The sequence below is a fragment of the Legionella moravica DSM 19234 genome (genome assembly GCF_000423305.1).
Lineage (GTDB): Bacteria > Pseudomonadota > Gammaproteobacteria > Legionellales > Legionellaceae > Legionella > Legionella moravica.
Map to the genome: position 1 here is coordinate 115343 of NZ_KE383999.1, position 57671 is coordinate 173013.

Sequence of the window (57671 nt, forward strand, 5' to 3'; positions counted from 1 at the left end):
GGTCAATTTGGATAAAGACCAACGTTCATCACTAAGCTGACGAATTTCATTGGACAGTCCTTCAGGCCCGCCAATAATAAAACAAAAGTGACTTGATATTTGTTGTAATTGAGTAATCTTTATGGCTAATTCTTCACTACTGAAGGTTTTTCCTTCAATATCAAGAGCAATAATTCGTGCTCCATTAGGTATCGCTTCCCGGATCATTGCAGACTCTTTCTCCATGATTCGGGACAGATCAGATGATTTGCTCCGAGTCATCAGAGGGATTTCAGCCACTTTTAACTGAATACCCTCTTTGAATCGTTTGATGTACTCATTGGAGCCTTTGATTACCCAGTCAGGCATTTTATTGCCCAAGGTGATGATAGTAATTTTAAGCATAGGGTGTTCAGGAAGCTGGTTGCTCTTCCCACAATCCTTCGAGATTATAAAACTGTCTGCTTTCAGGTTGCATGACATGAAGAATGAAATCTCCAAAATCGATCAAAGCCCAATCACCACTTTCAATTCCAGTAGAGCTGAGTGCAGGTAGTCCAGACAGCTTCATGTCTTCCATTACTTTTTGGGCTATAGCTTTTACATGGCGTGAGGCACGACCAGAAGCAATAATCATATAGTCAGTAATGGTGGTTTGTTTATGAACATCAATCACCTTGACATCAATTGCCTGGATGTCTTCTAGTGATTTTAATAAGGTATTTAACATAAGGTTCTGATCAGACATAGGTGTGTTAATCTTCCATCAAAAAGCGCTAAATGATATCAGTAAATGGAGCATATAAAAAGGGTTATGCGCCATTATTCTGATACCTGAATATGTGTTAATAAAAATTTGATAACTGCAAATATAACCAGACATCCCAGCGTTGCCACAAACAAGATGCCTAATTGTTGAGCAAATGCAGCGGAGTAGAGCGATTTCAACACAGCGATGTTCGTTTCTCCTGGAGGAATGGCCGTTAAGGAAGCCAGTTTGCCAGATAAAAACCCACCTATCCCGAGAGACACAAAAAATATGCCTATCATGGTGCTCACTTTATTTTTGTCCGCAAGAACAGTAATGGCTGATAAACCAACTGGAGAAAGGAACAGCTCGGCCAAAGAGATCATTAAATAGGCCGGAACGATAAGTAATGGCGACAGGAGTATTTCTTTAGCGCCAAAGGTACTTACTATGGCAATAATGGAATAGGCTAATGTCATAAAGATCATGGCCAATACGAATTTTTTTCCTGTACTTAATCCACGTTCAATCAGATTAAGGTGATGATGTTTTTTAGCTAAAAAATAGCCAATAACAAGCATTCCAATGCTTTGTATGGTGATGTAATAAGGTGGAGGTACTTGAATCCCACAAAAGGTAGGTTGTACTACCCGAGATATGAACAGGGTCAATGACATAAACATTTGGAAGTAAAAAGCCCAAAACATCACTGATATGATACATAACAATCCAATGACCAATGTTTGACGTGCTTGATCCGAATCTTCTCGATTTACTGAATACAAAATGTATATAGCCGAAAATAATACCACTAAACCGAACATCAGATTAGCCAGTTTGGGATAATTCAGAATATAAAAAGATAAGGCCCATAATCCTATCATTAGTATGAGCGCACGTGCGATATTTTTGTATTCAAATACAAAGGGATTATAGTCATTGATTTTATATTGATGAACGCCATACAGAAATACCATGAACGCTATAATCATTCCTATTGCAGCACTGATAAAGGAGCCTGACCAGCCAAACAGTTCAGTTAAGTGGCTGGGCAACGTAGTGCCCAGGATAATACCCGTTGTTATTCCCATATAAAAAATAGTGAAACCACTTTCCCTTTTTGGTGAGCCAACTGGGTATTCATTGCCTAGAAGAGAAGAAATATTCGGTTTCAATAAACCGGTTCCTACCGCAATACCGGCTAAGGAGGTGGTCAGTGCAAGATTATTATCCAGAATTGATAAAAGACAATAACTCAAAAATAAAACGAAGGCCCCTAGCAATGTCGCTCGTTTTTGTCCAATCAGTTTGTCAGCAATCCATCCACCGACTAAAGGCGAGAGGTACGTTAGAGCAGTAAAGGAGCCAACCAAAGCATAAATTTGTTTATCATTCCATTTAAAGTGAAACGCCAAATACAGTGCTAATAAAGATTGCACTACGTAAAAGCCGTATCGTTCCCACATTTCTGTTGCAAAAAATATACGTAATGACTTTGGATGTTTATCAATTTGATTTAACACGGTTCACACTTTATTGGTTTTAATTGAGGTAAAGTATAACATAGTGCAAAACACACTGACTACTGAATGTTCATTGGGCTGGGTTTTGTAACAGTATCTATAAATAGTAATAAACTCATTAAATTAACGGAATACTGCATTCACGCAGAAAGTTGTCTCGTGTATGATGTTTCTAATTTTTAGCAATGGAGAGTTCTTGATGAATAATAACAAGAATAAACGAGTAATTACTGCGAATAAAGGCACGGAAAAACAGGCCAAGAGTTGGTTGACTGAGGCTGCTTTACGAATGCTGTGTAATAATCTGGATCCTGATGTCGCAGAAGATCCTGATTCTTTAATTGTCTATGGCGGGCTTGGGAAGGCAGCGAGGAACTGGACTTGCTTTGATAAAATCGTCGAGGTATTAAAAGTCCTGGATGATGATCAGACTTTGTTAATTCAATCAGGGAAACCCGTTGGTGTTTTTACGACCCATGAAGATGCACCAAGAGTCCTTATTGCCAATTCAAATTTAGTTCCTCGCTGGGCTAATTGGGAATATTTTAATGAGTTGGATAAAAAAGGCTTAATGATGTACGGTCAAATGACCGCTGGAAGCTGGATTTATATTGGTTCACAAGGAATAGTTCAAGGGACGTATGAAACCTTTATTGCTGCTGCAAAAAAACATTATAACGGAGATTTATCAGGGCGCTGGATTTTAACTGGTGGTTTAGGGGGTATGGGTGGAGCCCAAACCTTAGCGGGCACTATGGCAGGAGCCAGTGTTCTCGCTGTTGAGTGTGATTTAAGTCGTATAGAAAAACGCATTAAAACGAAGTATCTTGATAAATATACCGATAATCTTGATGAAGCTCTGGCATGGATTAATGAATCATGCCAAAAAAGACAACCATTATCTGTTGCTGTTCTGGGAAATGCTGCGGAAATCTATCCTCAATTGATTCAACGTGGTGCTCAACCATCCCTGGTTACTGATCAAACCAGCGCCCATGATCCCCTAAATGGATATCTTCCTGCAGGTTGGACTGTGGAGCAGGCTATTAACATGAGAAAAACTGATCCTGCCAAAGTTGTTGAAGCGGCTAAAAAATCAATGGCAATTCAAGTTCATGCCATGCTTCAATTTCAAAAGCAGGGAATTCCTGTTTTTGATTATGGAAATAACATCCGCCAAATGGCACTGGAAGCAGGGGAAGATCAGGCGTTTTCATTTGAAGGATTTGTTCCTGCCTACATCAGACCCTTGTTTTGTGAAGGAATTGGACCGTTCCGGTGGGTTGCATTATCAGGAGATCCTGAGGATATTTATGCAACCGATCGGATGGTTAAAAAACTGATTCCGCACGATAAGCACCTACATCATTGGCTGGATATGGCCAAGGAGCGAATCGCTTTTCAGGGGCTTCCTGCACGAATTTGCTGGGTTGGACTCAAAGATCGTGCTCGTTTGGCTTTAGCCTTTAATGAAATGGTTAAAAATAAAGAAGTGAAAGCGCCAATTGTAATTGGCAGGGATCATCTGGATTCCGGGTCAGTTGCCAGTCCTAATAGAGAAACTGAGGGAATGTTGGATGGAAGTGATGCAGTATCAGACTGGCCGCTCCTCAATGCATTGTTAAATTGTGCCAGTGGTGCTACCTGGGTCAGCATCCATCATGGTGGTGGAGTTGGCATGGGGTTTTCCCAACACGCAGGGGTAGTTATTGTCGCGGATGGTACTGCAAAGGCAGCACAGCGATTGGCCAGAGTCTTACATAACGATCCGGCAACAGGGGTTATGAGGCATGCTGATGCGGGATATGAACTCGCAAAACAGTGTGCAAAAGAAAATTCATTATGGTTGCCAATGGAATCTCAAGAGGAGCGAGTAAATGTCTGAAGGGTTTATCTTACAACCAGGGAAATTGACCCTGAAGTCTATTAAATATGCTATTTCTAATGGGTTGCTTTGTTCCTTGTCGGATACCGCATTGGGTTTAATCGATGCGTCGCATCAGGCAGTAAAAAATGTTATTAAAGAGAAAAGAACAGTTTATGGAATTAATACGGGTTTCGGATCTTTGGCGAATCAGACTATTTCTAACGATCATTTAAAACAGTTGCAACGAAATATTGTCCTGTCCCATGCCTGTGGAACAGGTGAACTGCTTCCAGATAATGTGGTTGCATTGATCTTGCTGCTTAAAATTAATAATTTGGCCCAAGGCTATTCAGGAGTACGGATTGAAGTTGTTGAAGCATTGGTGCAACTTTATAATCATAAAGTGTATCCATGTATTCCGGCAAAGGGTTCTGTTGGTGCCTCTGGGGATTTAGTTCCTTTGGCGCATATGTCTTTACCTTTACTAGGCGAAGGCTTTGTACGGTACAAAGGTAAGAAAATCAGTGCTGTTGAAGGATTAAAAATTGCTGGATTAACTCCTATTGTATTGGAAGCTAAAGAAGGGTTGGCTTTGCTTAATGGCCTACAGGTGTCTACCGCGCTGGCGTTAATGGCATTATTTACCTGTGAAACCCTTTTTGAAACCGCTGTTGTTGCGGGGGCCTTGTCTGTAGATGCTGCCAGTGGAAGTGATGTTCCTTTTGATGACAGAATTCATCAGGCTCGCGGTCATCAAGCGCAATCGCAAGTGGCTTCGATGTACCGCAGTTTATTATCTGGTAGTGAGATTCGGGAAGCGCATCGACTGTGCAATCGAGTACAGGATCCCTATTCACTGCGCTGTCAGCCTCAAATTATGGGGGCAGTGCTTCATCAATTGCAGTTTGTAGGTTCTACGCTTCAGGTTGAAGCGAATGCTGTTTCAGATAATCCATTGGTTTTTGCTCAGGATGGCGACATATTATCAGGAGGAAATTTTCATGGTGAAATTATTGCCATGGCCGCAGATAATCTGGCTTTGGCTATTGCTGAAATGGGAGCAAATGCCGAAAGGCGGATTGCGTTGCTGATTGATAAGAATTTTAGCGGTTTACCGGCGTTTTTAGTCAAAGAAAGTGGGTTGAATTCTGGTTTTATGATAGCTCATGTTACCGCAGCGTCCTGCGCAAGCGATAATAAAGCACTGGCTCATCCTCATTCAGTAGACAGCATCCCAACATCTGCAAATCAGGAGGATCATGTCTCCATGGCTACCAGTGCCGCTCGTCGCTTGTATGAAATGAACGATAATACCGCAACCATCCTTGCTATTGAGTTGCTTGCTGCATGTCAGGGACTGGAGTTTCATAAGCCATTAAAAACGTCTCCTCAGTTGTATAAAATATATCGTAAAATAAGGGACGATATAGCTCCTTACGATAAAGACCGATATTTTGCGCCTGACATTGCGAAAATAAAACACAGGATTCTTGCTGAAGACTTTACTTTACCTAATTTGAATGTTGAAACTATAGGATAAGGCCCGATAATATGGACTTAAATTCTCAATTCAAAGCGTTGGCGGATGAGCACCAATTAAATCCTTATCCTTCAGTGCAGGATAGAAAAAAAAATTTGGTGGCCATCAAAAAGGTCTTACAGACTGAAGCCTATGCTATTGCTGAAGCAATAAACAAAGACTTTACCCATAGGGCCGTGGAGGAAACCTTATTTCTGGAAATTTTCCCTACAATCAATGCCATTAATTATTGTTTAAAAAAAATGAAGCGTTGGATGAAAAAGCGCCGAAGAGAGGTGTCCTGGCTTTTGTTTCCCGCTTCTGCTTATACAGTGCCTCAACCCCTAGGCGTTATAGGCAATCTGGTACCCTGGAATTACCCGCTCTATCTTTCAATAGTCCCAGCCGTTTACGCTTTGGCTGCGGGTAATCGAGTCATGATTAAAATGTCTGAGCTGTCCAATAATACGGGATTAGTACTTCAATCGATTGTTCGCACAGCAGGCTTGGATCACTACGTACAGATTGTTACGGGTGATGTTGAGGTTTCCAAACAATTCTCAACTTTACCTTTTGGGCATTTAATGTTTACTGGATCGACCGCGGTTGGAAAATTGGTTATGAAATCCGCAAGTGACCATCTGACACCGATAACACTGGAGCTAGGCGGTAAATCACCTGCTCTCTTGTCTTCCACAATGAATAAAAAATACTTTAATCGATTGTTCATGGGGAAATTGTTTAATTCAGCTCAAACCTGTATTGCTCCTGATTATCTGTTAGTCCCGGAGGGTTGGGAAAGGATTGTTGAAGAAGAGTTCAATAAATTTATTCAAAAGCATTACCCTGATTTGATGAATAATGACAATTATTCCAATATTATTAATGACAACCATAAGTTACGCTTACTGGATTTAGTTAAAGATGCTCGAGCAAAAGGTGCTCGAGTTGTCGAGTTTGGTGAGTTAAAAGACAGTTCAAATAAACTTCCAGTATTTTTGATATTTGATGTCACTTCCGATATGAAGATCATGCAGGAGGAAATTTTTGGCCCTATTTTGCCGGTGCTTGGTTATAAAACGTTTAGGGATGCAGTAGCCGTTATTAACACGCTACCCAATCCCTTAGCGCTTTATTACTTTGGGGAAGACACTCTTGAGAAGAAGATGGTTCAAACCCGAACGTTGTCGGGTGCTTTAACGATTAATGATACGCTAATGCATATAGCCGTTGACGATTTACCCTTTGGCGGTGTGGGTTCTAGTGGAATGGGGCAATACCATGGGCAAGAGGGTTTTGATGCCTTTTCTAAATTAAAGCCAGTATTGGTAAAAGGAGCTTTTTCGCCAGGAGTTTTTTTGTACCCACCCTATGGAGCATTGATGCGTTTCTTTTTGGCCTATATTGCTGGAATCAAAATAAGGAAGAGTTCATGAGCAAAGTAATTTTTATTACCGGCGGCAGTAGAGGAATAGGTCGAGCAATTGCTTTAAAATGCGCTGCTGAAAAAGCACGTGTTGTCATCGCTGCTAAAACAGCGGAACCGCATCCTAAACTTGAAGGGACTATTTATACTGTTGCAAAAGAGATAGAAGAACTAGGTGGACAAGCATTACCTCTAATGGTTGATGTGCGTGATGAGTCTCAGATTCAACAAGCGATAAATAAAACCATAGACACTTTTGGCAGGCTGGATGTATTGATTAATAATGCGAGTGCGATCAGTTTAAGCGATACACTGAATACTCCGATGAAGCGTTATGACTTAATGCAGGAGGTCAATACCAGAGCAACTTTTGCATGCTCTCAGGCAGCTATACCTCATTTGTTAAAAAGTCCTAACCCTCATATTTTAACCTTATCTCCTCCGTTGAATATGGACAGAAAATGGTTTGCATCACATTTGGCATATACTCTTAGTAAATACGGTATGAGCATGTGTACTATGGGTTTGTCTGAGGAGTTCAGAGAGGCGGGAATTGCAGTCAATTCTCTATGGCCAAGAACAACTATTGCTACAGATGCCATAAGAGTTCATTTTCCCAAGGAACTCTATATGGCTAGCCGTAAGCCCGAGATTATGGCGGATGCAGCTTATTGGATTATGAATCAACCCTCGAAATCTCTGACTGGAAATTTATTTATTGATGAAGATGTTTTAAAACGTGCTGGTGTAACTGATTTTTCTTGTTATGCTATGCAGCCTGACTTGGAACTTTGTACTGATTTATTCTTATGATAGTTGAAATATATACAGATGGTGCTTGTAAAGGAAATCCTGGCCCTGGCGGATGGGGTGTGTTACTCCGATATCAGGGGGTTGAACGTACGCTCCACGGTGGGGAAGCTCACACCACAAATAATCGAATGGAGCTAATGGCAGCAATTAAAGGACTGGAATCATTAAAGCGTCCTTGTGAAGTCGATTTATATACTGACTCTAAATACGTCCAGCAGGGCATGAAGGAATGGTTAGCGTCCTGGAAAAAAAATGGCTGGCGTAATTCAAAAAAAGAACCCGTAAAAAATGCCGATCTCTGGATGTCGCTAGACAAACTCGCTTCCACTCATAAAGTAAACTGGCATTGGGTTAAGGGGCATTCAGGTCATTTGGAAAATGATTTGGTTGATGCCTTAGCGAACCAGGGAATTACTGAATTAACCTGATAGGGTGGATCAATGAGGCAAATAATATTAGATACAGAAACAACCGGTATAGGGCCTGAACAAGGACATCGAGTTATTGAAATTGGCTGTGTTGAATTAATTGATCGTAAACTAACTGGTAGGCATTATCACGTTTATCTGAATCCTGAGCGGGAAGTGGATGAAGGCGCTTTTCGTGTACATGGCATCAGCAATGAGTTTTTACAGGATAAGCCCCTGTTTAAAGATGTAGTTTCCGAGTTTCTTCAATTTGTAGGTGGTGCTGAATTAGTGATACACAACGCACCCTTTGATGTTGGATTCCTTAATTCTGAATTGAAACACGTCCATTGGAAGAAAAAATTAGAAGAGTATTGCGATATTTTTGATACTTTGGAGTTGGCGAGAGAGAAGCATCCGGGGCAGCGTAACAGCCTTGATGCGCTTTGCAAACGGTACAGTATTGATAACTCAAACCGGCAGTTACACGGAGCATTGTTGGACGCCGAAATCCTGGCGTTTGTATATCTGGCCATGACGGGAGGTCAAACCAGTTTATTTTCAGAGTCAGAAGCGGTGACCAGTAACTTAAACAATAATGTCAATGAGCTCGCTGCATTATGTTTGGCGAATCCCATTGTAGTCATGGCTAGTGATGAGGAGCTTGTGGCGCATCATGATTTTGTGAATTTTTTGGCAAAGAAATCAGGTGTGAATCATTGGAATGATGAAACTTAATATTAAACGCCAAACAAGCGTTATGCCTGATGATAGATATCCAATATACAAATTAAAACGGATTATTTTGAGCTAGAAGCCAACCGGCATTTACTAATTAGTGCGGGCTGGCTGCATGTTGAATTTTCTTTTAATTTTTAGGAACCAAATATTTTTCGGCGAAATCTTTACCGATACATTCACCCAATGATCTACCCCAGACCGCAGCGCTTTCACTGTTAATTTTATCCGGCATGCTACCATAAAGTTCATTTTGGCATTTATTAGTGCTTTCGGGTATTAGTGTGACGCATTGCTCATAAGTCATTTTGATTTCATCAAATCGTTTTTTCAAATCAGCATCCTGTATAAATCCTTTACAGATAAGATCCGGTAGTAAAGGAGCCATTGAGCTTAGCCAGCTATCTTTTGGCATCTCATTAGGACTGGAAGTATCCTCCGCATTGGATACAAAAGGGATTAATGCACTGCTTAAGGCTATGGTTGTTGCGAGAAGCAATTTCCTTGTCATGATGAATTATCCTTTTTTGGGGTCTCAAATATATATTAGGACAAAATATTCTAATTTGCCTGTAAAAACAGCAATATGAGTTGAATAAATTAGGCAGCCTCATCACTTCTGGATTTATTAGGGGCTGTTGACATTTCATTATATTCAAGCCTACTTTCCGCGACTTGTTCGCGGAATCCATAGATTTTGCGCAAAACAAGAATATATTGCGCCTTTAAAGATTGAATTGGATCCCGCGAACAAGTCGCGGGACGTCGAAACTTGAATTGTCAACAGACCCTAAATTGAACAAGATGCTTTATCGATTTAGCTTGAACAAATTAAAGGGAACTCACCACCCGACAGGAGAACCAAGCTCTTGCTGTGTTCCGGGAAGGGATGACGTGGTGGGAAGATCCAATTGAAGTTTGATTTGTTTAAAATTTCAACTAAAATTGAAGTTGATGGAAATGAAATAGGAATAATCATGGAAAAGTCCAACTTTCGTCTAATGTTTTTAGTGCGGTTTTTGTTTCTTTCAATTATAGGTTTCATGTATCACTCCGCTTATTCGGCAGGTAATACGTTCATTTTTAATCCTAATACACTGACCTGGAAAGCCATCAATGAAAATGGCAAAGTAGTACGCACAGGCAGAGGTTCCGGGGGTAAAAGCTATTGTCCTGATATTCGCAGAGGGTGTAAAACTCCCTCAGGTGTTTACCGAATCATCAGTAAAGGTGGACCGGGATGTAAATCCAGTAGATATCCGGTTGGAGGTGGTGGTGCACCGATGCCTTATTGCATGTTTTTTAGTAAGTACTATGCCGTACATGGGTCATATGATGTACCTAATTATAATGCAAGCCATGGATGCGTCCGCGTGAAGCCTAATGATGCTTATTGGTTAAGTCATAATTTTATGAAAATTGGGACGAAGGTAATCATCAAACCCTATTGATGAGTGCACATGGACGTATTTTCGTTGTAAAATTAAAAGCCACTTTCCATATTTCTGGAAGTGGCTTTTATCATTGAATCCAGGGTGTGGAGGCAGTTGTTAACAGGCCCTAATCTTCATCATCCATACTGAATGACGAGCCGCATCCGCAGGTTGTTTTTGCGTTGGGATTGCGAATGACGAATTGTTCGCCTTGAATTCCCTGAATGTAATCGATTTCTGCTTCATGCAGGTACTGATAGCTCATTGAATCAATCAATAGTTTTACTGAAGATTGGCCATCAGAACATTGTTGTTCCACTATGGTATCATCATCGTTGATTTGTTCATCAAAACTAAACCCGTATTGAAATCCGGAACAACCTCCGCCTGTGATGGAAACACGTAGGTTAAGGTTGAAATTATCTTCTTCTCGAATTAATTCTGCTACTTTATCTGCCGCACTTACAGAAAAATGAACGTCACTTGTTGTTGGGGCTATATCAACTGCAGCCATCGTATACTCCGGTTAGATAAAAGGTACTACTTTGTATATTATATTATAACCATTATCTGATGATTTGTTCTATTGTCGCTCCGCCCAGACACTGGTTTTTATCATAAAAAACGACATATTGACCTGGTGTAACTGCTCTTTGTGGGCTAGAGAACATGACGTAATGCTGGTTTCCGTCCTGCGGTGAAATCATGCATGCCTGTTCTGCCTGCCGATATCTGGTTTTAGCATAACACGTGATGGGTAATTTATCCTGACACTCTGCCAACCAATGTATAGGGCCACAAATTAGCCCTTGGGCATACAGCATGGGATGTTGACTGCCTTGGGCTATGTACAATGTATTAGTTTTTACGTCCTTTTCAACCACGTACCATGGCTCATCTGAGGCGTTTTGCATGCCTCCGATTCCTAATCCCTGGCGTTGTCCCAAGGTGTAAAACATTAATCCATCATGTGTTCCAAGGGTTATGCCGTCCATATTTTTTATCTCACCCGGCTTAGCCAGGATGAATTCCTTTAAAAAAGATTTAAATCGCTTTTCCCCTATAAAACAAATACCCGTAGAGTCCTTTTTAGCATGGGTTACCAATCCCAAGTCTTTGGCAAAATCTCTTATTTGTGATTTATTGTAATCGCCAATAGGAAAGAGCGTTTTTGCCAGAGCAGAGGGTTCTACTGCATGCAGAAAATAAGTTTGATCTTTATCTCTATCCTTCGCCTTATACAGATAACCTAATGTTCCTTCAATTTTGTTTTTGGCGTAATGTCCGGTAGCAATGTAATCGGCCCCCAGCTCCAGAGCGTGATTTAAAAAGGCATTAAATTTTATTTCTTTATTGCATAAAACATCCGGATTTGGAGTTCTTCCATGCTCGTATTCATTTAAAAAATGAGCGAACACCCTATCCCAGTACTGCTCTGAAAAATTAACGCTATGAAGAGGTATGCGCAATTGATTACAAACTGCCTGAGCATCTGCCAGATCCTGTGCAGCAGGGCAGAAGGTGTCAGTATCATCCTGCTCCCAGTTTTTCATGAACAGACCTTCAACCTGATACCCCTGTTCTTTTAGCAGCCAGGCCGCTACTGAGGAATCTACTCCACCAGACATGCCTACAATAACTTTAGAGTTCATACATCTTATTACCGTTAAAATTAAAAGAATATTTGGGTCGGTAGGCATCTCATCTGTTTACACCCGCTTCCTGCGCTTTAGGCAGGTTTCACTAAAATGCAATTATTTATAATGCTACTCTCTCTCGATTTCGCGCATGCAACACGAAACGTAAGCGAAGGGAGCATTTGTCAACAGACCCTATAAAACCTTTATTATCTCATAAAAACATCAAAAGAAGGAGGGGACGATTTATCAAGTTTCCTGATACAGATAAAATAAGGCCGATTTAATAAATAACACCAAGTGCCTACATTTCTTTGTACTGAAGTTATGAAGATGATAAAATTCGCTGTATTGATGTAATTTAGCTGTATTAAAAAGATCAATTGGTTGATATTTTCAACACATTGTCGGATAATAATTACTTTGGACGTTTGATTAATGCTTCATTTACCAGAACTGGCCAAACAAGGTCAACACATTCAAATACTGACTTTAACAGATAGGTTACCCGCTTTTATCAGCGGTCCTTGCCAGTTAACGGTTACTTATAGTATTGAAGCTAAAGATGATTACTATTTAATCCATATGCAAACAACCGGTGATTTAGTTGTTATCTGCCAACGATGCCTGTGCGAGTTTCCAAGCCATTATAACAATCAAACGACTCTTGCTGTATGCAGAAGTGATGAGCGGGCAGAGCAGATTCTTGAGTTTTATGAAAGCATTGTTTCATCAAACTGGCAGGTGGATTTACTAGAACTGGTCGTTGATGAATTACATCTGTATGCACCACAGTTTCATCCCGAAATTGAGGATTGTGGCAGTGAAGTTAATGATATTTTAACTGGGAAAATCGAAACATATTGATATTTTGTTCAATTAACACTTGGATTGAAGTTAAAATATCGGTAATATTCCCGCTTTATGAATGCAAATTGTTTAGGAGTAATACAATGGCAGTACAACAAAATAAAAAATCACGCTCACGTCGTGATATGCGTCGTTCTCATGACAGCTTAACCAAGCCAACATTATCTGTTGATTCTACTACTGGTGAAACTCATCTTCGTCATCATATGACTCCAGATGGTTATTATCGAGGAAGAAAAGTTATCGATACTGATTCTTCATCAGCTTACGAAGAACAAGAGTAATATTCTTGAACAATATCACCATTGCCGTTGATGCGATGGGTGGGGATCATGGCTTAAGCGTAGTGGTTCCCGCCTGTGTGCGCGCAGCTAAAAAAAATCCAAACCTGAAAATACTCCTTGTCGGTGTGCAGGATAAGGTCAGTGCTTCATTGAAGAAGCATGGGGTGTTGTCTTCAAATCAATTTACAATTGTTCATGCATCAGAAGTTGTAACTATGGATGAATTGCCATCTCATGCGTTACGTAATAAAAAAGATTCTTCCATGCGTGTTGCGATTAATTTGGTCAAGGAAGGGAGAGCACAAGCCTGTGTAAGCGCGGGTAATACGGGTGCTTTGATGGCAACGGCCCGTTTTGTGTTAAAGACACTGCCTGGAATTGACAGACCAGCAATTATTTCTGAGTTACCAACCATTAAAGGAAAAACCTGGGTTATTGACCTCGGAGCTAATGTTGATTCCTGTGCCGAGCATCTCTTTCAATTTGCGGTAATGGGCTCTGCTTTAATTCAGGCCATTGAAAAGAAACCCAAGCCCAAAATTGCCCTTTTGAATATTGGCGTAGAAGAAATTAAAGGTAATGATCAGGTCAAACGAACTGCTCATATGCTGGCAGAATGCTCTGTGATGAATTATGTCGGCTATGTAGAAGGTGACCATTTTTATACTGGTGATGTTGACCTGGTTGTTTGTGATGGATTCGTTGGTAATGTGGCGCTAAAAGCCAGTGAAGGTTTGGCCAAATTATTGATGACTCTGCTGAAAGAGTCATTTAACAGGAATTGGTTAACCAAGTTGGCTGGTCTTATTGCGTTACCTGCTTTGAAATACCTGAAAAATCGATTGGATCCTTCCCGCTATAATGGTGCCAGTATGCTGGGTTTAAATGGTATTGTTATCAAAAGCCATGGTGGAGCCAATGATGTGGGTTTTGAATATGCTATTGAGCAAGCTGTTCTTGAAGCACAAAATAATGTTGTTGATTTAGTACGTGATCAAATAAACGATTTTATAAATCAGGGATTGCTGTTATGACGAATGCTGTAATTAGTGGCACGGGTAGTTATTTACCTGAAAGAAAACTCACTAATGTTGAACTTGAAAAAATACTTGATACCGATGATGAATGGATCGTATCCAGATCCGGGATTAGTAGTCGCAGTATTGCAGAGCCTCATGAAACTACGTCCTTTATGGCATCTCGAGCAGCAGAGCACGCTCTCGCTTCATCCGGACTTGACGCTGAGGAAATTGATTTAATCCTCGTGGCTACCTGCACACCGGATCATTTTTTTCCAAGCGTTGCATGCCATGTACAACACGCCTTAAAAATAAAAAAGCCTATTCCAGCCTTTGATGTCGGTGCTGCATGCAGTGGTTTTGTCTATGCTATGGATATAGCAAAACAGTATATAGCCGCTGGTGCTGCTCGTCATATTATGGTGATTGGGGCTGAAAGTATGTCCAGAGCCGTTGATTGGACTGACAGGTCAACCTGTGTACTGTTTGGCGACGGCGCTGGTGCTGTAGTATTAAGTGCGAGTGAACGCCAGGGTATCCTTGGTAGTGTATTACATTCAGCATTTGATGCGGAACAACTTTTGACATTACCTAATTCTACATTTGAAGAACAACGCGCAACAATTGGTATGCGTGGTAATGAAGTATTCAAAATTGCTGTTAACATTATGGGTGATGTTGTTGATGAAGTGTTAGCCATCAGTAAATTAAGTAAATCGGATATCAATTGGTTAATCCCCCATCAAGCAAATATACGTATTATTCAAGCGATTGCTAAAAAATTATCTCTTCCCATGTCACAAGTTATCGTTACTATTGGTAATCAAGGCAATACCTCTGCTGCTTCGATACCCTTAGCGTTGGATCATTCAATTAGAAACAACCAGGTTAAACGAGATGAGTTGTTATTAATTGAGTCATTTGGCGGTGGAATGACTTGGGGCGCAATGGTTATTCGTTATTAATTAATAGGGCTTTTCAATTATGGTTAACACAGCATTTGTATTTCCTGGTCAAGGATCTCAATCTGTAGGGATGTTATCTGATTTTTCCCTTCAATATCCTATTGTTACCGATCTCTTTGCTGAAGCATCTGAGGCTGTTGGTTATGATCTTTGGGATCTGGTTCAGAATGGACCCTCTGAGAAACTAAATCAGACCGAGCATACCCAGGTTGCCATGTTGACAGCTGATGTCGCCATTTATCGTTTATTAATGCAACAAGAATTGTCACAGCCTCTGATCATGGCTGGCCATAGTCTAGGCGAATATGCTGCATTGGTTTGTGCTGACTCAATATCATTATCGGATGCAGCGCAATTGGTGGCTCGCAGGGGCCAGCTTATGCAAAATGCCATTCCACTTGGGATGGGAGCTATGGCAGCAATTGTTGGTTTAACTGACGAACAAGTCGTTAGTTTGTGTGCAGAAGCCAGTACTGATAGCCAGAAGGTTACTCCTGCAAATTTTAATGCTATTGGGCAGGTCGTAGTTGCTGGTCATACATCTGCAGTAGAACATATGATCGAATTGGCCAATGAAGCAGGCGCTCGTTTGGCAAAAGTAATCCCTGTCAGCGTGCCTTGTCATTGTCCTCTTTTAACTGAAGCAGCCGAGCTTTTTGCAGAGAGCCTTGATAATACTGAATTTAAAAATCCTTCAATCGATGTGGTGAGTAATGTGGATTTAAGTGTTTATTATTCCGCTCAACACATAAGAAAACAGTTAAAAGAGCAGTTGTATAGCCCAGTACGCTGGGTTGAGACGATCCAAATGTTTAAAAATCGTGGTATCGAGTTAATTGTAGAGTGTGGTCCAGGAAAAGTGTTAAACGGTCTTATCAAAAGAATAGACAGAAGCCTGGATGCTGTCAGTGTTTATGACACGATTAGCCTGGATCAGATTGTAGAACAATTACATACTCCAGCTTAAGAGGAAACTTAATGATAACTTTAGAAGGTAAAATTGCATTAGTTACAGGTGCCAGTCGCGGCATTGGTCAGGCTATTGCTATTAAACTGGCAAAGCAGGGTGCATTTGTTTTTGGAACTGCAACTACTGAACAGGGAGCAGCTTCAATTAATGCTCTTTTTGAAAAGGAAAAACTTGCTGGTAAAGGTATTGTTCTGGATGTAACTAACGCCGAACAAATTGATCAATTAATGTCTGAATTAACTGAGAACAATCAATGTCCTTCAATCCTGGTAAATAATGCGGGAATAACTGCAGATAATTTGCTATTGAGAATGGATGATGAGGAATGGTACAAGGTTATCGAAACCAACCTCAACTCAATATATAGAATGTCCAAGGCATGTTTGAAGCCCATGTTTAGAGCACGTTGGGGACGAATAATTTCTGTAGGTTCAGTAGTCGGGGCTAGTGGTAATTCTGGTCAGGTCAATTATACTGCGGCAAAAGCTGGCGTTGTTGGTTTTTCCAAGTCTTTAGCTCAGGAAATTGGTAGTAGAGGCATTACTGTTAATGTGGTTGCACCAGGATTTATCGATACCGATATGACCACTTCCTTGCCTGATATGGTAAAAGAAGAAATGCTAAAAAGAATTCCAATGCGTAAATTAGGGCAAGCGGAGGATGTAGCTGATGCTGTTGTTTTTTTAGCGTCAGATAGTGCTAAATATATTACAGGTGAAACAATTCATGTCAATGGCGGCATGTATATGAATTAAATGCTCTTGCGTTATCTGTATAATTGAATAAACTAACCGTCAGTATTTTAATTATTTCTATCAACCGAAAGAGGAAAATCAAGTTATGAGTACAGTTGAAGACCGTGTACGTAAAATTGTTGTTGAACAATTGGGTGTTAAGGAAGAAGAGTTAAAAAATGATGCGTCATTTGTTGACGATCTGGGTGCTGATTCTCTTGATACAGTGGAATTGGTAATGGCTCTGGAAGAAGAGTTTGAAACTGAAATTCCTGATGAGAAAGCAGAAAAAATTACTACGATTCAAGAAGCTATTGATTACATTGAATCAAATTTAAATAAAGAAGAAGCTTAATTTTTCGAGGAGCTTTGATTGAATAAACGGCGTGTGGTTGTAACTGGCATGGGGATGCTTACCCCGGTCGGACTTAATGTACAAGAATCTTGGCAAAACATATTGGCAGGGGTTAGTGGTGTAGGTATGGTAGAAGGTTTTGATACCAGCGAATACAGCACTAAAATTTGGGCCAAGGTCAAGAATTTTAATGTTGAGAACTATGTGCCTATCAAAGACGCTCGTAAAATGGATGTATTTACGCAATATGGAATTGCCGCTGCTGAAGAGGCCATGCTTGATTCTGGATTGAAGATTGATGAAGCCTTATCACGTCGTACGGGTGTTGCTGTAGGCGCTGGTATTGGTGGAATTCAAACAATTACCAACAATCAGGATAAGCTGGTTTCTGGTGGCCCGCGTAAAGTTTCACCATTTTTTATTCCAGCAGGCATCATTAATATGGTTGCTGGACAGATTTCTATTAAGCATAATTTAAAAGGCCCTAATATTTCTGTAGTCACTGCATGTACTACTGGAACTCATAATATTGGACTTGCCGGACGAATTATTGCTTATGGTGATGCAGATGTCATGATTTGCGGTGGTGCTGAAATGACCACAACACCACTTTGTCTTGCTGGATTTTCAGCCGTTCGCTCTTTATCCAAACGCAATGACGAACCAGAAAAAGCATCAAGACCCTGGGATAAAGACAGAGATGGTTTTGTTATGGGCGAAGGTGCTGGTATTCTTGTTCTGGAAGAGTATGAGCATGCCAAAGCACGTGGGGCAAAAATTTATGCCGAACTAGCTGGGTTTGGTATGTCTGGTGACGCATATCATATCACAGCACCCGATGAAGATGCTGATGGGGCGGCACGCGCTATGGAAGCGGCCATTCATGATGCGGGTATTAATCCGCAACAAGTTGATTACATTAATGCTCATGGTACTTCAACGTATCTCAATGATATGAATGAAACCAAAGCTATTAAACGTATTTTTCAGCAACATGCTTACGACCTGGCTGTGAGCTCTACCAAATCAATGACGGGACATTTATTAGGTGCTGCTGGAGCGGTAGAAGCCATTATCAGCGTTTTGGCAATCAAAGATCAAATCGCTCCTCCAACTATAAATCTGGATAACCCTGATGAAGGTTGTGATTTGAATTATGTTGCGCATACACCACAAAAGAGAACCATTAATTACGTTTTAAGTAATTCACTTGGTTTTGGTGGTACAAACGGCAGTCTGCTATTTAAGCGAATCTAGATGGAAACCCGAAGACATAAAAAACTGGTAGTGTGTATTGTTGCTGCGTTTTTTATGTCTTTTTTATTTGTTGGCTGGAATATCTACAATTTAATACAATCTCCTGTTATCCCTAAAAACGACGCAGCACAAATAATCAGTATCGACCGCTCTGCATCAGCCTATCAAGTGGTTCAGTTATTAAAAGAAAAAAAGCTGATTCGATCAACAAAACTTTTGCTGCTCATTATACGCTTTCAAGGACTTTCTCATCAAATTAAAGCCGGTGTATACCAAATAAAGCCTGGTGAGACAGTGATGGAGTTACTGAAAAGAATTGTAGATGGTGATGTGATAACACAAAAATTTACTATTATTGAAGGAACGACACAGCAAAAAGTGGCTCAGGATTTAATGAAAGCCCCTTATTTGAATTATAATCCTGATGATTGGTTATTGATTAAAGGTAAATATCCTAATGCAGAAGGATTACTTATGGCCGATACGTATCAATACCGAGGTGGTAGCAGCAGCAAAAATCTCCTGGAACAGGCTCATCGTAACTTAATGACGTACTTGGATGATACCTGGTCACATAGAGCGCCTGATTTACCTTACCGAAATGCTTATGAATTACTCATTGCTGCTTCAATAATTGAAAGGGAAACCGCTATTCCCCAGGAACGGAAACTGATATCCGGTGTGATGGTGAATCGGTTAAAGAAATCAATGCCCCTGCAAATGGATCCTACGGTAATCTATGCACTCGGCAGTGCTTACAAAGGTAAATTATCCCATAATGATCTTTTGATTGTCTCACCGTACAATTCATATAAATTCAGAGGGCTACCTCCAACACCTATAGCGATGGTAGGCAAAGAGTCCATTGATGCAGCTGCTCATCCCCAATTATCCAAATATTTATATTTTGTTGCCAAAGGAGATGGTTCTCACCAGTTTTCAGAAACCTATGAGCAACAGCGACAAGCGATTAATCAATACCAACGTAAGGACTATTAATGGCATTGTTCACTGGAAAATTAATAGTAATTGAAGGATTGGAGGGAGCCGGTAAGTCTACTGCAGTAAAAACCGTTATTGATGAGTTATCAAAACGCGATATCCAGACTATTACCACACGAGAGCCTGGTGGAACCGCTGTAGGCGAGATATTAAGGAGTGTTATTAAAAATCCTGAATACACCGATGTTCTGGATAATAAAACAGAATTGCTTCTGCTTTATGCCGCACGCATTCAATTGCTTGAACAAGTCATTAAACCCGCTTTGCAGCAAGGAACATGGGTTATTGCGGATCGTTTTGAATTATCTACTATTGCCTATCAAGGTGGTGGTAGAGGTCTTGATCTTCATATGATAAACAGTTTATCAGCTTTTTGCCTTAGTGGCTTTAAACCGGATTTGACCTTGTATCTCGATATTTCTCCAGAAATTGGAATGCACAGAGCGAGGCAACGCGGTGCGTTTGATCGAATTGAACAGCAATCCCTTGAGTTTTTTCATCGTGTACACCAAACCTATATAGAGCACATTCAAAAGAATCCTGATTGTGTTACCATTGATGCAAGTCGTTCTCTGACTGAAGTAGAATCTGCAATTCAAGAGGCAATTAATCGATTTATCAATCGCTATGAACCATAATCATCAAGAACAGTGGCAAAAAATTCAATCTGCGTTTGTTCACCAACGTGTTCCTCAGTCTATGCTTTTGGTTGGACCTTTACATTGTGATCTTGGGTTGTTTGTCAAAATGACAACGAGCTTATTACTGTGTAAATCAGGTCAGAATGAGCCGTGTTTGTGCTGTAGTGATTGTCAAATGGTTGAGCGGATGGAACATCCGGATGTTGAATGGATTAAACCTGAAAAGACTGGTGGCGCCATTAAAGTAGATCAAATCAGAGAGCTACAGAGTTCAGCTTATTTAACACCACAACGATCCGGGTATCGATTAATTGTCATCGAATCTGCTGACCGCATGAATACTGCTTCAGCAAATGCATTATTAAAAATACTGGAAGAACCCACACAACATACGGTGTTCGTCCTGATAGCTCAGCAGCTAAGTACGGTACTTCCCACTGTACTGAGTCGATGCCAGATTATTACGTTTTCTATGGCTGATGATTCAGCCGCTAATAACTTATTGATGCTAGGTAAACACTACACACCGGAATCTGAAAGGGCGCAGCTATTGCAACAAGCCGATGTGATTTTAGATGGACTCATTGCTTTGATTGAGCGCAAGCAACACCCCTGTGTTTTAGCCGCTCAATGGACTCAATTTGAATTAGGCAGTTTTTTGTGGTTTTTATATTTAGTATTTTCTCAAATACAAAACATGCATGTACTCAAAATGACTGTAACAGGTCCAGCAGCTCTTCAGCTAGATAAGTTATTGACATTACTGACTCCGATTTCAATCTTTACCCAAATTGACAAAATAAATACATTATTGAGAAAAATAAGCCATAATATGAATGTAAATCATACATTGGTTTTAGAAGATTTGTTGTTTTCATTAATACCAGGTACCTAATCTCGATCAGGATAAAAGAGGAGGGGGTATGGCGGAAAAGATTCAACTAATAAACTGTTCCTTTACCAGTGAAGCGTCTTTGTATTTGGCTTATATGCCTTTCGTCAAAGGCGGAGGGATCTTTATACGAACGAATCATATTTATCCTCTGGGTGAACTGGTTCAATTATCAGTAAAATTAGTTAATGAGCAGGAAGCTTATTCTGTGAATGGTAAGGTAGTATGGATCACTCCAAAAGGAGCACAGGGCAACAAGCCGTCGGGAATAGGGGTGCAGTTCCAGGGTGAGAACAGTAGATATCTATGCAATAAAATAGAAACTTATTTGGCAGGAATGTTAAAATCAACCCAGATGACCGATACTATCTGATTTGATTTATATAGAGGATTCACATGTTAGTCGATTCACATTGCCATTTAAATTTCATTGATTTAGCGGATTTTAATAATAATCTCTCAGAAGTTATACAACGCGCAAAAGAAAATGGCGTTCAACATTTTCTAACGGTCTGTGTTGAGTTAAGCGATTACCCTCAATTGGAAGCTATCGCCGCTGCGTATTCTAATATTAATATTTCAGTGGGGGTCCATCCTAATAGCGAAATGGATACTCCGGTAACAGCAACACTTCTTTGTGATTTGGCGGCAAACCCGGCCTGCATCGCAATAGGAGAAACGGGGCTTGATTACTATCGAACTCTTACTGATGAAGCCCAGGAAATGCAGAGAGCGCGATTTAGAGAGCATATCAAAGCCGCATTAATTACCTCAAAACCCTTGATAATTCATACTCGTCAGGCAGCAGAAGATACCCTCTTATTAATGGCTGAAGAAAATGCACAAAACATTGGTGGAGTAATGCATTGCTTCGCTGAAGATCTGGATATTGCCAGAAGGGCTATAGACCTTAATTTTTACATTTCATTTTCTGGTATTGTTACTTTTAAAAACGCAGTAGCATTACAGGAAGTTGCAAAACAGATTCCATTAGACCGGATGCTTATTGAAACCGATTCTCCCTATTTAGCTCCAGTTCCTTTTCGAGGAAAGCAAAATCATCCAGCGCTGGTAAAACATGTTGCTGAAGCAATTGCAGAGCTAAGGGGAATAGATTACGAAACAATTGCACGAATAACTACTGATAATTTCTATAGATGTTTTAAAATCAATGAACCATCGCCAAGATTTTATTGAAAATTGACTCTGTGCATAACGAAAAGCGGTCTTGCCCGCCCTTCCAATTAGCCTTAAATTTTTGTTGACGAAATGCTAAATCTTTAATTCGAAATGTTATCGAAATCTCGCTAAAAGTCCTTCTCCCTCAGGGAGAATGTGTCGACGGCGGATGAGGGGATCTTAAAACGATTAAAATTATCTATTAAAATATTTAGTCCAACCAAAAAAGCTCGAGTAGGTTGGGCCTCGGCGCAACCTACTTTAGCTCTAGTTGATTTTTGTGAGGATCGTTCAAGAACAAGTCGCTGCAAATAGTCTGCGAAGTTGAATTGTAAACACACCCTGGTTTATTGATTTATAAGGAACAATGCTGTTCTGGTAGAAATTCACTGCTTGGACTAAAAACCCAACAAATAGAAGGTAAGTTGTTCTTTTGGCGCAATATGTGATTTTTGTGGTAAAATACAGCCCACTCGATTCAATTGTGAGAATATAATGCAAGAATGGTTGGTGTCATTTTTTCAAAATATTGAAGGATCAACTTTAACTCTAAATGGAAAAACGTATAAGCGATCTGACTGTATTCGAATAGGTGGAGGCGCTGAAAAGCAAGTATGTCAGTTTAAAGGCGAATCTTTTTGTTTTTTTATACCGAACAGATATCAAAGTGAACAACAATGGGTTCATAAAATTAATCTTGAAAAATTAATTCTCGATGAAATAAGCCAGCTAGGATTAAAAACACAGCAATTTGAAGTGGTTGATATCGAAATTGCTGTTCCTGGCTCACCGACTCGTTCCATTAAAGGACTTTTGACCCAGGATTTTGAGAGCCTTTGTCAGCATGAAAATATCGTTATTCATGATTGTAAAGGGGACAAAAGAGTTATAGGAACTGCTCCTGATTTTCACAGCATGAGAGAACAATTCAAAAATAAAGAGTTTGTTCAAAAAATGTTTAAACAACTCATCAAAGAATATGCTGTTGCCTACACTTTTTCACTGCCTATAAACATATTACAATTAAATGATGACAGTCAGCACATTATTTTTGAACTGCCGAAAGACATTAGTGAGCCGCCTGTGGTTCGATATATGTTTTGGGATGTTGTTTCCGATGTGAAGTCACTGCCATTCGAATTTATGGTTCCAACTTTGAACCGTTTTAAAAGAGGGCCAGACGAATTTAATCGCACCAATAATGATGTTGCTGCGTTACTTTATCTCTCCAATACCGTGGCATGCTCTATATGGGATATGCACGACCACAAAAAGCACAATCTTTTAGATATAGGTGATCAATTTGATTTTGTTGATGAATTGCAATCGGATATACTCAAGGCTATCAATAACGATGTATTTCTCAAGGATGCTCTAGAGCATGCTCAATCATTGGCGATTCCCTATTTTAATAAGCTCTTTGATGAGTTAAGGACTGAACCTAAAGAATTTAATGCGGACGAGTTTAAAGTACTCATGCTAATGGCCATTTCATCAGGCCATATGGAGGTAATCGAACAAGTTTATCGATTACGACCGCAGTATATTGCTCTATCAGAAAAGTGTATTGATTCACTACTCATTGCATCAAGAGAATATGGTAATCTAGAAGTTATTGAATTTATAACCAGCACCTTGGGCAAAGAAAAGAATAATTTTGAAAAGGAAAGAAAATTACAAATTCAGGAGCAAGAAAATCGAGTTAAAAGTGAAGAATTAAAGAACCATTTTTTACAGAAATACACCAAGCAGTTGATTTCCGATAAGCGATCATGGTGTGGCTTATACTCGTTTTTTGCAACAAGCCATGTTAGAAATGAAATGGATTTAACTGAATTGGTCAAGCATGCTCAAGGTTTATCTAGACAAGGAACGGGTAAGCGAAGTCAATTAGTGATGAAGGAATTGGGATGGTTAGATGCTGACAACAATATCATTGGAGAGTTGAGTACCATTATGATCCAACCAACTCGCTGAATAGTTAAATTAAAATGCAGGAACCTAGCCCCTGTTCGATTCGCTTTATATATAGTCGGCTTAGTTTTTATAAAGCAAGCTAAAAATGAAACACACACATCCCAAAGTAATCATGCTGAGTGGAAGAATGTAATCATTGGTAGTTAGTACAATGCCAATTACGCCAGCAATCAACGCTGCTGTGCTCATGCGCATCGTATTGATCACCGCAGTTGCTGATGCGGCCAGTTCGTTAAAATCTTTCAGTGCCAGAGATAGAGCTGGTGGATTGGTTATGGTCACTCCCAGGGTGACTAATAATAAAGGAAGCAGGCATCTTAAGCTAAACCCTATGGATAAATAGAGGATGAGTGAAATGGACGCTCCAAAAATGATCATAAGACTACCAAAACACATATTCCATTTTGTGGAAAAATAGTCTCTGAGGCGTATACCAATGTAGTTCCCCAGGATCATTGTGAATCCATTGAAAGCAAAGATATATGCAAACGTTGTCGGAGAGTAGTGAAGTTGGTCAATGATTAAGTAAGTAATATTGACGATTAGGATCATGATGTTAGTGAATGAAGCCGTAAGTATAGTCATCCCTAGAAGCAGTTGTTTGTTTTTAATAATATGCATGTACTGTTTTAGTGACTTTAAAAATGAAAATGTTGATTTATGCCTGCTCCATGAAGGGGATTCTTTTAAAAGCGGTTTGGCCAGAAACAGCAGGATGCAACCAACTATTCCCATAGATATAAAAGTAGCTTTCCAACCCAAATAAAGAAAAACTAATGCGCCAATCATAGGAGCAAAAATTGGAGAAATGGATACAATCATTGAGATATGTGAAATGATATTGGCACGTTCTTTGGTCATCTCATAATCTCGGGTTGAAGATAGGGCGATGACTCCGGAACAGCAGATAAAGAAACTTTGCAACGCTCTGCCTGCAATTAACATATAGATTGAATTGGATTCAATGCAGATCAAGGTAGCAACCAAAAATAGCGACAGACTGATAGTAAGCGATCTCAACCGGCCAAAATGATCAATCAAAGGTCCCCAAACGAGCTGCGCTAATCCATTCACAAAGAGGTATACGCTTAGAGTCAGTTGTCCTAATTCATGGGTAGTATGAAAATAATTGATAATGGTTGGTAATGCAGGTTGATATAAATCAAAGGTTATTAATGAAAAACCTGAAAGACAAGCAATATAAAAAAATGGGGTTTTTGTCACGAGCTTCATATCCTTGATATTAAATCCAGTTATCCTAACGATAATACCTGTAATGCAATTAATTCTATGAGAACTTTGTCAGTTATCTTCGTATTTAGTACTATATGCTAACTATATCATTAACAAAGGTATTCCATGAGTTTATATATCGGTTTAATGTCTGGCACCAGCATGGACGGTATAGATGCCGCTTTGGTTGACCTGCCTTCTAATAAACTAGAGTGTGGAATTACCAAAAAATACAGTGACGATTTAAAGAAGCGGATTGATGAACTGGTGAATGGCAACTCACTAAGTCTTGCCTCAATCTGTCAAGTCAATACATTAATTGGCAGAGAGTTCGCTCTCGCTGTAAAGGAACTGTTACAAGAGGCTAAAGTGTCTCCAACAGAGATCATGGCAATTGGAAGTCATGGACAAACAGTGTGTCATGACAGTTCTTGTGCCATTCCTTATACCTTGCAGTTAGGATGTGGGCATACTATTTCTTCATTAACTGGAATAACGGTAGTCGCTGATTTTCGCACAAGAGACCTGGTTAATGGTGGGCAAGGAGCCCCATTTGCACCACTTTATCACCATGAATTATTTTCTAAATCTGATTCTGAAATCGCATTGGTCAATATTGGTGGTATTTCCAATGTGACCCTTATTAAGCCTGATTATCCAACTCGTGGTTGGGATGTGGGACCTGGAAACTGTTTGATGGATGCATGGATTATGAGTCATATACAAAAAACCTACGACGCTGGAGGTTCCTGGGCAAAACAAGGAACAGTAATTGAGCCTTTATTGACGCAATTGCTGGAGGATCCATTTTTTTCTTTGCCCGCTCCCAAGAGTATTGGTAAGGAATATTTTTCCCTGGCCTGGTTAGAAAAGCACATGACTGAGCAATACAATCCCATAGACGTTCAAGCTACCTTACTGGCTCTGACTGCACGAACAATCGCCAGCGCTATTAACAGCAATCAGGTCGCAATGAAACACGTTTATTTATGCGGTGGAGGCACTCATAATACTCATTTGCTCCACTCTCTGACCCGTTTATTACCTGATATGAAGGTATGCAGTGTTGCTGAGGCCGGTGCCAGTCCTGATTATTTGGAAGCGATGATGTTTGCCTGGTTCGCTTCTCAAACCTTGAATAATATCCCCGTCAATTTAACTGCAATAACTGGTGCGAAAGAGCTTGCAATATTGGGTGCAGTATACCCTATAATAAAATGATATTGACAAACCAAATCGCCTTGCGTTTAAATGGGCAATTCTCATCAGAGTGAATTTAAATTGAGCGCACATTACACCGTAAAAGCAAAAGATGGAGTGGGTGATAGTCTGGCAGCAGCGTACTTTATTTTTTTTCTCGCAGCTTCATTCTATTTGTATGAATTTATTCTTCAGGTTGCGCCAAGTGTCATGGCAGAATCCATGATGAAAACTTTTGGTGTGACCGGTCAGGGATTTGGTGTCATTTCAGCCTTTTATTTTTATGCTTATGCCCCATCTCAGTTACCTGCCGGTGTATTGTATGATCGCTATGGCCCCAGAAAATTAATGACATTTGCCATTATTTTATGCGCCATAGGCTCTGCATTTTTTGCTTCAACTGACAGTGTGTTCACTGCGTGCATCGGAAGATTTTTGATTGGTATAGGCTCTGCATTTTCTTTTATCGGTGTACTGGTGCTTATTTCACGCTGGTTTCCACCGTATTATTTCGCCATACTTGCAGGTATTGCTCAATTGATGAGTTCAGTAGGTGCCATGTTTGGTGAAATGCCTCTTGCTGCATTAATTGATCATGTTGGATGGCGTAATGCAAGCTTCATTTTGTCAGCGGTGGGGTTTATCCTGGCTGGTTTTTTTTGGGCTTTTATTCGCGATTATCCTCATCAACAGAATCAGTCGATTCCTGAACATTATTTAAGGGATGAATGGAAGCGTCTGGTCGCTGTATGCAAGCATGCCCATACATGGATTACAGGTGGTTATGCTTTTGCCATCTGGACTCCTATAGCAGTTTTTGCTGCACTATGGGGTGTCCCTTATTTACAGGAAAAATATCAAATTAGCGTGGTTGCTGCATCAGGGTTATGCAGTATGATCTGGATTGGAATCGGTATAGGAAGCCCCTTATTAGGTTGGCTGAGTGATCGCATTCAAAGCCGGCGTATCGCCTTGATTATTAGTGCTGTATTAGGATTGTTTGCAACGTTAACATTGCTTTACTATCCAGATCTGCCTTATAGCTGTTCTTACCTTATTTTGTTTATTCTTGGTTTGGGTGCCGGGGGACAGACTGTAAGCTTCGCTGTCGTTAAAGAAAACAACCCCCCTGAGTTGGTTGGTACCGCATCAGGATTTAATAATTTATCTGTTTTAATTGGTGGAGCAATCTTTCAGCCTATGGTTGGTTATATTCTGCAGAACACTGGGTCCTGGCGATTGGTCAATGGGGTCCATGTATATGATATTTCCAGTTATCAAACGGCTTTATTAGTCATGCCACTGTGCTTTTTGGGAAGCTTGCTAATCTCTGCATTTTTGATAAAAGAAACACATCCTGCTCACCGACATTAACTACATTCTAACGGGGCGGCATTGATTTTTTTTCAAGTTACTCCATTAGTGTTGCAAGAAATGCACCTCGTAAAGAGGTGCATTAATTAGATAACTCTTACGAGACATAATCAGATTTATAACGAAAGTTCACTTTGTTCAGTGCTCTTTTCCCGTTGCTCCAGGTTGTTGCCCAAATCATCATTTGTTCTAAAATTGGGTTGATAAAATCGATGTATATTCTTAATAAATGTGCTCTCTAGCGCGGTATTTTGACTTACTGGCCTAGTGGATTCAATACTGGAGATGTTATCCACAATTTTTGAGAGGGTAAGTATTATTGATGATGTTCCTGCGATAAGGATAGACACCCCCATATAAACACTTAATGGCATTAGTGGTAATACGAAAGGAAGTATGGCCAAACCGCCAATAGCGGGTATAAGCCATGCAATTGAATAACAGACACTGAGTATAGTCTTATAAACGAGTGTATCTGTCCACTCTTTAGAGTTGGCTTCAATTGCCTTTAAGGCGCTATCCAGGGATATGGTATTCTGGCTTAATTGAGAAATTATTGTATACAGCTTTTTGTAATGATCTAATACTTCTGATTGAGAAATGGAGTGCTTGCTATAAAATCGTTCAGAGTAAAAGTCCCTTATTTTTTGCAGGTCTTTTTTTGTGTTTATTAAAACATCATTATGACCCTCGGAAATTAGATCAGGGCATTCGCGTTGAGCTATTTGCCTTTCATCTTCAATTAAATTTTGAAATACTTCAAATTGTTTATCAATAGCTTGAAACTTGCTGCTTAATGTCATAATGCATCCTTAGTGATTTAATCTTTTATTGGTATTCTATAGCGCTTGAATTGGGTATTCAAATAACGGATTATAGGCTTTCTATGGTCATAATGCTGATGTATTTTCTAAAACAGATGATTTATTTTGCCGTATAAAGGTCAATGTAATGAATATCAAAAACAACAATTCAACCAAATTACAATAAAGTCCGAAGTGAAGATTGTTATGATTTTGATAAAACAGGCTTGCAAGCTCAATACCGATTGCCCCAACAATCATCACACTTAAACTGATCAGGGCAGATGCGGTGCCTTTGCTTACTGAAGTGACAAACAAGCAGAACCGGTTTAACGGTGCGTTAATGACACTTAAGGCAAAAAAATAAATTATTACACCTGGAATTAAATAGATGTAATTATTTCCATAGAAATAAGGTAATACAGCCATTAGAATAATTCCTGCGGTTAATATGACGCAACCCAAATAAATAATGCTTTTAAGTTCCATCTTGTAGGTCAGGCGGTGTAAAAACCAGTTTCCTAATATCGTTGCGCCAAAAATTGGCAGTTGCCATAATCCGTACTGAATGACTGTTAATTTCGCCTCTGTGATCATAATTATTGGCGCGAGGGCAATCCAGGCAATGCAGGGAATGCCAACCAGGGCTATTGCCAAGGCACTGTAACAAAATGTCGCATTAGACAGCAATTCCCAATAGTTTTTAAATACAGTGGTCAATGAAAATGATGATCTTGGGATCTGGTGACCGTCTTTTTTGATTTGACCTATTGGTTCAGGCATGTATCGATACAACCCCCAAAGAGCCAAAATAGCACAGAGAGCGATCAATACAAAGATAACTCTCCATGAGGTGTAGTGAATAATAATGGCACCTAATATTGGTCCTAACAGGGGTGCTAAAATCGCAGCATTAGCCATGATTGCTATTAAGCGAACTGCGTCCATTTCTTCGAACAGCTCTTGGATGGTTGCATAGCCAATAACGCCTATAAAGCACAATCCCATACCCTGGAAGAATCGAGCTGTCAGAAACTGATCCATGGAGTGTGAACAGGCAATCAGTAAGGTAAACACGAAGAACAAGCTTGCACCAAGTAACATCATGGGTCTTCTGCCATAGGCATCAGACACTGGGCCAAGGATTAGCTGGAGACTGGCTCCACCAAGAATATATACAGTAAGTGAGGTTGCAACCATAGATTCAGGCGCATTAAATGAAGTCACTACATGAATCATCCCGGGCATGATCATGTCATTGGCTATATACGTAAGAAATTCATACAAGACTAAAAAACAGGCAAAGGTAATGGCATGTCTGCGTGATATATTAATAATTGGTTCAGACATAGCTTGTGCCTTATGAATCAAATTTTATTGGACAGTAGTATAGTATATACCTGCTCTGCCCCGTTTTTCGATAGAAATATCAATCAATATGAAAAAAAAAATCACATCATCTGGCGTAAAAATTCCTGCAAATGATGTTTTTCTTCTTGGTGGCTCAGATACGTTTTTAATCGAGTTATAGAATTTGAGTACTCATCATGATTGATGACTCCTCTGATCAGTTCAAAACGCAAATAAACGCAGTAGGTATTCAGGACATCAGTCTCACAATAATCTCTTATTTCTCTAATCTGACCTGCAGCATAGTGTTCCCAGACTTTTGATCCGCTCATTCCCATTTTACCCGGGAAACCGAGCAGGGTGGATATGTCATCTAGCGGTGCAAAGGCTTTATTTTGATATCCTGCAATAAGATCCATCAGATCAATATGGCGATAATGGAATCTGCTTAAATAATTGTTCCATTTAAAGGATTGCTGATGTTCGCCCGTTTCCCAGTAGGTTGGGGCACTTATACCGTGCAATAAAGAGCGATAGTGTAAAACTGGTAAATCAAAACCGCTGCCATTCCAACTGATCAGTGTTGGAGTGTGTTTATCAATGCCGGCAAAAAAACGAGTAATTAATTCTTTTTCATCAGAATTCTCATCTCCGAGAGACCATACTTTAAGCTGAGAACCTTGGCTGAGTACTAATGAAATAGCGCAAATTTTTTGTAGGTAGTGAGGAAGAAAATCGTTCCCTGATTTTGCTCGGCGTAGCGAAAACATGGCTTGCGAGATTTCATTATCGGATAAACCATCCAGATCATATAATCTTCGACCTGCATCGATGTCGGGTATGGTTTCAATATCAAATACGAGTACGCTCATGATGCCATTAATGGGAGTTTATTCATTAAAATTGTATCATGGGGAGTAGGGTATTGCTATTGATTAGGAACACGGCGGTTTGGTGACAACTAATGTCTTTTGTAGGATATAACCAGGTTCTTCATGTTCTTGTTTCGACCTGGAAATGGCATGGATTGTGAAGATTAAATTTGCTACTATAGTTTCTTTAGGTACAACATACCTGGATTTTTAACTGATTAATATCATGAATTATAAACTGTTTACTCTTTTATTCTCGGTATTGCTGCTTAGCTCCTGTGTTAGCCATCCGCCCAGAGATGTAAATAATATATGCAATATATTTAAACAATATCCTAAGTGGTATTCTGATGCTAAAGATGTAGAAAAACGGTGGAAAGTTCCTGTTCCAGTCCAAATGGCCATTATTCATCAGGAGTCTAAATTTGACGCCAGTGCGAGGCCGCCCCGTACGAAACTCTTATGGATAATACCATGGAAAAGACCTTCAACAGCTTACGGCTATACCCAGGCATTACGGTCAACTTGGAAACAGTACAAGCAAGACAACGGGTGGTTTTGGTCCTCTCGCGATGATTTTGCTGATGGAGTTGATTTTATCGGCTGGTATGCCAATCAAGCCGCTGTCAAAGCAGGAATACCAAGAACAGACGCTTATTCGCTTTATTTGGCTTATCATGAGGGAGTTGGCGGATATCAGAGAAAAACTTATCTGCAGAAGCCCTGGCTTATATCAGTGGCGCGTAAAGTGAAAGTAAAATCACAAACTTATGCCATGCAACTTAACTCATGTCAGGGGACAATGAAATCCCATTCATGGATCTGATTAAGTGATTGGTGTCTGGCGCGAGATCGATCACTAAAAATTTTATAATATTTCACTGGATTGGTATTATACTATAATTCCAGTCTTTAAATTTAGACCAATTATTAAGGAGTTTTTGATGCGGTTAATGCTTTTAGGTGGTCCGGGTGCAGGAAAAGGAACCCAGGCTTCGCGTTTAATTGAACGTTATAAAATTCCTCAAATTTCAACAGGAGATATGTTACGAGCAGCAATAGCTCAGCGTACACCCTTGGGTTTAAGCGCTCAAAAGATTATGGAAGCAGGTGGTCTTGTATCCGATGATATTATAATTGGTTTGGTTGAGGATCGCTTAAAACAACCAGATTGCGCAAACGGTTTTTTATTTGACGGTTTTCCCAGAACCATTGTTCAGGCAGATGCTTTAAAGAACGCCGGAATTTCTTTGGATCATGTGATTGAAATTGCAGTAGATGATAACGAGATTATAGAACGGATCAGTGGACGTCGAATTCATCAACAGTCTGGACGGGTTTATCACGTTATCAATCATCCACCCAAAAATCCTGGAGTTGACGATCTGACGGGCGAACCCTTGATTCAACGTGATGATGACAAGGAAGAAACCGTGCGTAAACGATTAGAGGTCTATCATTCTCAAACTGCACCGTTAATTACTTATTATAAAAATTGGGCTAATGAAGGCTCTAGTGAGGCACCTCAATTTCACACAGTTGTTGGTACAGGAACTGTAGATCAAATTTTTGATGAAATTGTGACGTTACTTGAAGTTAAGGAATAAATATGCCAAGCCAAACTTTAGTTAGCGCTGATTTTGAATCATTAATTAACGAAAATGAATTGGTTTTTATTGATTTTTGGGCTGAGTGGTGTGCTCCGTGCAAACAGTTTTCAATGGCCTATGAAAAAGTCTCTGATCAATTTCCAGGTGTTGTATTTGCCAAGGTCAATATTGAAGAGCAACAAGATCTGGCTGAATTTTTTGAGATTCGCTCCATTCCCCATCTTATGGTATTCAAAGACAGCATAGTGATCTACTCGGGTGCAGGAAGTATGCCCGAGTCGACGCTAAAGGAATTGGCTCAACAAGCTCTGGATGCTGATGTTACTGAAATACGGGCTCAACTTGAGCAGGATAAGCAGTAAGATTCGCTATATATTCTTTTAGTTCATTTTTACTGGCGACGTCCATTGACAGATCAAGTTTGGTTCGTCGCTCTAGTACATCATCGGCGCTTTTTGCCCACTCCTCTAAAATCAGGTAATCCACCTCAACTTGATAGAGACTGTTTCCAAATTTTCTTCCCATTGCTTCAATATTAGTACATTGAGAAAGGAACAGTTCAGTATGACTGCCATAATTATAGAGATAGCGGTTGAGTAATTCAGGATCCAGCCAATGATATTTTTCTCTGGCATAGATCACATATTCGTCAAAACTCATTGTACCTAATGTAGCACCAGGCAGTGGAGTGGTTTTGGTTCGAGACGGATGCATTTTGGGAAATATTGAAGACAGCTGATCTACAATGTCTTCCGCTAATTGTCTGTATGTTGTAATTTTACCACCAAGAATGGTCATAATCGGAGCTGGTACTGTATTGAATTCATAACTGTAGTCACGGCTTAACGACTTAAGATCTTTCCCTTCATTGGCAATAAGAGGTCTTATTCCACTCCATGAATAAATAATATCCTCTTTGTGAATTTTAATTTTAAAATATGAATTAACCAGAGTTGATAAATAGATGATCTCTTCTTCGCTAATTTCAATATGATCCAGAGCACCGGTGTATTCCACATCGGTAGTACCAATCATACTAAAGCCATGAAAGGGTATGACAAATACGACCCGTTTATCATCATGCTGTAAAAAATACGCATGCTTTCCCTCGTAAATTTGAGGCACTACAATATGACTTCCTTTTACAAGGGTCATCTCGTTTTTAATAGTAGATTGTGTTAGCTGGGCTATGGATTTAACCCAGGGTCCAGAGGCATTGATAATGCATTTCGCATAGGTTTTATAAATAGGACCGTTACTTGGTTGAATGGTTAATTGCCATAGTTTATTAACTACTTCCGCTTGAATCACTTTAGAATGAGGGCGTATGCTTGCCCCATGATTTTTTGCTTGAATGGCATTAATAATCGTCAACCGTGCATCGTCTGTTGACGCGTCGTAAAATAAAAACCCTCGATTTAATTGGTCAATCAATGGATTAAAATAGGTGTTTTTTGGAGATCTGTGTATGGTTTTGCTGTTTGGTAAATGATTTTTTCGGCTTAAATGATCGTAAAAAAACAATCCCAGTCTTAATAGCCAGGAGGGACGCATGTGCTTTTGGTAGGGCAGGATAAATGATTGGGGATGGACCAGGTGTGGAGCCAGATTTAATAACGTTTGACGTTCATTCAGTGCTTTTTTAACCATTCCAAATTCATAATGTTCTAAATAACGTAAACCACCATGAATTAATTTGGTGCTGCTTGACGAGGTTTTAGAGGCTAAATCATCCTGTTCAAAAAGTACAACGGAGAGTCCCCTCAGTGCTGCATCTGCGGCACAGCCGCAACCATTGATACCTCCTCCAATAATTGCAACATCAAAAACCTGTCCCATGTTTTTGTCTCCGCCAGAAGAAAAAGTATAATTTAATAGTAAAGTATCTTTTGGTGAAAAGATATTTGAATTCGCTATTTCAAATGATTTAAATTCTTCATAAAGCAATTTATTTTGCCGAGATAGCTTATCTAGGTATGTTGAAAATAATTAGATAACATGTCAACAGTACCTAAAAATTAAAGAGAAGACTCATGTACAAACAATTTCCATTAAAGTGTTCTCTTAATGGTCTTTTGATGTATTGATTAAGATATCCAAGTTCAATAGTACTCACTTGAGTTGTTTTGTAACCGAGGCCAATAAAAGCTCGATTTTGATCTAAACCAACATTTCTTTGGATGTTAAAATGATTGAGGTGATAAAAAAGCTCATCCATTGCAATAAGACTTAGTTGTTCATGATTAGGGATTGCATAGGCTAATCTAAATAATTGTCTGTATCTCCAGGCGGTATGATTCCTGTCTTGTATAAAACGTTCTTCAAGTCGGGATCTAAGCGTACCTGTAACCTGGCTGAACCTCTTGCTCCAAAGTAATTGCTGCCAGATTCTGTTTTCCTCAATCGGCCTTATGCTGAATGGTTGTGCTGTACGAATCCATGCATATCCAAGCCAGAAACTTGTGGTCGGAAGCACCTGGTATCCTATTCCCGGGCGTAATAAGAGTTGTGACAGTTTGGAAGAATCGTCTCCAAATCTGGCTTGATATTCGAGCCAATATTTAAATTTGGAGTGTTTTTTCGATATCGAACCAATGGCCGTAGTGTTAGTCCAAATTTGGAAATCGTTCTCAGCGGCACAACTGACAGTATGAATAATGAAAATCATACAGCAGATGACGATTTTCCATATTGAATTATTTTTTGCCTGGTAATCGTTTTCTATGTTTTGGCTCATTATAATCCTTATGTTGCTAAACAAGGGGGTTGTTGACATGTGCTCCCTTAGCCTATGTTCCGCGCTTTATACGTGGAAACTAGTAACGATCGCAATCATAGTAAGTGATCCGTATAGACTCTGCGCATAAAGCGCAGGAAGTAGGGTCTATAGATGAAAGGTCAACAGCCACTAAGGCAACCATATTAATTCAAACTGTGGTGCTTATCTTCCGGATCCTCTTGAACCACCGCAAATTCGTCTACGTCATCAGCCTCCAGGGGGGCAGGGGGCTTGGTATATTCTCGAAATACACTAAATCGGTGAGAAGTTGATGCTGTTGAGCTGCTGGTATGATCGAACTGCTCCCCATCGTTGTCTTCAGGTATTGGTAATAATTGAGCAAGATTATCGACAGATAATGATAATTTATGAGATATATCGATTAGCCCGGCATGTGCATCGTTCATTTCTTCTATCTGATCTCTAAATGTAATAATTTCAAGGTTCAGCTCGTCAATATCCGAGTTTAATTTTTTTAGCTGTTTTTTTAGATGTCTTTTCTCACAATAGTCGTGCGGTTCATCATGAATTTTTGTTGATAACTCCGCTTTTTGATGTTCCATTTCTGAAATGTGTACCATGAGTTCTCTCATTGGATCTACGGTTTGTTTTTTATTTGCCGCTTTCATTTCGATTAGTTTATCCATAATGATGTGACGTGTTTCAATTAAGTGATTCAATTTATCCGCATGGCGTACTGAAAAAGGCTTGCCAGTGAGGTGGCTGCTAATATAACGCTCCAGTATTGGTACTAATTTTCCCATTGTAAATTCAGTCAGAGTTAACAAATTATCTGTAGCAAGTAATTCCAATTCATTCGTTAAATGTGGCGCTAAAATGATTGCCAGATTTTTTGCTGACATCTTATTTGTTGTTTCAAATGAAGAGGCCATATGCATTAAATAACAGTAATGGTACAACATTTCGCCTGTTCGTTGGTGTTCCAGAGATTTTGATAAAAGAAGTTTGTCGATAAATTCATCCAGGAGGCATATGGCCTCTGATATGATGTCTCCATTAAAATCTCCGGAGCCAATTAAACGGTGGAGCTTTTTTGTAAATACGGACAACATCTCATCGCTTGTGTCCAGTAATAGAGTATCCTTCAATACAAGGTTAAACATACCTAATGTATTGTGTACGTTATCGCTGTTGAACTGCTCGTTAGCGAAAAGATATTGTTCCAATATGTTCCAATTAAAGCCCAGTTCAATCAGTTGCTTTAATAATTCTTCAGTTTCTGACTTTGAGCCAGTAATTCTAAAGATTCCCTGGTTATTTAATAATTCAGGGTACCGTTGCATTAAAAGTGCTACGCAACGAAATGTATTTACGATTTCATGTGTACTGTATCTTGATTTTCCAACCATGGAATTTTCTCCCTTATAAAACTATAAAATACATGGATTAGATTCAAATTAGTAGAGTGATAAAGTGCCATAATCTGGATTTGCTGTTTTAAGCGAGTACCGAGTGTTTTTGACTCATGCTCCCACAGCCTATATTTCGCTCTTTATGCGCGGAATCTGGAAATGGTTACATTAAAAACGGGTTCATTTTAGCGAGAACCCTATAGATTCGATGCATAAAGTGCGTTAAGCCGGGAGATGTAGATGAAATGCCCAAAGACCTTAGTGGATTCACTTAATTAAGTGAAGTCCCCTCAGTTCACCTGGGAAAGAGGGGTTTAGTTCATGGTTATGGGCAGGTTCCGTCATTTAACGGCTATCGAGCCATTCTTCTAATGACTAACCCTGATGTATAGAGAACAATCCCCGTTAATATCAGGCTTAGTGTTCGGTAAATATTGGGCGTTGAGGCTGCATCATAAATCAGGGCTTTGCCGGCAGCAAAACTTAATACAATTAAAACGGATTTCGCCATAATAAGATCATTTTTAATGTATGAGAAGGAAAGGACTATGAGTGCATAAATAAGCCATGAGCCAGAAACAGCAAGAGAGCCATAGTTAATGGTCATTTGATAAAGGGCCATGATACACAAAATGTGAGCTGCTGCCAGAATGGAATAGATGTAGTTCTTGTTTTTAATTAAGGCATTATAATGTTTTATGATTACAAACCAGAGACTCAAAAACGAGATCCATGAAACGACTGCCCAGGGTAAATTAAATTGCAAGAGCAGATGGCTCAGCATATTGAGATACTCAATTCCCAAAATTGAAGATAAGGCAATAATAGGAAGAATTTTAATATTACTTATGCTTTTTAAACATATCTTCTCATGGAGCTGGCTATATCCGATAACAATGATCACAAATAACCAGGGCTTGATTTCGGTGGGTAACAGTTCCAGATATATGGAATGGAAGAAAACCAGGGTAACAAAGGTTAAAACGAGACCGCTACTGGACAATATACTATCGGGTGATTTTCTTTTAGCAGAGAGATTCAAGCCAACCAAAAAAGCGGCTGCAGCAATTGAAACCAAAGATGCGAGGGCTGGGTTCATTCTGCTGATGTAATAATATTCCATAGCATAAAATACCAGAAGCACCGGGAATAAACTCCAGGATTCCTTTACAGTGAGTGCATTATGGGTAAGACGTGTATAAAAATAAGTTGCCATGGAAAAAATAAGAAAATTTAGGGCCAGTGCACTTGCTATGATTGCATTCATATGCAAATTCAATCCTATAATTGCAGTAATCGAGATAGCCAAATAGGATGAGATTACAGTTAAAGTACGAGATTGCACCCATATTGAAAGAGTCGCAAAAGTTAAAGAACAAATGATGAAATAATACAGAGAGAACAATGCATTAGTATCAACGTTAGTGACAAATGGGGCACTATAAGCTCCGATTGCAGCGATAATAGCATAAATGTCATGTTTAAATTGAATATAAAACCAAAGCGAGATGGCAGTAATAATACAGGTTATGGCAATAACAGTTTGAAAGGATATAAGAAAATAAAATTGAAATGCAGCAAAACAAGTCAGATATAAAATGGTTGACCCGGCTGCTGGTAGAAAACTGGCATATAATTTATCAGTATTAGAAATTAAAATTCCGGCAGCAAACAGAGCCAATCCTAGTAATGAAGCAAGACCCAATTGTTTTTCATGGGTAAGCCAACCCGAGTCAATGGATAACTTAAAGATAAATCCAGCGGCCAGAATAAAACAAATCGAAGAGACTACGCCTAGCAAGTTTCCGGATATTGGTTTGGGAGTAACCTTAACCTCTTCTTGAAAGGTTATTTCTGCAGGTGGCTTATTAATTTCCAGTTTGCTTTCAAGAGTTGATATTCTTGATTGCAGCTCTTCTATCTTTTTTTCCAGCAATAGTGAAGACATGAATGTACCTGATTGTCATTATTTTATTGATTTTAGAACACTATCAAGGGTTAGTGGAAGATATTGAACCAATGATTTTAAAAATAAAGATTAAAGTGACCTTTACTCCAAATGGTTCCACACTCTTGGCTGTGTAAAGAATTGACCTGCAGATGCATGCTAAAAACTCTCTATGAACGATTTCGCGCTTTACTTTGTAGTGCTATTCCTTCTGGGTGCGATATAAATAAATCGAAAGCCTGTTTTTGTCTTTTAAAAAAAAGTTTACACTGGTGTAAATGAAATTAAGAGACTGGTGATAATGAATTATTTACTTGCCATAGATCAGGGAACGAGCAGTACTCGAGCTATGCTATACACTCTACAAGGGGAATTGGTTACAAGCAGTCAGTATACGCTCACTCAATATTATCCATATCCCGGATGGGTTGAACACGATCCAGAGGAGATTTGGCAAAAAACTTTATCGGCTGTCCGTGATGTAGTGAACCGTGTCGATGCTCATCAAATACTTTCTTGTGGTATTACCAATCAAAGAGAGACTACAGTAATCTGGAACAAGAAAACGGGAGCCTGTTTGGCTCCAGCAATAGTTTGGCAAGACAGGCGCACTGAGGATTATTGCAATTCTTTTTCCAAGTTTGCTTTGATGATACAGGAAAAAACAGGATTGCTCCCAGATCCTTATTTTTCCGCAAGCAAATTACATTGGCTCTTGGCACATATTCCAGAGGCAAGGGAGTTGGCGTTAAACGGTGATTTGGCTTTTGGAACGATTGACAGTTTTTTAATATGGCGAATGAATGATGGCAACAAGCATTTAACCGATGTGACCAATGCCTCAAGAACCATGTTATTTAATATCCGAAATGAACAATGGGACCCAGAACTATTGGAGCTTTTTGACATCCCGGAATCCGTATTACCTTCGGTATGTGCCAGTGACGGGTACTTTGGCGTTATCAATAGCAAGTGGTTGGGTTATGAAATTCCTATTAACGGAGTAGCAGGAGATCAGCAAGCCGCATTAATCGGTCAAGGTTGTTTTGAGGATGGCATGGTTAAAGCTACTTTTGGTACAGGTGGTTTTTTATTGCTGAATACAGGCAAAAATCCCGTTCTATCACAGCATAAATTACTCACTACTATTGCCTACAAAATTAAAGACACCATAGCTTATGGATTGGAAGGCAGTATTTATCATGCCGGTACGACGGTAAAATGGTTACGTGATGAGATGAAACTGATTTCCAGTTCCAGTGAAACGGAAATCTTGGCTCAAAGTCTGGAGAGTAATGACGGTGTGTATTTCGTATCTTCCTTTACAGGTTTAGGTGCTCCTCATTGGGTATCAACAAAAGGCGCTGCAGTATTCGGGCTATCGCGTTCCACAAACAGAGCTCATTTTGCAAGAGCTGCATTGGAGGGGGTTTGTTACCAAACCCGTGAAGTTTTAAGTTGTATGCGAGAAGACAGTCGTTTGGATTTGACTTTATTACGCGTGGATGGAGGAATGGCGGTTAACCAATGGTTTTTGCAGTTTTTAGCGGATCAATGCCAACTCACTGTTCAAAAACCCAGAGATATTGAAACAACAGCAAGAGGTGCTGCTATTCTCGCTGCTGTTGGGTATGGTGTATTTGATTCATTGTCTGCGGTGCATCAAGTATGGGATACTGAACAAGAGTTGAAACCGAAAAGAAATATTAACGAGGTAGAAAGGGATTTTGACGGATGGAACAGGGCATTGATCCGTGTTAAGTCCGAAATTTAAATGAATTATTGTACATGGTATCAGACTGTGGTTGCCCTTCAAAAATTAATAAAAGGAATTAAGATGAATTCTAGAAATCGTACATTAAGCGTACTGTTTACTGCCGCTTTCATGCTTTTAAATATTGATGTCTATTCGATGATCGATAAAAACTGGATTGATACTGAAATTAATAATTTTGCTAAAGATCATCCCGTTAAGGCTATGGCCTACGGTTTATGGATCAATGGCAAACCAATTAGCATTAATGCTCTTGGCCAATCCATGACTGCCGTTCCTGCTACAACAGCGATGCATTTTAGAATTGGCGGTATTACTGAAACAATGTTAACAACTCTGTTGATGCAAATGGTTGAACAAAAGATCGTTAGACTGGATGATAAAGTGTCTCGTTGGTTTCCCGATCTTCCTAATGCAAATCGAGTCACTTTGAAAATGTTGGCGAATAGCACCAGCGGTTATCCTGACTATGTGTACAATAAGAAATTTATTGAGGTAAGTACCAAACATCCTTTTAAGCAGTGGACTGATAATGAGATCATTCAATACGCCATGATGGATTCCCCAGTATTTCAACCTGGAACAAATCAAAAATATTCTCATACGGATTATGTTCTATTAGGCGATATATTAAGCCGAGCAAGCCATAAATCGCTTAAAGAATTATACCAGTCTGATATTCTGGATAAATTGGATTTAACCCATTCTCAATTCATTCGTACCGCCAATATTCCATGCCCTGTATTGCACGCCTTCAGCCAGGATAGAGGAGTGTACGAGGATTCTACTTTCTGGAATCCTTCCTGGACTTCATTTGGGGCAATGATCTCAACCATAAATGATTTGGGGGTTTGGGCAAATGCATGGATGAACGGGAGTATGCTGACCGAGGAGTCGTCTAAAATATTACGCGCTCCAGATACAGTTTGCAAAGGGACAAATAAACGTGATGCCTATTTCGCTATGGGTTTTGTTGTGATTAATCACTGGCTCCTTCAGAATCCCAGTTTTGGTGGATACAGTGGAATATTCACTGTTCTTCCTGAAAAGAAATTAGTTTTTATTGCTTTTAATACGACGAAAAAATCCAGGGAAGATGCTGGTAACTTAAGTATGAAATTGTGGAAATCATTAGCTCCCAAGCTCGCACCTGAATTTCCAATTCCAACTTTAGGGCACCATTAGGTGCTCATGAGGCTTATGTAATAGGAGCTTTAAGGGATGATGATAAACCCCCACAATATGTGGGGTAGAAGAAAACAAAGTCAAAAACAAAATATTACCCATATTACGCAGTGTTAATACGGGTATTGAATGTCGTTATTGGTTAAATAACATCGCGGTTTTTTTCGCCAGTATACAATTGACGTGGTCTGCCAATTCGTGATTTGCTGGCAACCATTTCCATCCAGTGACTCATCCAACCAACAGTACGAGCCAAAGCAAACACTACAGTGAACATGTTTGTTGGGATACCTATAGCACTTAAAGTCAAGCCTGAGTAAAAGTCTACGTTTGGATACAGCTTTTTCTCAATGAAATAGTCGTCTTCAAGAGCGATACGTTCCAATTCCATGGCCAATTTAAACAGAGGCTCATCTTTTGCACCTACAGCTTCAAGGACGTCATAGCAGGTTTTACGCATGACTTTTGCTCGCGGATCATAGCTTTTATATACTCTATGACCAAAGCCCATCAATCGGAAGGGATCGTTTTTATCTTTTGCACGCTTGATATAATGCTCGATTCGGCTGACATCACCGATCTCTTTTAGCATATTTAAACACGCTTCATTCGCACCGCCATGAGCAGGTCCCCATAATGCGCCGATACCAGCTGATATACAGGCAAAGGGATTTGCTCCGGTAGAACCTGCCAGACGTACTGTGGATGTAGACGCATTTTGTTCATGATCTGCATGGAGAATGAATATAGTATCCATAGCTCGCACTAAAACAGGATCGGGAGTAGTGTCTTCAGATGGAACACCAAACATCATATGCAGGAAATTTTCAGCATAAGACATTTTATTTTGCGGATACATATAAGGCATGCCTGTGGAGTATTTATAACTCATAGCTGCCAGAGTAGGCATTTTGGCCACCAGGCGAATAGCGGATATAAAACGGTCATGTTCATTATTCAAATCCATGGAATCATGGTAGAACGCTGAAAGCGCTCCAACGATACCAACCATAATCGCCATTGGATGAGCATCGCGTCGGAAACCATTCAAAAATTGATACATTTGTTGATGTACCATTGTGTGGTTGTTGATTAGGCTTACAAAAGATTTCTTCTCCTCAACATTGGGTAATTCACCATTGAGCAAAAGGTAGCTGACGTCCAGAAAATCTTTCTTTTCAGCTAATTGTTCTATTGGATAGCCTCGGTACAGTAAAATTCCCTGATCACCATCGATAAAGGTAATTTTCGATTCGCAGGAGGCCGTTGATAAAAAACCTTGATCAAAGGTAAACACGCCGTTAGAACCAAGCTGGGTAATATCAATTACGTCATTTCCCAAGGTTGGACTGTAGATGGGTAATTCAAGCGTGTCTTGACCTTCAATACTAAGTTTTGCAGTCTTTTGTGTCATTGTGTCTCCTGATTAATTTCATGCATTATCAGCATTCTTACTTTCGGTAGTGCGCGGAACTATATAAAAATGGGCACTTACAGTCAATTTAAACATCAAGTTCATCTTTAAAATGCCATGAATTAAGCTAAGATGAATGTTTTAAATCGAATAAATACTAATCATATCATCCCATAAACTAATTATGGTTTAGATTTTTATAGATGAACAGAAAAATCTGAGGGCATCAAGTGAAATTTTATAAAAATGCCTATTTTATCACCTAAAAAAAAAAGCAGTCGCTTACAAAGATTCAAGATGATTCAATTACACCCGTCGGTATGGTATTCTCTTACCCAAAATTAATATTAATCATCGAATAAGGATACGTCCAAATCATGGTTTATTTAGCCAAAGAAGTCTTACCCGTAAATATTGAAGACGAATTAAAACAATCCTATCTGGATTACGCGATGAGCGTCATAGTAGGTAGGGCTTTGCCTGATGTACGTGATGGGTTGAAACCCGTACACAGACGTGTACTTTATGCTATGAGTGAATTGGGTAATGACTGGAATAAACCTTATAAAAAATCCGCACGTGTTGTCGGGGATGTCATCGGTAAATACCATCCGCATGGGGATACGGCGGTTTATGATACCATCGTGCGTATGGCACAGCCTTTTTCAATGCGATATCTCTTGGTTGATGGACAAGGTAACTTCGGTTCCGTTGATGGTGATGCTCCCGCTGCCATGCGATATACGGAAGTTCGTATGTCTAAAGTGGCACATGCATTACTGGCTGATTTGGACAAAGAAACCGTTGACTTTAGTCCAAACTATGACGAAACAGAATTTGCACCTGTTGTTTTACCATCGCGCATTCCCAATTTGTTAGTCAATGGCTCCTCTGGAATTGCTGTAGGTATGGCAACCAATATACCACCGCATAACTTGACAGAAGTAATTAATGCGTGTGTTGCCTTGGTTGATGATCCGGATACAAGTCTTGAAGATATTATGGATATCATACCCGGTCCGGATTTTCCAACTGCTGCGATAATTAATGGTCGCGCGGGTATTATACAAGGTTATCGTACCGGCAAGGGGCGGGTTATTATTCGTGCCCGAACCGAAATTGAAACGGACGAGAATTCAGGCCGTCAGGCAATTATTATTCACGAGCTACCTTATCAGGTTAATAAAGCTCGTTTGGTAGAGCGTATTGCTGAACTGGTCCGAGATAAGAAAATCGAAGGAATTTCCGGACTTAGAGATGAGTCTGATAAACAGGGCATGCGTGTTGTTATTGAATTAAAAAGAAATGAAGTTGCAGATGTCATTTTAAATAACCTGTTTGCTCATACCCAAATGCAAAATGTTTTTGGTATAAACATGGTTGCGCTGGTAGATGGACAGCCACGTACCCTGAACTTAAAACAGATACTGGAGTATTTTATTAAGCATCGTCGTGAAGTAGTGACTCGACGTACCCTTTTTGAATTGAAAAAAGCCAGAGCTCGTGCGCATTTGTTGGAAGGTTTAGGCATTGCATTGGCAAATATAGATGAAATGATTGCTCTAATTAAACAATCGCCAACCCCGCAAGAGGCGAAAGAGGCATTACTAGCTAAATCCTGGCAACCTGGTCTGGTTAAAGCAATGCTTGATAAAGCCGGTTCCAATGCATCAAGGCCTGATGATTTAACTGATGAGTTCGGTTTAAACGCAGACGGATACAGATTGTCAGCAGCTCAGGCACAGGCGATACTTGAATTAAGATTGCACCGGTTGACCGCTCTTGAACAGGATAAAATTCTGAATGAATTTGAAGAGCTATTGAAGTTAATTAAAGAGCTATTGGATATTCTGGCATCTCCAGAGCGATTAATGCAGGTGATTCGTGAAGAATTAATTGATATTAAAACTCAGTTTGGTGATGAGCGACGTACTGAGATAACTGCTTCTCAGGAAGATTTAACCATAGAAGATTTGATCACTGAAGAAGACGTGGTGGTCACTTTATCTCATCAAGGCTATGTAAAATATCAGCCCATATCCGCATATCAAGCCCAGCGTCGGGGCGGTAAAGGAAAATCTGCAACTCACGTTAAAGATGAAGATTTTGTTGCGCGTCTTGTTATTGCAAGTACACATGATACCTTATTGTGTTTTTCTAACCACGGTAAACTCTATTGGTTAAAAGCATATCAGCTTCCTTTGGCTAGCCGCATTTCACGTGGACGTCCGATAATAAACATCCTTCCACTAGCAGAAGGTGAAGAAATCAATGCGATGCTTCCTGTTCGTGAATACACAGATGGGTCTTATGTATTTATGGCAACCAAAAAAGGAACTGTCAAAAAGGTACCTCTGGATGCCTTTAGTCGTCCGCGCTCAAACGGTATTATTGCTGTAGATTTGGATGAAGACGACAGCTTGGTCGGTGTCGATATAACTGATGGTGAACGTGACATCATGCTGTTCACTGATGCAGGAAAAGTCATACGTTTTGCTGAAAGTAAAGTACGGCCGATGGGGCGCACTGCTCGTGGAGTGCGAGGAATTAGAATTGAAGAGGGACAAGAGGTTAAATCTCTTGTTGTTGTTCATCCAAACGGTACTATTTTAACTGCCACAGAAAATGGATATGGAAAACGCACGGATATTGACGAATATCGTGTATCCGGTAGAGGTGGGCAAGGTGTTATTTCAATTCAGGTCACCGAGCGAAACGGTAAAGTAGTCCGTTCAATACAGGTTACTGATGGCGATGAAGCGATGTTGATTACCGATAAAGGAACATTAGTGCGCTTTAAGGTCAATGAGCTATCCGTTATCGGGCGAAATACTCAAGGAGTCCGTTTAATCAACGTCAGTTCTGGAGAGTTGGTTGTGGGCATGCAAAAAATTGAAGATTTGGGTGAAGAGACTGAGGAATTGGAAGAATCAGCAACCGATACTGAAGAAAATAACGATGAACACCAGGATTTATAATTTTGGTGCAGGACCAGCAATGCTCCCTGAGCCAGTTCTTAAAGCGGCTCAGGAAGAACTACTTGATTGGCACAACCTCGGAATGTCTGTTCTTGAAGTAGGCCACCGTACTATCCATGTAATGGATATGCTTGAGTATGCTGAACAGTCACTCAGACAATTGCTTGGTATTCCTGACAACTACCAGGTTCTTTTTCTTGGTGGCGCAGCTCGTACTCAGTTTGCCATGATCCCTATGAATTTCTTACATCCCGGGGAGCAGGCTGGATACCTGGTTAGCGGCATTTGGTCTCACATGGCTTTTCAGGAAGCGAGCATGTTAAAAAATGCCTACTGTTGCTTCAATGAAGAGTCAAAAGGTTATCAATCAATACCTGATCCTAAAAGTTGGGAAATAAAAAATAATACTCAATATGTGTATTACACTCCTAACGAAACGGTCAATGGAGTCCGGTTTCCTTTCATCCCCAAGACTGGCAGTATCCCCTTAATTGCTGATATGACCTCGTGTTTGCTTAGTGAACCACTTGATATCAGGCAATATGGATTGATTTTTGCCGGAGCTCAAAAAAATATTGCCAATGCAGGTTTGACATTGATAATCGTGCGCAATGATTTGTTAGAACGGGAAGCCAATCCGGTCATACCCACGATGTTAGATTATAGAACTCAGGCAAAGCATCATTCGCTTTATGCCACTCCTCCTGTGTTCAACTGTTATCTTGCAGCCAAGATGTTTGATTGGATTCGGGATCAAGGTGGGGTAGAAGCATTATTTCGTTTAAATTGCTTAAAAGCCGCAAAATTATATCAATTTCTTGACGCCTCTGACTTTTATACGACGACTATAGACAGAGAAGCACGTTCCCTCATGAACGTTTGCTTTTCTCTGAAACAACCGTCTTTGGAAGAGCAATTTATTGCATTGGCTGAGCAGCGCGGTTTATGTGCACTAAAAGGTCATCGGTATGTCGGGGGGCTTAGAGCCAGTTTATATAATGCAATGCCAATGGCGGGTGTTGATGCTTTAATTGATTTCATGACTGAATTTGCAAAGGAACATAACCAGTGAGCAGACTGAATTTTGTAAGTCACCCCGTCCATTCAATCAAGGGTGAACTCCATGTCCCAGGCGACAAGTCTATATCCCATCGCTCAATTATATTTGGTGCGATAGCCCAGGGTATTACTGAAGTGCAAGGTTTTCTTGATGGCGAGGATTGCATCGCTACAATCAAGGCATTCCAATCAATGGGAGTCGCTATTGAGGGACCTCATAATCAGCGAGTGCTGATTCATGGTGTTGGAAAACATGGTTTAAAAAAACCGGCTCGTATCATAGATTGTGGCAATTCAGGAACCAGTATGCGGTTGTTAGCAGGTTTACTTGCCGCGCAGGATTTTGACAGCACATTAACAGGGGATGAAAGTTTATTAAAAAGACCCATGCTTCGTATTAGTAAACCCTTGAGCCAAATGGGTGCCTCTGTAAATACTCATGAAGGGAAACCCCCAATCACTATTAAAGGTGGGCAAAAATTAAAGGCAATTGACTATGTTATGCCTGAGGCCAGTGCGCAGGTGAAGTCCTGCATCTTGTTAGCGGGTATTTATGCCGAGGGAACAACACGAATTACAGAAACCGGTGTGAGTCGAGATCATACAGAGCGGATGTTAAAAACATTTTCATATCCTGTAAGAAACGACGGGTATACCATAGAGATCAACGCAAATGGAACGTTACAGGGTACCGACATCACTGTTCCTGGCGACATCTCCTCAGCTGCCTTTTTTATTGTTGCCGCAACAATTATCCCTGGTTCAAATATTATCATTCGTAATGTCGGGATCAATCCTACTCGTATCGGAGTCATACATATTTTAATGGAAATGGGAGCCGATATAACTCTTGTGAACAAGCGATTTCATGGCGAGGAGCCTGTCGCTGATCTGTGCATAAAATCTGCAAAACTGCAAGGAATTAACATTGCTGAGGAGATGGTACCTCTTGCAATAGACGAGTTTCCTGTATTGTTTATCGCCGCTGCCTGTGCTGATGGAGTAACTACTCTTCGCGGTGCTAAAGAGTTACGTTTGAAAGAGAGTGACCGCATTGGATCCATGGCAAAAGGATTAGAACAGTTAGGTATTGATGTGTGTGTATTTGATGACGGAATACAGATTAAAGGCGGGATGCTCAAGGGCGGCGTAGTGGACAGCTTTGGCGATCACCGCATTGCAATGTCTTTTGCAATCGCAGGCGCAGTAGCTCAAAACCCCGTAACTGTCCTTAATTGCGCCAATGTAGCCACTTCATTTCCTGATTTTGTAACAACAGCCAATACCCTTGATTTTAGAATAGAGGACATAATTGATAATGTTTGATAAAAATGTACCCGTGATTACGTTGGATGGACCTAGTGGAACCGGTAAAGGAACGATTTGTCATTTGCTTGCGAAACATCTTAATTGGAATATGCTGGACAGTGGCGCTATTTACCGTGTTCTTGCCTATGCAGCCAGACAAAAAGGACTGGACTTTAATGATATCAATCCTTTGATTGATTTGGCAGTGACTCTGGATTTACGTTTTGAATCCTCTGAACTGAATGAAACCAAAGTCATTCTAGATAATAAAGATGTGTCACAGCCTATTCGTAGTGAACAATGCGGTCAGGATGCTTCGAAAATTGCGGTGATTCCTGAGGTAAGACAAGCTTTACTTGAACGGCAACGAGATTTTGCCCAGCTTCCCGGTTTGGTTACTGATGGAAGGGATATGGGTACAGTGGTATTTCCTGACGCTATTTTGAAAATATTTCTCTACGCAAATGAGGAAGAAAGAGCAAATAGACGGTATTTACAGTTGAAAGATAAAGGAATTAATGTTAGCCTCGCCCAGGTTGTTGAAGAACTGGTTAAACGTGATACAAGGGATACCGCACGGACTCATGCTCCGCTGAAACCGGCAGAGGATGCAGTGCAGATCGATACAACTGGATTATCAATTGTACAAGTGTTCAATAATGTATTAAAATTATTGGATGAACGATTGAAAAGTTTATAGAGTGTTGTTTGTTGGGGGAAAGGTGAGCGGAACTCATTCTTTCATTTTTTTACTAAAGAGTTTATTAACATGTCTGAAAGTTTCAAAGAACTATTTGAGCAAAGTATTATCGGCGCTCAATTTTATCCTGGTGCGATTATTACTGCCAAAGTTATTGGTATAGATGATGACTACGTCACTTTAAATGCTGGATTAAAATCCGAAGGTATTGTAGCCGTAGAAGAATTTTATGACAAAGATGGCGCACTGGAAATTAGCCTGGGTGATACTGTCGAAGTGGCATTGGATTCAGTTGAAGATGGCCACGGCGAAACGCTGCTTTCAAGAGAAAAAGCCAAACGTCAGGAAGCCTGGCGTAAATTATCCAAATCCCATGAAAATAATGAAACAGTTACTGGTCTCATTTCTGGCAAAGTCAAAGGTGGCTTTACCGTAGAAATTGGAACCATACGTGCATTTTTACCTGGTTCGTTAGTAGATGTTAGACCTGTAAGAGATCCTTCTTACCTTGAAGGTAAAGAACTTGAATTCAAAGTAATCAAGATGGATCTGAAGCGAAACAATATCGTTGTTTCTCGTCGTGCAGTTGTCGAGGAAGAAAGCAGTGCAGACAGACAGGCTCTGCTTGAGTCACTGCATGATGGCCAAGAGCTTCATGGTATCGTTAAAAATCTTACCGATTACGGTGCATTTATCGATCTGGGTGGCATTGACGGCTTGTTACACATCACTGATATTTCCTGGAAACGTGTTAAACATCCAAGTGAATTATTATCAGTAGGCCAGGATGTTAAAGTAAAAGTATTGAGTTTTGATAGCGAAAGAAACCGTGTTTCTTTAGGTATGAAACAATTAGGCAATGATCCTTGGGTTGATTTGGTAGAGCGTTATCCCTTAACCAAACGTTTACAAGGTAAAGTAACCAACATTACTGATTACGGTTGCTTTGTTGAAATTGAAGAAGGCGTTGAAGGTCTGGTACACATGTCCGAAATGGATTGGACCAACAAAAACGTTCATCCAAGTAAAGTCGTTTCAATGGGTGATGTAGTCGATGTTATGGTTCTTGAAATTGATGAAGACAGACGTCGTATCTCTTTAGGTATGAAGCAATGTGTTGGCAATCCTTGGCAACAATTTGCTGCATCTCACAGCAAAGGTCAAAAAGTTAGTGGTAAAATTCGTTCAATTACTGACTTTGGTATCTTTATTGGCCTGGATGGAGAAATTGACGGTCTGGTTCACTTGTCTGATATTTCCTGGACTGTACCTGGCGAAGAAGCAGTGAAACAATTTAAGAAAGGTCAGGAGTTAGAAGCAGTTATTCTGGCTATTGATCCTGAGCGTGAGCGTATTTCTTTAGGCTTAAAGCAGCTTGAAGGGGATAACTTCACCAGTTTTGCTGATTCATACACTAAAGGTGCCATTGTTAAAGGTACTGTAACAGCAGTTGATGCTAAATCAGTTACTGTTGCATTAGCCGATGACATTACCGGTACTATTCGTGCCAGTGAGCTTTCTGATGAACGTGTTGATGACGCCACCACTCTTGTTAAAGAGGGTGATGAAATTGAAGCCAAAATCATCAATGTTGACAGAAAAAATCGCTCAATTAGCCTTTCTGTTAAAGCTAAAGATGCACAAGATGAAGCTGAAGCAATTAAGAAATACTCAAGAGCTGAAGGTACTTCAACAACTCTTGGTGATTTATTGAAAGAAAAAATGGCCAGTAAAGAAGGCGAATAGTCTCTAAACGGTCACAACATAAAAAAGCGTAGTTATTGACTACGCTTTTTTTATTTAAAAATAAGGGGATGTAAAAACTGCTGAAAGTCAGTTTATTAAGGTCTGTTGACAATTCAAGTTTCGACGTCCCGCGACTTGTTCGCGGGATCCAATTCACTCTTTATAGGCGCAATATATTCTTGTTTTGCGCACGGTCTATCGATTCCGCGAACCAGTCGCGGAAAGTAGGCTTGAACATAATGAATTGTCAATAAACCTTAGTACCATTCAATTATATTAATTTAAATGGTGTCGTTATATACCGAATCTGCACCATTTAATTAAGTGATAATTCCATTTATTTAAAGTTCATTTCAACTGACTTATTTGAAATGATCATGTTATGATGAGGCAGTTTGAAGATACAAGGATTCCTGAATGCGCATATTAATGCTGGTTACTTATATTGTACTAATTATTATTGGTGTTAGTTTTGCTGCTTTAAATGCTTCTTCGGTCGCTGTGAACTTTTATTTTAAAACAGTGTCCATGCCTATATCCGTATTGATGACAGTCATGTTGGGTGTTGGTATATTTATAGGATTTATACTGTTTATCGGCAGATATTGGCGTTTAAAAATTGAATGTCATAGAATAAAAAATCAATTGAAACTTACTGAAAAAGAAATTAAAAATTTACGATCTATTCCTTTACAGGATCAACATTAATTCCTTTATTACCAGGAACTCGATATGCAAAGAGAGGGAAATTAATAAATGATTAATTTATGGCCACTATTATTGCCTGCTGCTGCCTGGTCAGGATGGTGGGTCGCACATCGTAGTAATTCTGAAAAAAATACTCATGTATCTAACCGTTTGTCTCGAGAATATGTTGTTGGATTAAATTATTTATTAAACGAACAATCGGATAAAGCCGTAGATATATTTATTAAATTACTGGAAGTTGATAGTGATACTGTAGAAACTCATTTGGCATTAGGCAGTTTGTTTCGTCGGCGTGGTGAGGTCGATAGGGCTATCCGAATCCACCAGAATTTGATTGCACGCCCTCAGCTTAGTATCTTACAACGAAAAGAGGCGTTAATGGCTTTAGGCCAGGACTATATGAGCGCAGGAGTGTTTGATCGCGCGGAACGCATATTCCTTGAGGTTGTCGAATTAGGGGGAAGCAAGGAAACCAGTAGCTTGCAAGGGTTGTTGGCTATTTACCAACAGGAAAAGGCTTGGGAAAAAGCATTGGATGTTATTAAAAAACTGGAAATTTCAACTGGGAACAGCTTACACAATCAGGCCGCACATTATTACTGTGAAATGGCGAGTCAGGCTTTAAAAGTCAATGCTCTGGATAGAGCATTATATTGTATTAAACAGGCAATGAATGTTGACTCACAATCAGTTAGAGCCAGTTTAATGAATGCAAGTATCGAAATGAAAGAGGGAAGATACAAACAAGCAATACGCTCTTTAAAGAGAGTGCCTCTTCAAGATGCTGAATTTTTGACTGAAATTATTGAACCTTTGGTTTTCTGTCATAAGGAACTGGATACAATGGCAGATTGTATTCATTATCTGGAACAGACTCTGGTTGAACATCCCAGAGCCTCTGTGATTTTCGTCATTGCTGAATATTTACGCCAGACTAAAAATATGGATACCGCAATTGATTTTGTTGCAGATAAACTGAGCAAGCATCCTTCAATTCGGGGATTAAATCGATTGATTTATTGGCATCTGGAGTCTGCTCATGGAAAAGTACGCGATAAATTACAGATGCTTTATGATATTACAAGTAAATTTTTAGACAATAAACCTGTTTATCGATGCGGTCATTGCGGATTTGGTGGCAAACATTTGCATTGGCATTGTCCAAGTTGTAAACAGTGGGGTAGAATGAAACCAATTCATGGTTTAGAGGGTGATTAGGATAGGTTTGCTTTTGAATTTCTTTATTGGACTTATAAAATAGGCCGATTTTGAGAGAGTAACTTTTAAAATACGGTGAACTGAGCATTCTCAAGGCAACGAGCGATTTTTTCTAAGCGCGTGATTCTTGGACAGTTTTAGAAGATTTGCCAATGCGTTAAGGAAGTTCCTGACTGGATGGTTTAATAAGTTATTGAGTGTTTTACTAACCTATTGATATTAAATAAAATTACATACAAATTATGAGACTATAATGCAATTTATTGACTTGAAAAAACAATATTCATTGATCGAAAATGACGTACTTAAAAGTATAAAAAATGTACTAGATCATGGCCAGTACATTATGGGGCCTGAGATTACCGAGCTTGAAAAGCAATTAGCATCTTTTATAGGAGTTAAGCATGCTATTGTTAATTCCAGTGGGACTGATGCCTTATTAATGGCCTTAATGGCTTTGGATATTCAGCCGGGTGATGAAGTTATTACCAGCCCATTTAGTTTTTTTGCAACAGCCGAAGTCATCAGCCTGTGTCATGCTACACCGGTTTTTGTAGACATTGATCCCCTGACGTATAATCTTGACCCTAAAAAATTAGAAGCAGCAATTACTAAAAAAACAAAAGCAATAATGCCTGTAGCTCTGTACGGTCAATGTGCTGATTATGATGAAATCAATGCTATTGCTGCTCAGTATGGAATTCCTGTTATAGAAGATGCCGCCCAAAGTTTTGGAGCTACCTATAAAAATAAATATTCCTGTGCTTTAACTACTATTGGTTGTACGAGTTTTTTCCCGTCCAAACCTTTAGGCGGCTATGGAGATTCAGGAGCTTGTTTTACCAATGATGATACTTTGGCACAACGATTAATTGAAATCAGAATACACGGCCAAAATGCACGCTATTGTCATAGTCGAGTAGGAATTAATGGGCGTATGGATACAATTCAGGCGGCTGTTTTGATTGAAAAAATGAAGATATTTCCTGATGAGATCATTCTTCGTCAAAAAGTAGCACAGCGATACAATGAACTTCTGGAGCCTTTGGTCAGGACTCCATTTATAAAAAGCCACAATACCAGTGTGTACGCTCAATACACCATTGAAGTAGACAATAGAGATGAGTTTCAAAAATCAATGCAGGCGTCAGGGATTCCAACAGCAGTTCATTATCCTGTAGCTATGCATCATCAAAAAGCATTAAGTTATCTGAATTACCGTACTGGTGATTTTCCATTTGCTGAGTTGGCGAGTAATCGGGTCATTAGTTTGCCTATGCACCCATATTTACAAATAGAAGAACAAATGAACGTAGTGACAGCGGTAAAGAAAGCTTTGCTAGCTCAACAAGAGGCAGTTGTTTAAATGACTTCTCAACTAATTGTCGCCCTTGATTTTAATGAGGAACATCTTGCGTTATCACTTGTTGATTCGATTAATCCACAAAACTGTGGATTAAAAGTGGGCAGTGAACTGTTTACTCTTTATGGTGCGAATTTTGTAAAACAATTGGTTGATCGAAATTTTAAAGTCTTTTTGGATTTAAAATTTCATGATATTCCTAATACCGTAGCTCAGGCATGTAAAGCAGCTGCAGATTTGGGCGTCTGGATGATGAATGTTCACGCTCTGGGTGGCATCAAGATGATGAATGCCGCAAGGCAAGCTCTGGAAGGGTATGGAAATGAACGACCGCTATTAATAGCCGTCACAATATTAACCAGCCATGTTGAACACGAATTGCGTGATGTTGGCATTAATAACCAATTAGCAAATGAAGTACTCATGCTGGCTCAGCTTGCAAGAAATGCAGGCCTTGATGGTGTTGTTAGTTCAGCTCATGAAGTCAGAACCATTAAGCACCAGTGTGGGGATGATTTTATTACGGTAACTCCGGGGATCAGATTATCTAATGATTCGAATGATGATCAATCACGGATTATGACGCCTAAACAAGCCGCTAGTGAAGGAACCGACTATTTAGTCATTGGCAGACCAATTACCCAAGCGCCCAATCCTGCAGAAATTATTAATAAAATCCTGTCTGATATATCTTAACCCACCTATTAAATCTATTGGTCATATGGTATAATTTATGGCCATTTCTCTTAGAATTACTTTGTTCTATTTTAATCCGTGGAAATTTATGATAATTGTTGTATTGAGAATTAATGAATATTTTAAAAAGACCAGCGTTGTTCCTGATGCTTTTTTAACGGATTTTCAGACTTAAGGATGAAGTGATGACCCCACAGCACATAATAAGTCAGCTGCTGGAATCTGACACAAAATACCCTAAAAATTTAGAGCTTCTAAAAAAAATAATTATAACTGCTTATCTAGGCCGCCTAAGAGTTAATGGATTGGCTCCAGATAATAAAATTGCCTTGGGTAACTACCTGTTCGATAACGAACGAATGATGTTCGACTTTTCCAGGCTTAGTGAAGAAAAAAAAGAGCTATTTCTCCAGTGGCTGCTTGCGCCTCATCAAAATGAAAAACAAAAAGTATATTTCAGTAGCGTTAATGTAAATGAATATCGTGGTTACACCGCTGAGCAGAGATTGAGTTGGTGGAATACTTTAAATAACTGGTTGAGTAACAATCAATCCGATTATTGGAAAATCACTGATTTAGAGCTGTCACTTCACTATCAGTTGACTGGAGTTGAAATTAGTCATGGCGACAAGGGAATTTTAATTGGTTTTAACCAATTTCTTGCACCTCCAACAGGAACAAAATATAAAGATCCTGAAGATTCTCGAAGTGAACCGCTAGGTAATACAAAAAGAGTGATTATAACCAATGAATTGGTTGATCAATTAGTTAATGAACATTTCAAAAATATTCGCCCTGAAGTGATATGTAAACGTGCCCACCCCCAAGCTATTGATGTTATCAATCCAGCTGCACGGTTTCAAGAAATGAGTTCATACAGAAAAACTCATAATTTAAATGCATATGACGCTTGGTATATCAGATTATGGAATTGGATTTACTCCTGGTTTGTAAAGGAGTCTGTCCGCAGTGAACAGATTGTGCCAAATAATGCTTTATCTTTGTTATATGAAACAAATACCATAAAGATATTTCAACGTTCTGTGACAAAAGAAATCATTGTTAGAGAAAACAAACCGGACATAGAGAATCTTGTTTTTTGTGGCGGTGGAGCCAAAATTTTTGCGCATGTAGGCGTCTGGAAAGCACTTAATGAGGCCAACATCAAACCCAATCGTTTCGCAGGAAGTTCTGCCGGTGCGATTATGGCCATGCTGTGTTATTTAGGTTATTCTGCAGCTGAAATTGCAGTACTTTTTCGTAATTTCAAGCAAGAGCATTTAGTTCATTATGATATCGATTTTGATGGTTTATCGGGTTCTGATTCTTTAAAAGCAGCGCTGGATTACGCACTAATCAACAAGTTAAAGGAAATTGTTGCTCAATTTAACATCCCTTTTCCGCAAGGAGTAATTACCTACAGAACGTTGGATGATATTAGAAAACAATGTCCTGGTTGTGGTTTAGGTAAGGAAATTACGGTTACCGCAACCAATAAAAAACAAGGTAAAACGACCTATTTTTCATTGGCCAGAACACCTGATATGGAATTTACAAAATCAGTAGAAGTATCAGCTAAATTTCCTATTGTTTATAAAGCTGAATTGATTGATGGTGAAGCTCATAATGATGGTGGAATTTTAAGCAATTTTCCAACAGAAGTGTTTTCTGATGATCATTCTACATTGCTTGAATCAGAGCATGGAAATGATTTGAAACTTCTTGCCGTCCAATTCGATAATGGCACTGAAAGAACTGCAATCGATCGCATTATGCAAAAAGTGTATCGAGAAAATGTGGTTCTTAATTGGATATACAGTTTCATAACGGGCGTTAATGATCCGGCCAGCGGATGGGTTAAAGATCGATTGAAATTAAGACAATATGCTCATCAAGCTATAGTTCCCAATGTTGATGATATTCCAACTTCAGGATTCAGTGTGGCGATAGAAAGTCAGCTTAAAATGATTGAAAGGGGATATGAAGCAACACAGGATTATTTGAAAGCTCGTTATGGAACAAAGGAGAACTGCACTAATAAAAATCAGGAATTGATGTATTCAACATTCAATTCTTTAGGAGATTTGTTAGCATATTGTTGTTATCGAGGAGATAAACATTGGTTTGATATTGTAAATAATTTGATATCACAATCTACATTACCAAACCGCACTGCATTAATGAAGCAATCGCTTGAATTGAGATCTTTATATTTTGGCCCCTTGTCCTCTTTTCATAAAAAATCAGACGAAGTAAACAAAAATAAGAAAGAAGAACACGTCGATAAATTTAACCTAAAGAATAGTGAGGATTCTGAACAAAGTCCGCTTACCTTTTTTGGTAATGCAGTTTTTCATCATCACTCGAGTTTGGAATTAGAACATCATGATGTATTACATGCTTTATATCCGATATTTCTTAAATTATCACCGGATTTGGTGCGCTCAAGTAATGACAAGAACGCTCTTGAGTATGCTCGCCATTCCTTAAAAATACATAATCCTTATATATGTCTGGATCATTTTGCCAAGATTAAAAATCAAACGCATATTATTCTACATATCATTATCAATTTAATTAAAGAGTTGAGGAATAATCCCAGGCAAACGCTGTTCAAAACTCTAAAAGAAATAGAAACACTTCCATTTAATACGATAAAATTACTCAAGCCTGAATATTATGCTGAATGGGATTTATCTTTACCTCAAACATTAAGGGTATTTAAATTATTAAATAAAGGTCAGC

At 39.5% G+C, this 57671-nt stretch carries 52 protein-coding genes and 1 pseudogene (2 of these 53 running past the window's edge); 38 read left to right on the forward strand and 15 right to left on the reverse strand.

All coding sequences use genetic code 11. The features are described from left to right. From rlmH to G543_RS0110615, 3 genes are all read right to left on the reverse strand, one after another. Nucleotides 1–384: the 5' portion of a 23S rRNA (pseudouridine(1915)-N(3))-methyltransferase RlmH gene (gene rlmH / locus G543_RS0110605; RefSeq protein WP_028384484.1), read on the reverse strand. 87 nt of this gene lie to the left of the window's left edge; only the first 384 of its 471 coding nucleotides appear in the window; the start codon lies at nt 382–384; its stop codon lies beyond the left edge, outside the window. A 7-nt stretch (nt 385–391) separates the two neighbouring features. Next, complete coding sequence (gene rsfS / locus G543_RS0110610) at nt 392–727, reverse strand: ribosome silencing factor (RefSeq protein WP_028384485.1); 336 nt, start codon at nt 725–727, stop codon at nt 392–394. A 74-nt stretch (nt 728–801) separates the two neighbouring features. Further along, nucleotides 802–2238 carry a peptide MFS transporter gene (locus tag G543_RS0110615; protein ID WP_028384486.1) on the reverse strand — a complete coding sequence of 479 codons (1437 nt, stop codon included), beginning with the start codon at nt 2236–2238 and terminating at the stop codon, nt 802–804. A 211-nt stretch (nt 2239–2449) separates the two neighbouring features. Here G543_RS0110615 and hutU point away from each other — a divergent pair, with 211 nt between their 5' ends. From hutU to dnaQ, 6 genes are read left to right on the forward strand one after another with little or no spacing between them, the layout of a single operon-like run. Continuing rightward, on the forward strand, nt 2450–4135 hold the full coding sequence (gene hutU / locus G543_RS0110620; RefSeq protein ID WP_028384487.1) for a urocanate hydratase: 1686 nt from the start codon (nt 2450–2452) through the stop codon (nt 4133–4135). Then, nucleotides 4128–5657 carry a histidine ammonia-lyase gene (gene hutH / locus G543_RS0110625; protein WP_028384488.1) on the forward strand — a complete coding sequence of 510 codons (1530 nt, stop codon included), beginning with the start codon at nt 4128–4130 and terminating at the stop codon, nt 5655–5657. Before hutU ends, hutH begins: the two co-directional genes overlap by 8 nt. Before the next feature lie 11 nt (nt 5658–5668). Then, a complete protein-coding gene (locus G543_RS0110630) occupies nt 5669–7072 on the forward strand; it encodes a coniferyl aldehyde dehydrogenase (protein ID WP_028384489.1) in 1404 nt (467 codons plus the stop codon). After that, a complete protein-coding gene (locus G543_RS0110635; RefSeq protein ID WP_028384490.1) occupies nt 7069–7875 on the forward strand; it encodes an SDR family oxidoreductase in 807 nt (268 codons plus the stop codon). Before G543_RS0110630 ends, G543_RS0110635 begins: the two co-directional genes overlap by 4 nt. Further along, nucleotides 7872–8303 carry a ribonuclease HI gene (gene rnhA, locus G543_RS0110640; RefSeq protein ID WP_028384491.1) on the forward strand — a complete coding sequence of 144 codons (432 nt, stop codon included), beginning with the start codon at nt 7872–7874 and terminating at the stop codon, nt 8301–8303. Before G543_RS0110635 ends, rnhA begins: the two co-directional genes overlap by 4 nt. A gap of 12 nt (nt 8304–8315) precedes the next feature. After that, nucleotides 8316–9020: a DNA polymerase III subunit epsilon gene (gene dnaQ, locus G543_RS0110645; protein ID WP_028384492.1), complete on the forward strand. Its 705-nt coding sequence runs from the start codon at nt 8316–8318 to the stop codon at nt 9018–9020. A 130-nt stretch (nt 9021–9150) separates the two neighbouring features. Here the strand turns inward: dnaQ and G543_RS0110650 are convergent, their stop codons facing one another. Beyond that, complete coding sequence (locus G543_RS0110650) at nt 9151–9531, reverse strand: hypothetical protein (RefSeq protein WP_028384493.1); 381 nt, start codon at nt 9529–9531, stop codon at nt 9151–9153. A 466-nt stretch (nt 9532–9997) separates the two neighbouring features. Here G543_RS0110650 and G543_RS0110655 point away from each other — a divergent pair, with 466 nt between their 5' ends. Further along, entirely contained in the window at nt 9998–10471 is a 474-nt protein-coding gene (locus tag G543_RS0110655; protein ID WP_028384494.1) for a L,D-transpeptidase, read from the forward strand. A gap of 109 nt (nt 10472–10580) precedes the next feature. Here G543_RS0110655 and erpA read toward each other — a convergent pair whose 3' ends face one another. Then, nucleotides 10581–10967, reverse strand: coding sequence for an iron-sulfur cluster insertion protein ErpA (gene erpA, locus G543_RS0110660; protein ID WP_028384495.1), 387 nt, complete (start codon nt 10965–10967; stop codon nt 10581–10583). A gap of 52 nt (nt 10968–11019) precedes the next feature. Then, entirely contained in the window at nt 11020–12105 is a 1086-nt protein-coding gene (mnmA, locus tag G543_RS0110665; RefSeq protein WP_028384496.1) for a tRNA 2-thiouridine(34) synthase MnmA, read from the reverse strand. Between the two features lie 423 nt (nt 12106–12528). Between mnmA and G543_RS0110670 the strand changes: the two genes are divergently transcribed. From G543_RS0110670 to G543_RS0110735, 14 genes and pseudogenes are all read left to right on the forward strand, one after another. Next, complete coding sequence (locus G543_RS0110670; protein ID WP_028384497.1) at nt 12529–12957, forward strand: YceD family protein; 429 nt, start codon at nt 12529–12531, stop codon at nt 12955–12957. Nucleotides 12958–13043: 86 nt separating this feature from the next. Continuing rightward, entirely contained in the window at nt 13044–13244 is a 201-nt protein-coding gene (gene rpmF, locus G543_RS0110675) for a 50S ribosomal protein L32 (RefSeq protein WP_028384498.1), read from the forward strand. A gap of 5 nt (nt 13245–13249) precedes the next feature. Next, nucleotides 13250–14278 (forward strand): phosphate acyltransferase PlsX, encoded by a 1029-nt coding sequence (plsX, locus tag G543_RS0110680; protein ID WP_028384499.1) that lies wholly within the window; start codon nt 13250–13252, stop codon nt 14276–14278. Continuing rightward, nucleotides 14275–15228, forward strand: coding sequence for a beta-ketoacyl-ACP synthase III (locus G543_RS0110685; RefSeq protein WP_028384500.1), 954 nt, complete (start codon nt 14275–14277; stop codon nt 15226–15228). Before plsX ends, G543_RS0110685 begins: the two co-directional genes overlap by 4 nt. Nucleotides 15229–15247: 19 nt before the next feature. After that, nucleotides 15248–16195, forward strand: a complete 948-nt coding sequence (fabD, locus tag G543_RS0110690) for an ACP S-malonyltransferase (protein WP_028384501.1) — start codon at nt 15248–15250, stop codon at nt 16193–16195. An 11-nt stretch (nt 16196–16206) separates the two neighbouring features. Beyond that, nucleotides 16207–16953 carry a 3-oxoacyl-ACP reductase FabG gene (fabG, locus tag G543_RS0110695; protein ID WP_028384502.1) on the forward strand — a complete coding sequence of 249 codons (747 nt, stop codon included), beginning with the start codon at nt 16207–16209 and terminating at the stop codon, nt 16951–16953. A 73-nt stretch (nt 16954–17026) separates the two neighbouring features. Continuing rightward, a pseudogene (acpP, locus tag G543_RS0110700) lies at nt 17027–17287 on the forward strand (acyl carrier protein); the annotation flags it as partial. An 18-nt stretch (nt 17288–17305) separates the two neighbouring features. Continuing rightward, nucleotides 17306–18544, forward strand: coding sequence for a beta-ketoacyl-ACP synthase II (fabF, locus tag G543_RS0110705; RefSeq protein ID WP_028384503.1), 1239 nt, complete (start codon nt 17306–17308; stop codon nt 18542–18544). Further along, the gene (gene mltG / locus G543_RS0110710) at nt 18545–19543 is read left to right on the forward strand and encodes an endolytic transglycosylase MltG (protein WP_028384504.1); all 999 of its coding nucleotides are present in this window, start codon (nt 18545–18547) and stop codon (nt 19541–19543) included. It abuts the gene before it with no gap. Continuing rightward, nucleotides 19543–20184, forward strand: a complete 642-nt coding sequence (tmk, locus tag G543_RS0110715; RefSeq protein ID WP_028384505.1) for a dTMP kinase — start codon at nt 19543–19545, stop codon at nt 20182–20184. The genes mltG and tmk overlap by 1 nt, the downstream gene beginning before the upstream one ends. Beyond that, nucleotides 20174–21082, forward strand: a complete 909-nt coding sequence (locus G543_RS0110720) for a DNA polymerase III subunit delta' (RefSeq protein WP_035922078.1) — start codon at nt 20174–20176, stop codon at nt 21080–21082. Before tmk ends, G543_RS0110720 begins: the two co-directional genes overlap by 11 nt. Nucleotides 21083–21110: 28 nt before the next feature. Then, nucleotides 21111–21452 (forward strand): PilZ domain-containing protein, encoded by a 342-nt coding sequence (locus G543_RS0110725; protein WP_051190676.1) that lies wholly within the window; start codon nt 21111–21113, stop codon nt 21450–21452. Nucleotides 21453–21475: 23 nt separating this feature from the next. After that, on the forward strand, nt 21476–22276 hold the full coding sequence (locus tag G543_RS0110730) for a TatD family hydrolase (RefSeq protein WP_028384508.1): 801 nt from the start codon (nt 21476–21478) through the stop codon (nt 22274–22276). A 477-nt stretch (nt 22277–22753) separates the two neighbouring features. Continuing rightward, nucleotides 22754–24235, forward strand: a complete 1482-nt coding sequence (locus G543_RS0110735; protein ID WP_028384509.1) for a hypothetical protein — start codon at nt 22754–22756, stop codon at nt 24233–24235. 60 nt (nt 24236–24295) lie between these two features. Here the strand turns inward: G543_RS0110735 and G543_RS0110740 are convergent, their stop codons facing one another. Continuing rightward, a complete protein-coding gene (locus tag G543_RS0110740) occupies nt 24296–25459 on the reverse strand; it encodes an MFS transporter (RefSeq protein ID WP_238584734.1) in 1164 nt (387 codons plus the stop codon). A gap of 135 nt (nt 25460–25594) precedes the next feature. On the opposite strand from G543_RS0110740, the gene G543_RS0110745 reads away from it, so the two are divergent. Further along, nucleotides 25595–26689, forward strand: a complete 1095-nt coding sequence (locus tag G543_RS0110745) for an anhydro-N-acetylmuramic acid kinase (RefSeq protein ID WP_028384511.1) — start codon at nt 25595–25597, stop codon at nt 26687–26689. A gap of 60 nt (nt 26690–26749) precedes the next feature. Continuing rightward, entirely contained in the window at nt 26750–28042 is a 1293-nt protein-coding gene (locus tag G543_RS0110750; protein WP_028384512.1) for an MFS transporter, read from the forward strand. Between the two features lie 116 nt (nt 28043–28158). Here G543_RS0110750 and G543_RS0110755 read toward each other — a convergent pair whose 3' ends face one another. The 3 genes from G543_RS0110755 to G543_RS0110765 form a co-directional block, all read right to left on the reverse strand. Further along, nucleotides 28159–28845, reverse strand: coding sequence for a DUF5638 domain-containing protein (locus G543_RS0110755; protein ID WP_028384513.1), 687 nt, complete (start codon nt 28843–28845; stop codon nt 28159–28161). A gap of 87 nt (nt 28846–28932) precedes the next feature. Then, the gene (locus tag G543_RS0110760; RefSeq protein WP_028384514.1) at nt 28933–30195 is read right to left on the reverse strand and encodes an MFS transporter; all 1263 of its coding nucleotides are present in this window, start codon (nt 30193–30195) and stop codon (nt 28933–28935) included. Nucleotides 30196–30296: 101 nt separating this feature from the next. Continuing rightward, a complete protein-coding gene (locus G543_RS0110765) occupies nt 30297–31067 on the reverse strand; it encodes a 3'-5' exonuclease (RefSeq protein WP_028384515.1) in 771 nt (256 codons plus the stop codon). A 226-nt stretch (nt 31068–31293) separates the two neighbouring features. Between G543_RS0110765 and G543_RS0110770 the strand changes: the two genes are divergently transcribed. The 3 genes from G543_RS0110770 (at nt 31294) to G543_RS0110780 (ending at nt 33039) form a co-directional block, all read left to right on the forward strand. Next, the gene (locus G543_RS0110770; protein ID WP_028384516.1) at nt 31294–31893 is read left to right on the forward strand and encodes a transglycosylase SLT domain-containing protein; all 600 of its coding nucleotides are present in this window, start codon (nt 31294–31296) and stop codon (nt 31891–31893) included. 118 nt (nt 31894–32011) lie between these two features. Beyond that, on the forward strand, nt 32012–32674 hold the full coding sequence (gene adk, locus G543_RS0110775) for an adenylate kinase (protein WP_028384517.1): 663 nt from the start codon (nt 32012–32014) through the stop codon (nt 32672–32674). A gap of 2 nt (nt 32675–32676) precedes the next feature. Continuing rightward, nucleotides 32677–33039, forward strand: coding sequence for a thioredoxin family protein (locus tag G543_RS0110780; protein ID WP_028384518.1), 363 nt, complete (start codon nt 32677–32679; stop codon nt 33037–33039). On the opposite strand, the gene glpD is transcribed toward G543_RS0110780, so the two are convergent. The 4 genes from glpD to G543_RS17765 form a co-directional block, all read right to left on the reverse strand. Next, the gene (glpD, locus tag G543_RS0110785) at nt 32999–34516 is read right to left on the reverse strand and encodes a glycerol-3-phosphate dehydrogenase (protein ID WP_028384519.1); all 1518 of its coding nucleotides are present in this window, start codon (nt 34514–34516) and stop codon (nt 32999–33001) included. The two genes, G543_RS0110780 and glpD, sit on opposite strands and share 41 nt — an antisense overlap. A gap of 172 nt (nt 34517–34688) precedes the next feature. Next, a complete protein-coding gene (locus G543_RS0110790; protein ID WP_238584735.1) occupies nt 34689–35414 on the reverse strand; it encodes a DUF2490 domain-containing protein in 726 nt (241 codons plus the stop codon). A gap of 185 nt (nt 35415–35599) precedes the next feature. After that, complete coding sequence (locus tag G543_RS0110795) at nt 35600–36826, reverse strand: RhoGAP domain-containing protein (protein ID WP_028384521.1); 1227 nt, start codon at nt 36824–36826, stop codon at nt 35600–35602. 355 nt (nt 36827–37181) lie between these two features. Further along, entirely contained in the window at nt 37182–38777 is a 1596-nt protein-coding gene (locus G543_RS17765) for a DUF2339 domain-containing protein (protein ID WP_051190677.1), read from the reverse strand. A gap of 301 nt (nt 38778–39078) precedes the next feature. Between G543_RS17765 and glpK the strand changes: the two genes are divergently transcribed. Both glpK and G543_RS17770 read left to right on the forward strand, forming a co-directional pair. Beyond that, complete coding sequence (gene glpK / locus G543_RS0110810) at nt 39079–40551, forward strand: glycerol kinase GlpK (protein ID WP_028384522.1); 1473 nt, start codon at nt 39079–39081, stop codon at nt 40549–40551. 63 nt (nt 40552–40614) lie between these two features. Continuing rightward, nucleotides 40615–41736, forward strand: coding sequence for a serine hydrolase domain-containing protein (locus G543_RS17770; protein ID WP_162145891.1), 1122 nt, complete (start codon nt 40615–40617; stop codon nt 41734–41736). 142 nt (nt 41737–41878) lie between these two features. Here G543_RS17770 and gltA read toward each other — a convergent pair whose 3' ends face one another. Further along, nucleotides 41879–43150: a citrate synthase gene (gene gltA, locus G543_RS0110820; protein WP_028384523.1), complete on the reverse strand. Its 1272-nt coding sequence runs from the start codon at nt 43148–43150 to the stop codon at nt 41879–41881. Between the two features lie 377 nt (nt 43151–43527). Between gltA and gyrA the strand changes: the two genes are divergently transcribed. From gyrA to vpdC, 10 genes are all read left to right on the forward strand, one after another. Continuing rightward, nucleotides 43528–46128, forward strand: a complete 2601-nt coding sequence (gyrA, locus tag G543_RS0110825; protein ID WP_028384524.1) for a DNA gyrase subunit A — start codon at nt 43528–43530, stop codon at nt 46126–46128. Then, a complete protein-coding gene (gene serC, locus G543_RS0110830; protein ID WP_028384525.1) occupies nt 46109–47200 on the forward strand; it encodes a 3-phosphoserine/phosphohydroxythreonine transaminase in 1092 nt (363 codons plus the stop codon). The genes gyrA and serC overlap by 20 nt, the downstream gene beginning before the upstream one ends. A 5-nt stretch (nt 47201–47205) precedes the next feature. Further along, on the forward strand, nt 47206–48513 hold the full coding sequence (gene aroA, locus G543_RS0110835) for a 3-phosphoshikimate 1-carboxyvinyltransferase (protein WP_028384526.1): 1308 nt from the start codon (nt 47206–47208) through the stop codon (nt 48511–48513). Next, nucleotides 48506–49195, forward strand: a complete 690-nt coding sequence (gene cmk / locus G543_RS0110840; protein ID WP_035922085.1) for a (d)CMP kinase — start codon at nt 48506–48508, stop codon at nt 49193–49195. Before aroA ends, cmk begins: the two co-directional genes overlap by 8 nt. A 69-nt stretch (nt 49196–49264) precedes the next feature. Beyond that, nucleotides 49265–50941 (forward strand): 30S ribosomal protein S1, encoded by a 1677-nt coding sequence (gene rpsA, locus G543_RS0110845; RefSeq protein WP_028384528.1) that lies wholly within the window; start codon nt 49265–49267, stop codon nt 50939–50941. Nucleotides 50942–51358: 417 nt separating this feature from the next. Beyond that, a complete protein-coding gene (locus G543_RS0110850) occupies nt 51359–51649 on the forward strand; it encodes a LapA family protein (protein ID WP_028384529.1) in 291 nt (96 codons plus the stop codon). Nucleotides 51650–51697: 48 nt separating this feature from the next. Next, nucleotides 51698–52867, forward strand: coding sequence for a lipopolysaccharide assembly protein LapB (gene lapB / locus G543_RS0110855; protein ID WP_028384530.1), 1170 nt, complete (start codon nt 51698–51700; stop codon nt 52865–52867). A gap of 253 nt (nt 52868–53120) precedes the next feature. Beyond that, nucleotides 53121–54233, forward strand: a complete 1113-nt coding sequence (locus G543_RS0110860; protein ID WP_028384531.1) for a DegT/DnrJ/EryC1/StrS family aminotransferase — start codon at nt 53121–53123, stop codon at nt 54231–54233. Beyond that, nucleotides 54234–54926 (forward strand): orotidine-5'-phosphate decarboxylase, encoded by a 693-nt coding sequence (gene pyrF, locus G543_RS0110865; RefSeq protein ID WP_028384532.1) that lies wholly within the window; start codon nt 54234–54236, stop codon nt 54924–54926. It begins immediately after the preceding gene. 185 nt (nt 54927–55111) lie between these two features. Beyond that, nucleotides 55112–57671 carry the 5' portion of a Dot/Icm T4SS effector VpdC gene (vpdC, locus tag G543_RS0110875; protein WP_028384533.1) on the forward strand. Its footprint extends 131 nt past the window's final position, so only the first 2560 of its 2691 coding nucleotides appear in the window; it begins with the start codon at nt 55112–55114; its stop codon lies beyond the right edge, outside the window.

What these genes read in the sequence shown, in the direction of transcription:
- fabD (WP_028384501.1), top strand. Translation starts at nt 15,248, where the DNA reads ATGGTTAACACAGCATTTGTATTTCCTGGTCAAGGATCTCAATCTGTA.
- G543_RS0110735 (WP_028384509.1), top strand. Translation starts at nt 22,754, where the DNA reads ATGCAAGAATGGTTGGTGTCATTTTTTCAAAATATTGAAGGATCAACT.
- G543_RS17765 (WP_051190677.1), bottom strand. Translation starts at nt 38,777, where the DNA reads ATGTCTTCACTATTGCTGGAAAAAAAGATAGAAGAGCTGCAATCAAGA.
- G543_RS0110795 (WP_028384521.1), bottom strand. Translation starts at nt 36,826, where the DNA reads ATGGTTGGAAAATCAAGATACAGTACACATGAAATCGTAAATACATTT.
- tmk (WP_028384505.1), top strand. Translation starts at nt 19,543, where the DNA reads ATGGCATTGTTCACTGGAAAATTAATAGTAATTGAAGGATTGGAGGGA.
- G543_RS0110635 (WP_028384490.1), top strand. Translation starts at nt 7,069, where the DNA reads ATGAGCAAAGTAATTTTTATTACCGGCGGCAGTAGAGGAATAGGTCGA.
- gltA (WP_028384523.1), bottom strand. Translation starts at nt 43,150, where the DNA reads ATGACACAAAAGACTGCAAAACTTAGTATTGAAGGTCAAGACACGCTT.
- G543_RS17770 (WP_162145891.1), top strand. Translation starts at nt 40,615, where the DNA reads ATGAATTCTAGAAATCGTACATTAAGCGTACTGTTTACTGCCGCTTTC.
- G543_RS0110770 (WP_028384516.1), top strand. Translation starts at nt 31,294, where the DNA reads ATGAATTATAAACTGTTTACTCTTTTATTCTCGGTATTGCTGCTTAGC.
- hutU (WP_028384487.1), top strand. Translation starts at nt 2,450, where the DNA reads ATGAATAATAACAAGAATAAACGAGTAATTACTGCGAATAAAGGCACG.
- glpK (WP_028384522.1), top strand. Translation starts at nt 39,079, where the DNA reads ATGAATTATTTACTTGCCATAGATCAGGGAACGAGCAGTACTCGAGCT.
- G543_RS0110685 (WP_028384500.1), top strand. Translation starts at nt 14,275, where the DNA reads ATGACGAATGCTGTAATTAGTGGCACGGGTAGTTATTTACCTGAAAGA.
- G543_RS0110745 (WP_028384511.1), top strand. Translation starts at nt 25,595, where the DNA reads ATGAGTTTATATATCGGTTTAATGTCTGGCACCAGCATGGACGGTATA.
- G543_RS0110730 (WP_028384508.1), top strand. Translation starts at nt 21,476, where the DNA reads ATGTTAGTCGATTCACATTGCCATTTAAATTTCATTGATTTAGCGGAT.
- G543_RS0110650 (WP_028384493.1), bottom strand. Translation starts at nt 9,531, where the DNA reads ATGACAAGGAAATTGCTTCTCGCAACAACCATAGCCTTAAGCAGTGCA.
- G543_RS0110630 (WP_028384489.1), top strand. Translation starts at nt 5,669, where the DNA reads ATGGACTTAAATTCTCAATTCAAAGCGTTGGCGGATGAGCACCAATTA.
- G543_RS0110670 (WP_028384497.1), top strand. Translation starts at nt 12,529, where the DNA reads ATGCTTCATTTACCAGAACTGGCCAAACAAGGTCAACACATTCAAATA.
- G543_RS0110790 (WP_238584735.1), bottom strand. Translation starts at nt 35,414, where the DNA reads ATGAGCCAAAACATAGAAAACGATTACCAGGCAAAAAATAATTCAATA.
- G543_RS0110720 (WP_035922078.1), top strand. Translation starts at nt 20,174, where the DNA reads ATGAACCATAATCATCAAGAACAGTGGCAAAAAATTCAATCTGCGTTT.
- rpsA (WP_028384528.1), top strand. Translation starts at nt 49,265, where the DNA reads ATGTCTGAAAGTTTCAAAGAACTATTTGAGCAAAGTATTATCGGCGCT.
- hutH (WP_028384488.1), top strand. Translation starts at nt 4,128, where the DNA reads ATGTCTGAAGGGTTTATCTTACAACCAGGGAAATTGACCCTGAAGTCT.
- G543_RS0110850 (WP_028384529.1), top strand. Translation starts at nt 51,359, where the DNA reads ATGCGCATATTAATGCTGGTTACTTATATTGTACTAATTATTATTGGT.
- lapB (WP_028384530.1), top strand. Translation starts at nt 51,698, where the DNA reads ATGATTAATTTATGGCCACTATTATTGCCTGCTGCTGCCTGGTCAGGA.
- dnaQ (WP_028384492.1), top strand. Translation starts at nt 8,316, where the DNA reads ATGAGGCAAATAATATTAGATACAGAAACAACCGGTATAGGGCCTGAA.
- serC (WP_028384525.1), top strand. Translation starts at nt 46,109, where the DNA reads ATGAACACCAGGATTTATAATTTTGGTGCAGGACCAGCAATGCTCCCT.
- G543_RS0110725 (WP_051190676.1), top strand. Translation starts at nt 21,111, where the DNA reads ATGGCGGAAAAGATTCAACTAATAAACTGTTCCTTTACCAGTGAAGCG.
- G543_RS0110860 (WP_028384531.1), top strand. Translation starts at nt 53,121, where the DNA reads ATGCAATTTATTGACTTGAAAAAACAATATTCATTGATCGAAAATGAC.
- mnmA (WP_028384496.1), bottom strand. Translation starts at nt 12,105, where the DNA reads ATGAACTCTAAAGTTATTGTAGGCATGTCTGGTGGAGTAGATTCCTCA.
- rnhA (WP_028384491.1), top strand. Translation starts at nt 7,872, where the DNA reads ATGATAGTTGAAATATATACAGATGGTGCTTGTAAAGGAAATCCTGGC.
- G543_RS0110655 (WP_028384494.1), top strand. Translation starts at nt 9,998, where the DNA reads ATGGAAAAGTCCAACTTTCGTCTAATGTTTTTAGTGCGGTTTTTGTTT.
- cmk (WP_035922085.1), top strand. Translation starts at nt 48,506, where the DNA reads ATGTTTGATAAAAATGTACCCGTGATTACGTTGGATGGACCTAGTGGA.
- rpmF (WP_028384498.1), top strand. Translation starts at nt 13,044, where the DNA reads ATGGCAGTACAACAAAATAAAAAATCACGCTCACGTCGTGATATGCGT.
- fabG (WP_028384502.1), top strand. Translation starts at nt 16,207, where the DNA reads ATGATAACTTTAGAAGGTAAAATTGCATTAGTTACAGGTGCCAGTCGC.
- pyrF (WP_028384532.1), top strand. Translation starts at nt 54,234, where the DNA reads ATGACTTCTCAACTAATTGTCGCCCTTGATTTTAATGAGGAACATCTT.
- G543_RS0110780 (WP_028384518.1), top strand. Translation starts at nt 32,677, where the DNA reads ATGCCAAGCCAAACTTTAGTTAGCGCTGATTTTGAATCATTAATTAAC.
- mltG (WP_028384504.1), top strand. Translation starts at nt 18,545, where the DNA reads ATGGAAACCCGAAGACATAAAAAACTGGTAGTGTGTATTGTTGCTGCG.
- adk (WP_028384517.1), top strand. Translation starts at nt 32,012, where the DNA reads ATGCGGTTAATGCTTTTAGGTGGTCCGGGTGCAGGAAAAGGAACCCAG.
- G543_RS0110765 (WP_028384515.1), bottom strand. Translation starts at nt 31,067, where the DNA reads ATGAGCGTACTCGTATTTGATATTGAAACCATACCCGACATCGATGCA.
- glpD (WP_028384519.1), bottom strand. Translation starts at nt 34,516, where the DNA reads ATGGGACAGGTTTTTGATGTTGCAATTATTGGAGGAGGTATCAATGGT.
- rsfS (WP_028384485.1), bottom strand. Translation starts at nt 727, where the DNA reads ATGTCTGATCAGAACCTTATGTTAAATACCTTATTAAAATCACTAGAA.
- gyrA (WP_028384524.1), top strand. Translation starts at nt 43,528, where the DNA reads ATGGTTTATTTAGCCAAAGAAGTCTTACCCGTAAATATTGAAGACGAA.
- G543_RS0110755 (WP_028384513.1), bottom strand. Translation starts at nt 28,845, where the DNA reads ATGACATTAAGCAGCAAGTTTCAAGCTATTGATAAACAATTTGAAGTA.
- G543_RS0110760 (WP_028384514.1), bottom strand. Translation starts at nt 30,195, where the DNA reads ATGTCTGAACCAATTATTAATATATCACGCAGACATGCCATTACCTTT.
- erpA (WP_028384495.1), bottom strand. Translation starts at nt 10,967, where the DNA reads ATGGCTGCAGTTGATATAGCCCCAACAACAAGTGACGTTCATTTTTCT.